The organism is Streptacidiphilus alkalitolerans, from assembly GCF_042511045.1.
Lineage (GTDB): Bacteria > Actinomycetota > Actinomycetes > Streptomycetales > Streptomycetaceae > Streptacidiphilus > Streptacidiphilus alkalitolerans.
In genome coordinates this window covers 113,588-168,633 of the sequence record NZ_JBHEZX010000016.1, presented here as the reverse complement: position 1 = coordinate 168,633, position 55,046 = coordinate 113,588, and the positions used below count along the sequence as shown (strand labels likewise).

Annotated in this window: 55 protein-coding genes and 1 tRNA gene (2 of these 56 running past the window's edge); 19 read left to right on the top strand and 37 right to left on the bottom strand. The window is 72.0% G+C overall.

Going from position 1 to position 55,046, the window contains the following annotated elements; translation table 11 throughout:
• Together ACEZDG_RS29755 and ACEZDG_RS29750 are read left to right on the top strand one after the other, a co-directional pair.
• On the top strand, positions 1–134 hold the 3' portion of the coding sequence (locus tag ACEZDG_RS29755) for a hypothetical protein (protein ID WP_380515333.1). Its footprint begins 523 nt before the window's first position; only the last 134 of its 657 coding nucleotides appear in the window; its start codon lies beyond the left edge, outside the window; the stop codon is at positions 132–134.
• Between the two features lie 165 nt (positions 135–299).
• Positions 300–1,043: a thiol:disulfide interchange protein DsbA/DsbL gene (locus ACEZDG_RS29750; protein ID WP_380515330.1), complete on the top strand. Its 744-nt coding sequence runs from the start codon at positions 300–302 to the stop codon at positions 1,041–1,043.
• Here ACEZDG_RS29750 and ACEZDG_RS29745 read toward each other — a convergent pair.
• From ACEZDG_RS29745 to ACEZDG_RS29720, 6 genes are all read right to left on the bottom strand, one after another.
• Entirely contained in the window at positions 1,001–2,302 is a 1,302-nt protein-coding gene (locus ACEZDG_RS29745; protein ID WP_380515328.1) for an MBL fold metallo-hydrolase, read from the bottom strand. The two genes, ACEZDG_RS29750 and ACEZDG_RS29745, sit on opposite strands and share 43 nt — an antisense overlap.
• A 3-nt stretch (positions 2,303–2,305) precedes the next feature.
• On the bottom strand, positions 2,306–3,049 hold the full coding sequence (locus tag ACEZDG_RS29740) for an HAD family hydrolase (RefSeq protein ID WP_380515325.1): 744 nt from the start codon (positions 3,047–3,049) through the stop codon (positions 2,306–2,308).
• Entirely contained in the window at positions 3,042–3,872 is an 831-nt protein-coding gene (locus ACEZDG_RS29735; RefSeq protein ID WP_380515322.1) for a carbohydrate ABC transporter permease, read from the bottom strand. The genes ACEZDG_RS29740 and ACEZDG_RS29735 overlap by 8 nt, the downstream gene beginning before the upstream one ends.
• Positions 3,869–5,173, bottom strand: coding sequence for an extracellular solute-binding protein (locus tag ACEZDG_RS29730; protein ID WP_380515319.1), 1,305 nt, complete (start codon positions 5,171–5,173; stop codon positions 3,869–3,871). Before ACEZDG_RS29730 ends, ACEZDG_RS29735 begins: the two co-directional genes overlap by 4 nt.
• A gap of 37 nt (positions 5,174–5,210) precedes the next feature.
• A complete protein-coding gene (locus ACEZDG_RS29725) occupies positions 5,211–6,086 on the bottom strand; it encodes a carbohydrate ABC transporter permease (RefSeq protein ID WP_380515317.1) in 876 nt (291 codons plus the stop codon).
• A gap of 213 nt (positions 6,087–6,299) precedes the next feature.
• A complete protein-coding gene (locus ACEZDG_RS29720) occupies positions 6,300–7,586 on the bottom strand; it encodes a hypothetical protein (RefSeq protein ID WP_380515315.1) in 1,287 nt (428 codons plus the stop codon).
• 250 nt (positions 7,587–7,836) lie between these two features.
• Between ACEZDG_RS29720 and ACEZDG_RS29715 the strand changes: the two genes are divergently transcribed.
• On the top strand, positions 7,837–8,454 hold the full coding sequence (locus tag ACEZDG_RS29715; protein ID WP_380515313.1) for a DedA family protein: 618 nt from the start codon (positions 7,837–7,839) through the stop codon (positions 8,452–8,454).
• Here the strand turns inward: ACEZDG_RS29715 and ACEZDG_RS29710 are convergent.
• Genes ACEZDG_RS29710 through ACEZDG_RS29685 form a run of 6 tightly spaced genes read right to left on the bottom strand, consistent with a single transcriptional unit; the run spans position 8,447 to position 14,132 of the window.
• Complete coding sequence (locus tag ACEZDG_RS29710) at positions 8,447–9,364, bottom strand: alpha/beta hydrolase (protein ID WP_380515385.1); 918 nt, start codon at positions 9,362–9,364, stop codon at positions 8,447–8,449. The genes ACEZDG_RS29715 and ACEZDG_RS29710 overlap by 8 nt on opposite strands.
• Positions 9,358–10,506: a branched-chain amino acid ABC transporter permease gene (locus ACEZDG_RS29705; RefSeq protein WP_380515310.1), complete on the bottom strand. Its 1,149-nt coding sequence runs from the start codon at positions 10,504–10,506 to the stop codon at positions 9,358–9,360. The genes ACEZDG_RS29710 and ACEZDG_RS29705 overlap by 7 nt, the downstream gene beginning before the upstream one ends.
• The gene (locus ACEZDG_RS29700; protein ID WP_380515308.1) at positions 10,503–11,366 is read right to left on the bottom strand and encodes a branched-chain amino acid ABC transporter permease; all 864 of its coding nucleotides are present in this window, start codon (positions 11,364–11,366) and stop codon (positions 10,503–10,505) included. The genes ACEZDG_RS29705 and ACEZDG_RS29700 overlap by 4 nt, the downstream gene beginning before the upstream one ends.
• Entirely contained in the window at positions 11,366–12,109 is a 744-nt protein-coding gene (locus ACEZDG_RS29695; RefSeq protein ID WP_380515306.1) for an ABC transporter ATP-binding protein, read from the bottom strand. The genes ACEZDG_RS29700 and ACEZDG_RS29695 overlap by 1 nt, the downstream gene beginning before the upstream one ends.
• Positions 12,106–12,864 carry an ABC transporter ATP-binding protein gene (locus ACEZDG_RS29690; protein WP_380515303.1) on the bottom strand — a complete coding sequence of 253 codons (759 nt, stop codon included), beginning with the start codon at positions 12,862–12,864 and terminating at the stop codon, positions 12,106–12,108. Before ACEZDG_RS29690 ends, ACEZDG_RS29695 begins: the two co-directional genes overlap by 4 nt.
• Positions 12,864–14,132 (bottom strand): substrate-binding domain-containing protein, encoded by a 1,269-nt coding sequence (locus ACEZDG_RS29685; protein ID WP_380515300.1) that lies wholly within the window; start codon positions 14,130–14,132, stop codon positions 12,864–12,866. Before ACEZDG_RS29685 ends, ACEZDG_RS29690 begins: the two co-directional genes overlap by 1 nt.
• 184 nt (positions 14,133–14,316) lie before the next feature.
• Between ACEZDG_RS29685 and ACEZDG_RS29680 the strand changes: the two genes are divergently transcribed.
• The 4 genes from ACEZDG_RS29680 to ACEZDG_RS29665 are packed head-to-tail and all read left to right on the top strand — an operon-like array spanning position 14,317 to position 16,591.
• Positions 14,317–15,069: a CoA transferase subunit A gene (locus tag ACEZDG_RS29680; protein ID WP_380515298.1), complete on the top strand. Its 753-nt coding sequence runs from the start codon at positions 14,317–14,319 to the stop codon at positions 15,067–15,069.
• Positions 15,070–15,074: 5 nt separating this feature from the next.
• Positions 15,075–15,707: a 3-oxoacid CoA-transferase subunit B gene (locus ACEZDG_RS29675; RefSeq protein ID WP_380515295.1), complete on the top strand. Its 633-nt coding sequence runs from the start codon at positions 15,075–15,077 to the stop codon at positions 15,705–15,707.
• Positions 15,708–15,767: 60 nt separating this feature from the next.
• Entirely contained in the window at positions 15,768–16,094 is a 327-nt protein-coding gene (locus ACEZDG_RS29670) for a hypothetical protein (RefSeq protein WP_380515293.1), read from the top strand.
• Positions 16,091–16,591: a hypothetical protein gene (locus ACEZDG_RS29665; RefSeq protein ID WP_380515290.1), complete on the top strand. Its 501-nt coding sequence runs from the start codon at positions 16,091–16,093 to the stop codon at positions 16,589–16,591. Before ACEZDG_RS29670 ends, ACEZDG_RS29665 begins: the two co-directional genes overlap by 4 nt.
• Positions 16,592–16,610: 19 nt before the next feature.
• Here ACEZDG_RS29665 and ung read toward each other — a convergent pair whose 3' ends face one another.
• The 10 genes from ung to ACEZDG_RS29615 form a co-directional block, all read right to left on the bottom strand.
• Positions 16,611–17,303: a uracil-DNA glycosylase gene (gene ung / locus ACEZDG_RS29660; RefSeq protein ID WP_380515288.1), complete on the bottom strand. Its 693-nt coding sequence runs from the start codon at positions 17,301–17,303 to the stop codon at positions 16,611–16,613.
• Between the two features lie 89 nt (positions 17,304–17,392).
• Positions 17,393–18,172, bottom strand: a complete 780-nt coding sequence (locus ACEZDG_RS29655; RefSeq protein ID WP_380515285.1) for a TetR/AcrR family transcriptional regulator — start codon at positions 18,170–18,172, stop codon at positions 17,393–17,395.
• 91 nt (positions 18,173–18,263) lie between these two features.
• Positions 18,264–19,082, bottom strand: coding sequence for a class F sortase (locus tag ACEZDG_RS29650; RefSeq protein WP_380515283.1), 819 nt, complete (start codon positions 19,080–19,082; stop codon positions 18,264–18,266).
• On the bottom strand, positions 19,075–19,737 hold the full coding sequence (locus tag ACEZDG_RS29645) for a hypothetical protein (protein ID WP_380515281.1): 663 nt from the start codon (positions 19,735–19,737) through the stop codon (positions 19,075–19,077). The genes ACEZDG_RS29650 and ACEZDG_RS29645 overlap by 8 nt, the downstream gene beginning before the upstream one ends.
• 211 nt (positions 19,738–19,948) lie before the next feature.
• Positions 19,949–20,728 (bottom strand): HAD-IIA family hydrolase, encoded by a 780-nt coding sequence (locus ACEZDG_RS29640; RefSeq protein ID WP_380515382.1) that lies wholly within the window; start codon positions 20,726–20,728, stop codon positions 19,949–19,951.
• A 119-nt stretch (positions 20,729–20,847) separates the two neighbouring features.
• Positions 20,848–21,561 carry a phosphonatase-like hydrolase gene (locus ACEZDG_RS29635; protein WP_380515278.1) on the bottom strand — a complete coding sequence of 238 codons (714 nt, stop codon included), beginning with the start codon at positions 21,559–21,561 and terminating at the stop codon, positions 20,848–20,850.
• Positions 21,561–22,682 (bottom strand): TIGR03364 family FAD-dependent oxidoreductase, encoded by a 1,122-nt coding sequence (locus ACEZDG_RS29630; protein WP_380515275.1) that lies wholly within the window; start codon positions 22,680–22,682, stop codon positions 21,561–21,563. Before ACEZDG_RS29630 ends, ACEZDG_RS29635 begins: the two co-directional genes overlap by 1 nt.
• Positions 22,683–22,812: 130 nt before the next feature.
• The gene (locus tag ACEZDG_RS29625) at positions 22,813–23,508 is read right to left on the bottom strand and encodes a GntR family transcriptional regulator (protein ID WP_380515272.1); all 696 of its coding nucleotides are present in this window, start codon (positions 23,506–23,508) and stop codon (positions 22,813–22,815) included.
• A 136-nt stretch (positions 23,509–23,644) separates the two neighbouring features.
• Positions 23,645–24,421: a class E sortase gene (locus ACEZDG_RS29620; protein WP_380515269.1), complete on the bottom strand. Its 777-nt coding sequence runs from the start codon at positions 24,419–24,421 to the stop codon at positions 23,645–23,647.
• Between the two features lie 52 nt (positions 24,422–24,473).
• The gene (locus ACEZDG_RS29615; protein ID WP_380515266.1) at positions 24,474–25,520 is read right to left on the bottom strand and encodes an adenosine deaminase; all 1,047 of its coding nucleotides are present in this window, start codon (positions 25,518–25,520) and stop codon (positions 24,474–24,476) included.
• 184 nt (positions 25,521–25,704) lie between these two features.
• Between ACEZDG_RS29615 and ACEZDG_RS29610 the strand changes: the two genes are divergently transcribed.
• The 4 genes from ACEZDG_RS29610 to ACEZDG_RS29595 are packed head-to-tail and all read left to right on the top strand — an operon-like array spanning position 25,705 to position 28,568.
• Complete coding sequence (locus ACEZDG_RS29610) at positions 25,705–26,025, top strand: hypothetical protein (RefSeq protein WP_380515259.1); 321 nt, start codon at positions 25,705–25,707, stop codon at positions 26,023–26,025.
• Complete coding sequence (locus ACEZDG_RS29605; RefSeq protein WP_380515256.1) at positions 26,022–27,275, top strand: hypothetical protein; 1,254 nt, start codon at positions 26,022–26,024, stop codon at positions 27,273–27,275. Before ACEZDG_RS29610 ends, ACEZDG_RS29605 begins: the two co-directional genes overlap by 4 nt.
• Positions 27,272–28,024: a hypothetical protein gene (locus tag ACEZDG_RS29600; RefSeq protein WP_380515254.1), complete on the top strand. Its 753-nt coding sequence runs from the start codon at positions 27,272–27,274 to the stop codon at positions 28,022–28,024. Before ACEZDG_RS29605 ends, ACEZDG_RS29600 begins: the two co-directional genes overlap by 4 nt.
• A gap of 31 nt (positions 28,025–28,055) precedes the next feature.
• The gene (locus ACEZDG_RS29595) at positions 28,056–28,568 is read left to right on the top strand and encodes a hypothetical protein (protein ID WP_380515251.1); all 513 of its coding nucleotides are present in this window, start codon (positions 28,056–28,058) and stop codon (positions 28,566–28,568) included.
• A 7-nt stretch (positions 28,569–28,575) separates the two neighbouring features.
• Here ACEZDG_RS29595 and ACEZDG_RS29590 read toward each other — a convergent pair whose 3' ends face one another.
• Positions 28,576–29,901 carry a DUF445 domain-containing protein gene (locus ACEZDG_RS29590; protein ID WP_380515248.1) on the bottom strand — a complete coding sequence of 442 codons (1,326 nt, stop codon included), beginning with the start codon at positions 29,899–29,901 and terminating at the stop codon, positions 28,576–28,578.
• A gap of 80 nt (positions 29,902–29,981) precedes the next feature.
• Here ACEZDG_RS29590 and ACEZDG_RS29585 point away from each other — a divergent pair, with 80 nt between their 5' ends.
• Both ACEZDG_RS29585 and ACEZDG_RS29580 read left to right on the top strand, forming a co-directional pair.
• The gene (locus tag ACEZDG_RS29585; protein ID WP_380515245.1) at positions 29,982–31,130 is read left to right on the top strand and encodes an aminotransferase class V-fold PLP-dependent enzyme; all 1,149 of its coding nucleotides are present in this window, start codon (positions 29,982–29,984) and stop codon (positions 31,128–31,130) included.
• Positions 31,131–31,240: 110 nt separating this feature from the next.
• On the top strand, positions 31,241–33,394 hold the full coding sequence (locus ACEZDG_RS29580; RefSeq protein WP_380515242.1) for an alpha-galactosidase: 2,154 nt from the start codon (positions 31,241–31,243) through the stop codon (positions 33,392–33,394).
• Positions 33,395–33,417: 23 nt separating this feature from the next.
• Here ACEZDG_RS29580 and ACEZDG_RS29575 read toward each other — a convergent pair whose 3' ends face one another.
• From ACEZDG_RS29575 to ACEZDG_RS29560, 4 genes are read right to left on the bottom strand one after another with little or no spacing between them, the layout of a single operon-like run.
• Positions 33,418–35,064, bottom strand: a complete 1,647-nt coding sequence (locus tag ACEZDG_RS29575; protein ID WP_380515240.1) for a beta-N-acetylhexosaminidase — start codon at positions 35,062–35,064, stop codon at positions 33,418–33,420.
• Between the two features lie 13 nt (positions 35,065–35,077).
• Entirely contained in the window at positions 35,078–36,067 is a 990-nt protein-coding gene (locus tag ACEZDG_RS29570) for an ABC transporter ATP-binding protein (protein ID WP_380515238.1), read from the bottom strand.
• A 29-nt stretch (positions 36,068–36,096) separates the two neighbouring features.
• Positions 36,097–36,972: an ABC transporter permease gene (locus ACEZDG_RS29565; RefSeq protein ID WP_380515236.1), complete on the bottom strand. Its 876-nt coding sequence runs from the start codon at positions 36,970–36,972 to the stop codon at positions 36,097–36,099.
• The gene (locus ACEZDG_RS29560; RefSeq protein WP_380515234.1) at positions 36,965–37,837 is read right to left on the bottom strand and encodes an ABC transporter permease; all 873 of its coding nucleotides are present in this window, start codon (positions 37,835–37,837) and stop codon (positions 36,965–36,967) included. Before ACEZDG_RS29560 ends, ACEZDG_RS29565 begins: the two co-directional genes overlap by 8 nt.
• A gap of 265 nt (positions 37,838–38,102) precedes the next feature.
• Here ACEZDG_RS29560 and ACEZDG_RS29555 point away from each other — a divergent pair, with 265 nt between their 5' ends.
• Complete coding sequence (locus tag ACEZDG_RS29555; RefSeq protein ID WP_380515232.1) at positions 38,103–40,523, top strand: transglycosylase domain-containing protein; 2,421 nt, start codon at positions 38,103–38,105, stop codon at positions 40,521–40,523.
• 149 nt (positions 40,524–40,672) lie between these two features.
• Positions 40,673–42,064, top strand: coding sequence for a ricin-type beta-trefoil lectin domain protein (locus ACEZDG_RS29550; RefSeq protein ID WP_380515229.1), 1,392 nt, complete (start codon positions 40,673–40,675; stop codon positions 42,062–42,064).
• Between the two features lie 153 nt (positions 42,065–42,217).
• On the opposite strand, the gene ACEZDG_RS29545 is transcribed toward ACEZDG_RS29550, so the two are convergent.
• Positions 42,218–42,520, bottom strand: a complete 303-nt coding sequence (locus ACEZDG_RS29545; protein ID WP_380515380.1) for a GroES family chaperonin — start codon at positions 42,518–42,520, stop codon at positions 42,218–42,220.
• A gap of 144 nt (positions 42,521–42,664) precedes the next feature.
• Positions 42,665–43,015, bottom strand: coding sequence for a DUF3618 domain-containing protein (locus ACEZDG_RS29540; protein WP_380515226.1), 351 nt, complete (start codon positions 43,013–43,015; stop codon positions 42,665–42,667).
• A 162-nt stretch (positions 43,016–43,177) separates the two neighbouring features.
• On the opposite strand from ACEZDG_RS29540, the gene bcp reads away from it, so the two are divergent.
• A complete protein-coding gene (gene bcp, locus ACEZDG_RS29535; RefSeq protein WP_380515225.1) occupies positions 43,178–43,663 on the top strand; it encodes a thioredoxin-dependent thiol peroxidase in 486 nt (161 codons plus the stop codon).
• Between the two features lie 74 nt (positions 43,664–43,737).
• Here bcp and ACEZDG_RS29530 read toward each other — a convergent pair whose 3' ends face one another.
• Both ACEZDG_RS29530 and ACEZDG_RS29525 read right to left on the bottom strand, forming a co-directional pair.
• Entirely contained in the window at positions 43,738–46,071 is a 2,334-nt protein-coding gene (locus tag ACEZDG_RS29530) for a glycosyl hydrolase family 18 protein (RefSeq protein ID WP_380515222.1), read from the bottom strand.
• Between the two features lie 224 nt (positions 46,072–46,295).
• A complete protein-coding gene (locus ACEZDG_RS29525) occupies positions 46,296–47,840 on the bottom strand; it encodes a carbohydrate binding domain-containing protein (protein ID WP_380515220.1) in 1,545 nt (514 codons plus the stop codon).
• 323 nt (positions 47,841–48,163) lie between these two features.
• Here ACEZDG_RS29525 and ACEZDG_RS29520 point away from each other — a divergent pair.
• Positions 48,164–48,248, top strand: a tRNA-Leu gene (locus tag ACEZDG_RS29520).
• A gap of 64 nt (positions 48,249–48,312) precedes the next feature.
• Here ACEZDG_RS29520 and rdgB read toward each other — a convergent pair.
• From rdgB to ACEZDG_RS29505, 3 genes are all read right to left on the bottom strand, one after another.
• A complete protein-coding gene (gene rdgB / locus ACEZDG_RS29515; RefSeq protein ID WP_380515217.1) occupies positions 48,313–48,939 on the bottom strand; it encodes an RdgB/HAM1 family non-canonical purine NTP pyrophosphatase in 627 nt (208 codons plus the stop codon).
• Between the two features lie 5 nt (positions 48,940–48,944).
• A complete protein-coding gene (gene rph / locus ACEZDG_RS29510; RefSeq protein ID WP_380515214.1) occupies positions 48,945–49,670 on the bottom strand; it encodes a ribonuclease PH in 726 nt (241 codons plus the stop codon).
• 137 nt (positions 49,671–49,807) lie between these two features.
• Positions 49,808–50,044 (bottom strand): glucose PTS transporter subunit EIIB, encoded by a 237-nt coding sequence (locus ACEZDG_RS29505; RefSeq protein WP_380515211.1) that lies wholly within the window; start codon positions 50,042–50,044, stop codon positions 49,808–49,810.
• Positions 50,045–50,330: 286 nt separating this feature from the next.
• Here ACEZDG_RS29505 and ACEZDG_RS29500 point away from each other — a divergent pair, with 286 nt between their 5' ends.
• Positions 50,331–51,626: a PTS transporter subunit EIIC gene (locus ACEZDG_RS29500; protein ID WP_380515209.1), complete on the top strand. Its 1,296-nt coding sequence runs from the start codon at positions 50,331–50,333 to the stop codon at positions 51,624–51,626.
• Between the two features lie 12 nt (positions 51,627–51,638).
• On the opposite strand, the gene ACEZDG_RS29495 is transcribed toward ACEZDG_RS29500, so the two are convergent.
• Positions 51,639–52,385, bottom strand: coding sequence for an MBL fold metallo-hydrolase (locus ACEZDG_RS29495; RefSeq protein ID WP_380515207.1), 747 nt, complete (start codon positions 52,383–52,385; stop codon positions 51,639–51,641).
• Between the two features lie 433 nt (positions 52,386–52,818).
• On the opposite strand from ACEZDG_RS29495, the gene ACEZDG_RS29490 reads away from it, so the two are divergent.
• Positions 52,819–53,805, top strand: coding sequence for a hypothetical protein (locus tag ACEZDG_RS29490; protein WP_380515205.1), 987 nt, complete (start codon positions 52,819–52,821; stop codon positions 53,803–53,805).
• Here ACEZDG_RS29490 and ACEZDG_RS29485 read toward each other — a convergent pair.
• Positions 53,802–54,002, bottom strand: a complete 201-nt coding sequence (locus ACEZDG_RS29485) for a MarR family transcriptional regulator (RefSeq protein ID WP_380515202.1) — start codon at positions 54,000–54,002, stop codon at positions 53,802–53,804. The genes ACEZDG_RS29490 and ACEZDG_RS29485 overlap by 4 nt on opposite strands.
• A gap of 192 nt (positions 54,003–54,194) precedes the next feature.
• On the bottom strand, positions 54,195–55,046 hold the 3' portion of the coding sequence (locus ACEZDG_RS29480) for a PLP-dependent cysteine synthase family protein (protein ID WP_380515201.1). 117 nt of this gene lie beyond the right edge of the window; the window shows 852 of its 969 coding nt (coding positions 118–969); its start codon lies beyond the right edge, outside the window; the stop codon is at positions 54,195–54,197.

Genomic DNA, 55,046 nt, shown 5'->3' with positions numbered 1-55,046 from the left:
TCAAGGCAGTGGCCATCGCCGCCGTCGTGCTGGGCTTCGTCGGCCTGCTGGTCTCGGCCGGCATGTACTTCGACTGGTTCAGCACCGCGATCCACGTGCCGCCGCAGACCGCCGCGACCACCCCGGCCGGCTGAGCCGTCCCCGTACGTACCCGCACTCCCCCGTACTCTCCCCGAGGGGCCTGCACCTGCGCGAAAGCGCTGGTCAGGCCCCTCTTTCCATGACTCGTACGGGCGAAATCCCGGGGTTCACGGCCGCGCCTCGCCCGGCTCCGTCCGCGGGTTCGCCATGGTCGTCCCATGACGACGCTCAAGACCGCGACCGCACCCAGGAGCCTGGTCCGCGCCCTCGCCGCGCTCGGCCTCGCCGCCTCGCTCGTCGGCCTGCAGGCCCCGGGCGGATCGGCCGCCGAGACGCCCCAGGCCGGGGTCCAGTACCAGCGCATCGCCCATCCGGTGACGGCCTCGCCGCGCGAGGTGGTCGAGGTGTTCTGGTACGACTGCCCGCACTCCTACCAGCTGGCCCAGCCGCTCCGGGACTGGGCCGCGCGGCAGAACCCGCCGGTGACCGTCCGGCACATCCCGGCCGCCTGGGCGGACCAGCCCGAGGAGATGGCCTACGCCCGGCTCTACTACACCCTGGACAGGCTCGGCCTGGCCGACAAGCTGGAGCACGAGGTCTTCCACGCCGTCCGCGACCAGCACTGGGACCTGACCCAGCCGGACGCCCTGAACAACTGGGCCGAACAGGAGGGCATCGACCAGCAGCAGCTGACCGACGCCTGGAACTCGCCCGAGGTGCAGCGGGAGACCCAGGACGCCCCGGCCCTGCGGGAGCACTACGACGTCCATGAGATGCCCAGCGTGGTGGTCGGCGGCACCTACCGCACCTCGCCGTTCATGGTGTCCGACGGCGTGGCCGGCACCGTCCCGGTGGTCGACTACCTGCTGAAGCGCTCGACCGCGGACGCCGCGGCCCATGCGGCGGCGCACCGCCCGGCTCACCCCTCGGCGCGCCCGGCGGTCCGCCCGCGGAAGTCGTAGCGCCGCCCGTACCCGGCCAGGACCCGGCTCATCCCCAGCGGGGGGTGCAGCCGGGCCGGGGCCGTGGTGTGGATCGGGAAGACCACCCGGGGGCGCATCCGCTCCAGCATGTGGTGCAGCTGGTCCTGGTCGGCGTGCCCGGAGCAGCCGATCTGGCGCAGTTCGACACCGAGCGCCGCCAGCCAGTCGGTGAAGGGCTCCCAGCGCGGTTCGAACGGACCCAGCGGCTCGCCGTTGGCGTGCACCAGGACGCTCGCCGGGAAGCCCTCCCCCACCGGCAGGTCCAGCAGCGAGGGCAGGTCGTCGGGGTCGGGGGCGACCACGTACCTGGACGGGGCGCCGTGCACGTCCGACAGCGGGACCTCCGCCGCCGACAGCACCTCGGCCCGGCCGCCGACGCCCGCCAGCCGCAGGAACGCGGCGACCGGCGCGGGCCAGACCACGCTGCGGCCCGCCGCCCCGGCCAGGCCGAGGAAGGCGCCGACCCGCTCCAGGTCCCGCGCGTACATCGACAGCAGTACCAGGCCCGGCGTCCGCTCCAGCGCGGCGGCGAAGTCCCGCTCCACGTCGGCCTCGCCCCGGAGCGGGCCGCGCGTCTCCCAGCCCAGCGTGGTCCCCTCGGTGACCAGCACGTCGCAGTCGGCGGCGCGGTCGGTGAAGCCCCAGGAGCGCTGCGGATGGCGGCCGTGGAACCGGATGTCGCCGGTGAAGGCGAGCGTCCCGTCGGAGGTGTGCACCAGGTAGCCGGAGGCGCCGGGGACGTCGTGGTCCACCGCGACGCACTCCACCTCCATCGGGCCGACCGCGACCCGCTGCCGGTCGTCCAGCCGGTGCCAGTGCGGGTCGCCGTGGGCCAGCCCCTGCCCGCTGGCGTCCAGGGCCCGCAGCAGGTCCACCGCGTCGGTGTGGGCGTGCACGGGGATGTCGGCGCGGACGAAGCCGGCCAGGCCGACGTGGTCGATGTGGGGATGGCTGACGAACACCGCGGTGTCCCCGGCCGCGCCGACCGGTTCGGCCAGCGGCGATCCCGGGTCGAGCGCGGCGGGGTCGAACAGGCCGGGGATGTGCGGGGCGACGTCCAGCCGCAGCCGGTCGGCGAGCTCGCGCCCGGGACGGGTCCGCACCGGGGCCCGGAACGGGTCCCGTCCGCTGGGGATGTCGAGGCCGATGTCCAGCAGCACCCGGTGGGCGCCGTCACGGACCATCACCTTGCTTCCGCCGATGACGCCGAGGCCGCCCCAGAACTCGATGGTGACCATGCGTCAGTACTCCTCGTTCGATTGCTTGCCGGACGGCTGCCCGCCGCCGGCCAGGGCCCCGGCCGCCCAGGCCCGCAGCGGGTCGAGCAGGCCCTCGACCTCCGCGGCGACCGCGTCGGCCGGGCCGTCCGCGCGGCCGAAGCGGTCGATGTAGCCGGTCGCGGCGCCGAGCACCAGGCCGGGGGCGATGTCATTGCGCCAGTGGTCGCCGACCACCAGGATCCGTCCCGGCGCTCCGGTCAGGGCCAGCTCGCGCCGCAGCAGCCGGTGCAGTCCGGCCGGTTTTCCGGTGCCGGAGACCACCTGGTCCACCAGCGGCAGCAGCTCGAGCCGGCGCAGCAGCAGGTCCAGCCCCTCGGCCGGGCTGTTGGTGGCGAGCACCACCCGCACCCCGTCCGCCCGCAGCCGCGCCAGCAGGTCGGCGTAGCCGGACGGGACCTCCAGGGCGCAGCCGGGGCCGTTCATCCACTCCCTGGTGGCCAGGAAGGCGGCGTCGAGATCCTCCTGCTCCAGGCCGTGGCGCAGGCCGAGCAGGGCGACGGCCTCCCAGCCGTCCACCGCCTCGGGCACGGCCGATCCCGGTGCGCCTGTCGCGAGGAAGCCGTCCACCCCGTCCAGCAGCACCCGGCCGGCCGGGCCGCCCAACCGCTCGGCGGTGAGGGCGGCATAACGACGGACCGGGCCGTCGCCCCGGTAGAGCGTCCCGTCGAAGTCGGTGACCAGCACGGCCTGGGCGGGGTCAGCCACGGACGCCTCCGGCGGTGGACATCGCGCCGGTGATGAAGTGGCGCTGCAGGGCGAGGAAGAAGGCCAGCACCGGCACGGTGGTGAAGACCACCGCCGCCGAGAGGCCGGTGTAGTCGGTGCCGTCGGACCCGGCGAAGGCGGCGAGGCCGACCTCGACCGGCTGGACCCCTGCGCTCTGGGTCATGATGAACGGCCAGAGGAAGGAGTTCCAGCTGGCCAGGAACACATTCAGGGTAATGATCAGCAGCGCGGGTCGGACCAGCGGCACACCGATCGACCACAGCATCCGCAGCCGTCCCGCGCCGTCCAGCTCCGCCGCGTCGAACAGCTCCTGCGGCAGGCCCATGAAGAACTGCCGGACCAGGAAGATCCCGAACACGCTGGCGCCCCAGGGCACGATCTGGATCCAGTAGGTGTCCAGCCAGTGGATGTCGTTGGCGATCATGTAGTCCGGGATGATCAGCACCGTCCCCGGCACCATTAGCACCGCCAGCACCAGGCTGAACAGCAGGCCCCGGCCGCGGAACCGCATCACCCCGAAGGCGAAGCCCGCGAGCAGCGAGGTGACCAGGGCCAGCAGCACCGTCGCGGAGGCGATCAGCACGGTGTTGAGGAACAGCCGGGGCCACGGGGCCGCCGCCCAGGCGCGGCTGTAGTTGGCCCACTGCCAGTGCGGCAGCAGGATGTCCGACAGCGAGGCCGAGGCGCTCTGCGAGTTCAGCGAGGTCACCAGGACGTAGTAGAACGGCAGCAGGAAGAGCAGGCCGACCAGCACCGCCGCGGCCCGGGCCGCGGCGGTGCGGAGTCGGAGCGGCACTGTCACTGCGCGGCCTTCTGGTCCGCGAGCGCGGCGGTCTGCGCGGCGTCCAGGGCGGACTTGGGGTCGGCGCCCTTCTCCAGCACGTTCTGCAGGGCCACGACCTCCTCGCCCTGCGCCTTGGCGATCCAGGCGAAGGGCGGGGTCGGCACGGCGTACTCCAGCGCGGCCACCGCGGTGTTCATATAGGGGTTCTTCGCCAGGAAGTCGCTCATCAGCGGCAGCGCCTTGGCGGTGACCGGGAGGTAGCCGGTGGTGCTGGACCACTGGGCCTGGCTGGAGGCGCTCGCCAGGAACTGCATGTACTTCCACCCGGCCGCCTGCTGGGCCGGGCTCGCGCTGGCGAACATCACCAGGTTGGTGCCGGTCATGATGTTGGAGGGACCGGACGAGCCGGTCGGCAGCACCTCGGTGCCCATGGTGAACTTGCCGCCCACCGCCTGGTTCTCGTAGTAGTAGCCGGCCGCGCTGCTCAGGTCGAAGGCGCCCTTCTTGGCGCCCAGCGCGGTCTCGCCCGGGTAGTTGCTGCCCACGGCCAGGGCGCCGGCCTTCTTCAGGTCGGACAGGTAGGTCAGTGCCTGCACCGCCGCCGGGCTGTTGAACTGCGGGGTGCCGTCCTTGGCGAAGTCGGGGGTGCCGTTGGCGGCGGCCAGTGCCTCGAACATGGTGTCGCCGCCGCCCGGCGCGGCGTTGCTGCCCGGGTCGACCGAGATCGCGGTGACCCCGCCGCCGGAGACCGCCTTGGCCTCGGTCGCGAACTGGTCCCAGGTGGTGGGCGCGGCAAGGCCCTTGGCCTTGAGCATGTCCTGGTTGTAGAAGATCACCTGGACGCTCTTGTTGAACGGCCACATCCACAGCTTGCCGTCCGGCAGCTTGAGGTCGTTCTGCACCCCGGTGTAGAAGTCGGCGAGCCCGGCCGGGGAGTCGCTGCCGCCGTACTGGGCGACCGGCAGGATGACCTTGCTGTTCGCGAACTCGGCCGCCCAGCTCTCGTACGCCTGGCCGAGGGTGGGGGCGTTGTGGGCGGCGACCGCCGCGGTCTCCTTGGCGTGCAGGGTGCCGTAGTCGGGCTGGAACTGCAGGTCGACCGTGATGTCCGGGTTGGCCTTCTCGAAGGCGGAGGTCAGCGCCACCAGAGTGCTCTTCTGGGTGCCGCTGCTCATGGCCTGCATAAAGCTGATGGTGGTCTTTCCGCCGGAGGACGCGCCGCCGCTCTTCGCCGCCGGGGCGGTCGAGGAGCAGCCGGCCAGCGCGGCGACGGCCGTCGCGGCGGCGAGCAGGACGAGGCTTCTGCTGGTAGTGGACATGGGGGGTTCCCTTGCTGTCAGTTGAGGGGAGGGAGGGTCAGGCGGACCTGGCGATCCGGTCGCCGGTACGCCGCTGGAGCAGGGTGAAGGCCGCGGTGACCGCGAACAGGACCACGGCGAGCGCCGCCCCGTACCCGGTGTCGAAGAGGACGAAGGCCTCCTGGTAGACGAGGTAGCTGAGGGTGGTGGTGGCGTAGGCCGGGCCGCCCTTGCTCATCTCGAAGAACTGGGTGAAGGCCTGCAGCGAGCTGATGCTGGTGATGACGACCACGAACAGGGTGATCGGGCGCAGTTGCGGCCAGGTGACGTGCCAGAACTCCTGCCAGGCGTTGGCGCCGTCCATCTGCGCGGCCTCGCCGAGCTCCGGGCTGACCACGGCCAGGCCGCCGAGGAACAGCACCACGGTGAAGCCGACCTCGTGCCACAGGCTGTAGACGATCACCGAGGGCATGGCCCAGGTGCTGGAGAACAGCCACTGCGAGACCGGCAGGTGGCAGGCCCGCAGCACCGCGTCGATCAGGCCGAACTGCGGGTTGAAGATCCAGACCCAGGCCAGCGAGGTGGCGACCACCGGGGTGGCGTGCGGCGCGAAGACCGCGACCCTGACCGCCCGCAGCGTCCTGCTGCCGCGCTGCAGCAGCAGGGCCAGGGCGAGCGAGACCGCGGTGCCGCCGACCACCATCGCCCCGCTGAAGTAGAGCGAGTGCCAGGCGCTGGAGAGGAAGCTGGGCGTGCTGGAGCTGAACAGCGTGCGGTAGTTGGCGAATCCGGTGTACGTGGACATCGCCGTGTTGAGCACGTTCCAGTGGAAGGTGCTGATGTAGAAGGTGTAGGCGGTCGGGCCGATGATGAAGACCGAGAAGATCAGCAGGGCCGGGGCCGTGTAGAGCCACCCGGCCGGGCTCTCCCGCACCCGTCTGACGCGCCGTGGCCGTTCGCGCCGTGGCCGCGCCTCGCCGTACTGCGCCATCTGCAAGCACCCGCCCTCCGCCGCGCTGTGACGAGAGAGAGTGAAACGCGCGTAGATAGCGCTGGCATGACAAACAGAGAAACAATGAGTGACGCTATGACAAGAGACCGACAGGTGTGCGATCCTGAAAGGCTGGCCACCTGTCAGCCCTGCGGGTCAGGCAAATTCGGCGAGCCTGGGCCGCACTCCCACGATCACCAGCAGCAGCGCCGCGCCGAGCAGCGCCGGGGGTATCGCGGCCCACCCCGACAGGTCGTCGTCGGCCGCCGACATCCCGGTGTCGAACCTGGCCGCCGAGGAGTCCGCGAGCAGTCCCAGCTGGCGACTGAAGTCGTAGTAGGCGAACGCGAGTTGGCCACGGGTCACACCGGTCAGCTGGGCCGCCGCCCGGTCCAACTGCCCGGCCTCGGCCAGCTGGCGCAGCCGTGCGTCCGCGGCCAGGTACTCGCGCTGGGTCCTGGCCACTCCCGGCGATCCGGCCGCGTCCGCCGTGAGCCCGCGGAGCCGCACCGTCAGCTGGTCGAACTGCGCCTGCAGGGACGGGCGGTAGGCACTGTCCACGAGCCAGTGGCTCTGCGCGGCCTCGGCGTCCGCCGCGGCGACCCGGGCCTCGGCGACCACCGCGAAGCGGGCGTAGCCCTGCTTCACCGCGCCGTCCACCTCGGAGGCGGCGCCCAGCAGCGCCGGTCCTCCGGCCAGCACCACGGCCAGCACCCCGACCGTCGCGGCCAGCAGCGCCGGGTTGAGGATCCGCCGGTGCCGCCGGGCCAGGTCGAGCTGCCACCAGACCAGCAGCGCCAGCGCCAGCACACCCACCACGGCCAGCAGTAACGCCCCGCGCCGCCCGTCGTTCACGGCGGTGGCGCGGTCCGCGGCGACCCGGTCGCCGGCCGAGGTCAGCAGGGCCTGGGCCCTGGGCAGCAGCGTCTGCTGCAGCAGTCCCTCGGCCTGGCCGTAGTAGTCGAGGGCCAGGGCCGGCGGACGGCCGGCCACCGGGGCGTCCTGACTGGTCGTCGAGAACTCCTCGGTGCCGGACAGGGAGTCATAGGTGCCGAGGCCCTCGATGAGCGCCTGGACATCGGCGTCGGACTCCGCCGAGCCCGCCAGCATGGTCAGGTCCGCGGCCAGTTCGCGGCGGTCCGCCTGGGCGGTGAGGGCGGCGAGCACGCCGTCGTCCACCAGGACCGGGGCCGAGCCGTCCGCCGGCGGGGCCGAGGAGTAGCCGACCACCAGCGAGTCGGCGTGCTGGGCGTCGAGGTCGGCGAGCATCCGGTGCAGATCGGCAGCGGCGGCGGCCCGGGGCTCGGAGACCGCGGCGAGCTGGTGCAGATCGGCCCGCGCGGTGGCGAACGCGCTGAGTGCGGCAGCCAGCAGCGCCGCGACGAGCAGCAGCGCCGCACCCGCCTGGAGCCGCAGCCGTCCCGGAGCGGCGATGGTGGTCACCCCGCCGAACATAGGTGCCAAGGGTGACGGCAGGCGGTCCGGGCAGGAGACGTACGGTGAACGGAAAACCACGAGGGGTGACCTGGGGCGGACGGCATTCCCGGCGCTGGTAAGAGTCGTGTTACATCGCTCACGCCGGGCCGGTTTCGGGTGTGATCATGGCACCGGTTAGCGTTGTCCTTCGGCGAGAGGCAAACCTTTCCGTCACCCCTGCGTCGCCATGTATGCGACAACACCATGAGGAGTCCGCATGAGCGAGGCGTTGGCCCTGTTCGCGTCCTCATGGTTTTTCGTCGCGGCGCTGCTCGCGGTGCTCTCCGACGCCTTCCTGCCGCTGGTGCCGAGCGGGACCCTGGTCATCGCGGCCACCCTGCACCTGTCGGACACCCACACCTCCCCCTTCCTGCTCGGGATCGGTGTGGCGCTCGCCTCGTTCTCCGGTGACCTGCTGCTGCTCAAGTTCGCCCGCCGCGGCGCCGCCTGGGCGCAGCGGCGGCTGGAGCGCAAGCCGGGAGCGGCGAGCGCGGCCGCGCACCTGCTGGCCGCGCTGGAGACCAAGCGGGCCCGCACCATCGTCGTGGCCAGGTTCGTGCCGGGCGGACGCACCGTGCTCGACCTCGCGGTCGGCACCACCGACCGGCCGCCGCGCCGCTTTCTGCGCTGGTCGGCGGTGTCCTCGGCGGTGTGGGCCACCTACATAGTCGGCCTGGGGTTCCTCAACGAGCACACCTTCGACACCACTTGGCTGAGCTTCGCGGTGTCCTGCCTGGCCGCGACCGCGATCAGCGCGGTGATCGCCCGGGTGGTGCAGCGGCAGCGGCGGCTGGCCCGGGAGACCGAAGCCGTCGAGCCGGTCACCGTCAGCTGACCCCGGCCGCGACCAGCAGGCGTTCGGCGACCAGCCGGGCGCCCTCGTCGGCGACCAGCACCGTGTAGTGGTTCAGCCCGGGCACCCGGCGCACCTCGATCCGCCGCCGGTCGACCCCGGCCGCGTCCAACCGCCGCTCGTCGTAGAGGCCCTGCGGCTCGTCCATCAACCCGCGCTCGGCCCACAGCAGTTCGGTGGGGAGGCGCAGATTCCCGACCGCCGCCAGCACCTCGTCCTCGAACTGGCCCACGCCGTCCACCCGTACCGCCTCGATCCGGCAGGAGGAGCGCAACTCCGGTTCCTCGCCGACCAGGTCGCGCTGGATGTAGTCGTCCACCCAGGGCGACCAGGCCGGCCCGAGGGCCGGATGCCGCTGCCAGAACTCCCGGTAGGCGGCGCGGTCGGCGAAGGTCATGGTCAGCCGGGCCATCGCCGGGCCGAGCACCGCGGTGATCAGCTCCTCCGGCGACAGTCCGGGCGGCACCAGGAAGCCCACCCCGCCGTCCACCAGCAGCAGCCGTTCGAACAGCTGCGGGTAGCGGACCGCCGTCAGCGCGGCCACGAAGGCGCCCATGGAGTGCCCGGTCAGCACCGGACGGCGGTGGCCGGGACGGTCCAGGCCGAGCGCGCCGACCAGTGCGGCCATGTCCGCCGCGTGCACCGGAATGCCGTACGGGCCGCCGAGGTCGGTACTGCCGGCCCGGCCGCGCAGGTCGGGGGCGAGCAGGGTGACCCGCCCGGCCAGATGGTGCGCGACCCGGGCCCAGGACAGGCCGTTGGCGGTGATCCCGTGCAGGGCCAGCACCACCGGCGCGTCCGGGTCGGCGGCGGCCCAGCGCAGCACGGCCAGTTCACCGCCCGCCACCGGGACCGCCAGTTCCTCGGTCTTCCCCGCGCCACTCGTCACGATGCCGTGCTCCCCTCGCCGCGCTGTCGTTCGCCGCGCTGTCGTTCGCCGCGCTGTCGTTCGCCGCGCTGCTGTTCGTTCCGCCGCCGCACCGCGCGGATCCGTTCCGGCAACCGAACCACACCGCCGGGCAGCACGTACACCGCCGCGACGAACAGCAGGCCCAGCAGGAACAGCGGCTGCGACAGCGGCACCCGCAGCACGGACGGCAGCCCGGCGATGGCGCCGGACCCGGCGAGGTCGCCGAGCCGGTGCTGCGCCCAGGTGTAGAGCACCCCGCCGACCAGCGGCCCCCAGCGGCTGCCCGAGCCGCCGAGCACCACCATCACCAGCAGCGACAGGGTGAAGTCCGAGGTCGTGGCCTGCGGAGTGGCACCGCCGGTGAGCAGCAGGTAGACCACCCCGCCGAGCGCCGCCAGCGCACCCGCCAGCACAAAGGCCACCAGCTTGAACCCGTACGGGCGCAGGCCGAGCACCTCCACCCGGCGCTCGTTCTCCCTGATGCCCTCCCAGACCCGCCCGGTGGGCGAGCGCACCGCCCAGTGCACCACCGCGAGGGTGAACACCAGGTAGGCCAGGGCGATCCAGTACAGGTTGGCGGTGTGCTGGATGCCGACCAGCGCGGACGGCAGGCCCTGCGCCGCCCGGCCCTCCTCACCGCCGGTGAGGCCGCCGGGGTCGCGGGACACCAGGATCGACCCGGCCTGGGCGAAGGCCAGGGTGACCATCGAGAAGCCGATGCCGCTGACCCGCAGGCTGACCGAGCCGAGCAGCGCCGCCAGCGCGGTCCCGAACAACAGGCCCAGCAGCGCCGACGGCCAGAAGCCGAAACCGGCCTCCAGCATGAAGGTGTTGGTCGCATAGGTGCCGGAGGCGAAGTACAGCGCATGCCCGAAGGAGAGCAGCCCGGTCCGGCCGAGCAGCAGGTCGTAGCCGGTGGCCAGGGCCCCGAAGGTCAGGCACAGCGCCAGCAGTTGCAGACTGCCGGGGCTGCCGATCGGCCCGTCCAGCAGCCCCGGCAGCGGCAGCGCGCTGTACGGGAGCAGCACCAGCACGAGCAGCAGCGGGGCCGGCCACCAGCGCAGCGCCCGCCGCAGCGGCCGGCGGTTGCGTACGACGGCCGCCGTGGCGGTCAGGGCACTCATGCGAGCCTCCCGGTCAGTCCGCGCGGCCGGATCAGCAGCAGGGCGGCGAGCATCACGACCACGGACAGGTCGCCGAGCCCGGCGGTGGTGTAGTAGTTGGCGAACTGCTGGACCAGGCCGACCACGACCGAGGCCAGCGCCGCGCCCCGGACCGAGCCCATCCCGCCCATCACCACCACCACGAAGGCGAAGATCAGCAGCGAGCTGCCCTGGCCCGGGTCGACCGAGCCGAAGTACAGCCCGCCGAGCGCGCCGGCCAGCGCGGCGGCGGCCCCGCCGATGGCGAAGACCACGGTGAACGCCCGGCGGACGTCGATGCCGAGGGCGGTGACCATGGCCCGGTCCTCCACCCCGGCCCGCACCACCAGGCCGAACCTGGTCCGGCGCAGGAACAGCTCCAGGCCGGCCAGCACCAGCAGCGCGGCGGCGATCAGCACCAGCCGGTTCACCGGGACCCGCGCGCCGAGCAGGCCGAAGGTGCCGGACAGCGACCGGGGCCCGGGGAAGGTGAGCGCGTCCGAGCCCCAGACCGCCGCGACCAGGGCCGGCACCGCGAGCCCCACCCCCACGGTGACCAGCACCTGTTCCCGCGGCCTGGTGTAGAGCGGGCGGATCACCCCGGCCTCCAGCGCCACCGCGGCGACCGTCCCGACCGCCGTGCCGAACAGCACCGCGAGCGGAAAGCCGAAACCGTGCGAGGCGCCCCACCAGGCGCCGTAGGCACCGGCCGAGAGCAGCGCGCCATGGGCGAAGTTGAGCACGTCCATCAGGCCGAAGATCAGCGAGAGGCCGGAGGCGACCAGGAAGTAGAGCGCACCGAGGCCGAGCCCGGTCAGGGTCAGCAGCACGACGGTGGACATCAGGCCGTCCTCTCCCTGGTCGTGGGCCGGGTCGTGGGCCGTCTGCCGACGCCGAGCAGCGTCCGCGCGGCCTCGGCGTCGGCCAGCAGTGCGGCCGCGGGCCCGGTGTGCGCGGTGCGGCCGTCCGCCAGCACCACGCAGTCGCCGGCCAACCGCCGTACCAGCGCCAGATTCTGTTCGACCAGCAGCACCGGAACGGCCTCGGCGGCGCGCTCCAGGGCAACCGCGACCTCGCTGACGATGCGCGGGGCGAGGCCCTTGGTCGGCTCGTCCGCGATGATCAGGCGGTTGCCGTTGAGCAGGGTGCGGCCGATGGCCAGCATCTGCTGCTGGCCGCCGGACAGCGTCCCGGCCTGTTGCCGGGCCCGCTGCCTCAGCTCCGGGAACAGCTCGTGGACCAGCCCGTAGGCGGGGTCCTGGCCGCGCTCGGCCAGCCTGAGGTTCTCGGCGACGGTGAGCCCGGCGAAGATCCCCCGGTCCTCGGGCACATAGCCGATGCCGCGCCGGACCAGGGTGTGGGTCGGCAGCCCGACCGTCTCCACCCCGTCGAACAGCACACTGCCCTGCCGCGGCAGCAGCCCGAGGATGCCCCGCACGGTGGTGGTCTTGCCCGCGCCGTTGCGCCCCAGCAGAGCGGTGACCCCGGCAGCGGCCACGTCCAGGGACACCCCGTGCAGGATGTGCCGGCCGCCGATCACCACCGTCAGATCCCGTACCTGGAGCAGGAGTTGACTGTCCGTCATAGCGCCTCCCCCAGATAGGCGGACTGGACCGTGGCGTCCGCCATCACGGCGTCGGGGGCGTCCAGGGCGAGCAGGGTGCCGTGGTGCAGCACGGCCAGCCGGTCGGCCAGGCCGAGCAGCAGGTCCATGTGGTGCTCGACCATCAGCACCGTGCGGCCCTCGTCCCGGTGCAGCGAGCGGATCAGCTCGGTCAGCGCCGGGACCTCCTCCGCGCTGACCCCGGCCATCGGCTCGTCCAGCAGCATCACCCGGGGGTCGCCGACCAGCAGCACGGCGAGCTCCAGCTTGCGCTTCTCGCCGTGCGACAGCGAGCCGGCCAGGGCCTCGGCGCGGGGGCCGAGACCGGTTCGCTCCAGGGTGCCGCCGACCGCGTCCGCGAACGGGCGGGCCCGCCGCCACAGCCCGTACGAGCCGCCGCGGGCGGCCTGCGCGGCCAGCCGCACATGGTCGGCGACGGTCATCCCCGGCCACAGGCTGGAGGTCTGGAAGGTCCGGCCGAGTCCGCGCCGGGCCCGGGCGTGCGGGGGGAGCCCGGTGATGTCCGCGCCGTCCAGCAGGATCCGTCCCGCGGTGGTCGGGTTGAGGCCGCTGACCAGGTTGAACAGGGAGGTCTTGCCCGCGCCGTTGGGTCCGATGAAGGCCAGGAACTCGCCCTCGTGGACATCCAGGGTCACCTGCTCCAGGATCGTCGCGCCGCCCACCCGCCAGCCCACGTCGATGAGTCGCAGCACCGGGGGTGCGCCGTCGGGGCTCATCAGCCGGCCATGGTCTTCGCCGGGGGCGCGACCTTGTCGCTGCCGATGGTCGCGGTCAGCACCGGCTTGGCGGCGCCGCCGGTCCCGGTCAGCGTGGCCTGGAACATCGGCTGCAGCAGGGCGTGGTCGGCGGCCCTGACCTGCTCCTGGCCCTCGGGTCCTGCGAAACTCCAGCCCTCCAGCGACTTCACCATCGCCGAGGTGTCGGTGGCACTGCCCTGGACCGCGCGGACGATCATCTGCGCGGCGGTGAACCCGTCCGGCGAGAACAGGTCGGGAGTTCCGCCCGCCTTGGTGATGCCGTTCAGCATCGCGGTCTCGACCGGGTTGCCGCCGCCCGCGCCCGGGAAGTAGTGGGCCAGGAAGTCGACCTTGTCCCCGGCGCTGCCGAAGACCGGGTACGAGGCGGTCCCGGCCAGGCCGGTGACCACCTTGGTCGAGCCCACCACGCCCTGCTGGTCCAGCGCGGTCCACAGCTGCGGGGCGGTCGACCCGGCCCAGGCCACATAGACCAGATCCGGCTTCGCCGCCTTCACCTGTTGCGCGAACGGCGTCAGATCGGTGGCGCCGGGCGGTGCCAGCACCGAGCTGACGGTCGCCCCCTTCGCCCCCAGCACCGCCTTCACGGCCGCCACGTTCGCCTGTCCGAAGGCCGAGTTCTGACTCAGCACCAGCACCCTCTTGCCCTGCGGGTCACCGACGAAGGAGCCCGCGGCGGCGATGTCCTGGTAGCTCTCCCGGCCGGAGCGGAAGGTGTACGTGTTGATGCCGGTCACCGCGTCGGTGGCGGCCGGGCCCGCGATGTAGAGGACCTTGTTCTGCGCGGCCAGCGGGGCCAGTTGCAGGGCGATGCCCGAGTCGGTGGTCCCGGCGATGATGGTGGCGCCCTTGCCGATCAGGTCCTTGGCGTCGGCGACGGCCGTGGCCGGGTCGCCGGTGTCGTCCTGCTCGGTCACCTGGATCTCATGGCCGTCGACCTTGCCGGTGCCGCCGGTGGCGTAGGCCAGGCCGACCTTGAAGGCTTCCTCGTACTGCTTGCCGTAGGCGGCGAGCGGCCCGGTGCGCGAGTAGAGCAGTCCGACCTTCACCGGCGCGGCGGACCCGGCGGAGCCCCCGCCCGTGGAGTTCCCGGCGTTCCCGGCCGTGCCGGCGGTCCCGGCAGAGGCGCAGCCCGCGACCAGCAGGGCGGTGGTCGCGGCGAGGGCGACCAGGAGAGCGGATCTGGAGGTGGGTTGGGCGTGGCGGCGGCTCTGGGTCTTCTGCGACATGGCGTCCGGCTCCCGGCATCGTGGTGGATGCCGGAACCGTAGAAGCGAAGGACCGCCGTCGATATGTGGCCGGATACCGCTTCACCGCCCTCTGGCATGTGTCCGACCGACATGGCAGCCCCGTCACGACCTGGCAGAGGGTGGAGCACGTACCCCCCGACTCACCCGACGTCAGGAGAGCTGCATGGACAAGGTGCTGGGCTCGGCGGCCGAAGCGGTCGCCGACATACCGCCGGGCGCGCTGCTCGCCGTCGGCGGCTTCGGCCTCTGCGGCATCCCCTCCACGCTGATCGCCGCGCTCGCCGACGCCGGGACGGACCGGCTGCGGGTGGTGTCCAACAACTGCGGGGTGGACGACTGGGGCCTCGGGCTGCTGCTGCGGGCGGGCCGGATCAGCCGGATGACCTCGTCCTACGTCGGCGAGAACAAGGAGTTCGCCCGGCAGTACCTGTCCGGCGAGCTGGAGGTCGAGCTGACCCCGCAGGGCACCCTGGCCGAACGGCTCAGGGCGGGCGGCAGCGGCATCCCCGCCTTCTTCACCCCGGCCGGGGTCGGCACCCAGGTCGAGACCGGCGGCCTGCCCTGGCGCTACGCCCCGGACGGTGCCGTGGCGCTGGCCTCACCGCCCAAGGAGGTACGCGAGTTCGGCGGTCGCCGCTATCTGCTGGAGCAGGCGATCAGCGCCGACTTCGCCCTGGTCCGGGCCGAGCTGGCGGACCGTCACGGCAACCTGGTCTTCCACGCCGCGGCCCGCAACTTCAACCCGCTGGCGGCGATGTCCGGACGGCTGACCCTGGTCGAGGCCGAGCGGATCGTCGAGCCCGGCGAGATCCCCCCGGACGCGGTGCACCTCGCGGGCGTCTACGTGGACCGGATCGTCCGGGCCGACCCGGCCGACAAGCGGATCGAACGCCGCACCCTGCTCCAGGAGGACTGACCCCCATGCCCCCGCTCACCCGCGACCAGCTCGCCGCCCGCGCCGCCGCCGAGCTGCGCGACGGCCAGTACGTCAACCTCGGCATCGGCCTGCCCACCCTCGTCCCCGGGCACCTCCCGCCGGGCGTCCATGTGGTGCTGCACTCGGAGAACGGCGTCCTCGGCGTCGGCCCCTACCCCCGGGCCGGCGCCGAGGACCCGGACCTGGTCAACGCCGGCAAGGAGACCGTCACCGTCCGCCCCGGCGCCGCGTACGTCGACTCCGCCGCCTCCTTCGGGATGATCAGGGCCGGGCGGGTGGACGTGACGATCCTCGGCGCGATGCAGGTCTCGGCGACCGGCGACCTGGCCAACTGGATGATCCCCGGCCGGATGGTCAAGGGCATGGGTGGAGCGATGGACCTGGTCCACGGCGCCCGTCGGGTCGTCGTGGTGATGGAGCACACCGCCAAGGACGGCACCCCCAAGATCCTCGACAGCTGCACCCTCCCCCTCACCGGCCGCGCCGTGGTCCACCGCGTCATCACCGACCTCGCCGTCCTCGACCCCACCCCGCACGGCCTCCACCTGGTCGAACTCACCCCCGGCACCACCCTCCCCCAACTCCGCGCAGCCACCGCCACCAAGATCCACACCTGACCGTTCCCTCACCTTCCTCGCCGAACCAGGGAACGTAACACGGAGTGCTACGCTGGAGCCATGGCCACCAAGGAGCGGTTCAGCATCAGCATGGATCCCGATGTGCGCCGGGCGGTCAAGGCCCACGCCGACGAGATGGGCCTTGATGTGTCCGCCTATGTCGTCGCGGCCGTGCGCAGGCAGATGACCGAGGACCGCCTGGTGGCCGAACGCTGGTCGCGGATCGACTCCGCCATAGTGGCAAGCGAGACAGCACCCGCCTCGTCCGCGGACGGGGACGGCGACGGCGACGGCCACGGGGACGACCTCAGCCCCGAGGAGATCGCCGCCGCCCGGGCCGGCATCGCCCGCGCGATGGCCCCCGACAGCCAGGAGTCGGCCGCGTGAGTCAAGCGGTGTTCGTCTACGACACCGGGATGCTGATCGCACTGGAGCGGCGGGAGAGGCCGGCCCGGCTGCTCCATGCCGGACTGGTCGGCCCCGGCCATCCGCCGGTCGTCCCGCTCCCCGTCCTCGCCCAGGCCTGGCGACCCGGGCGCTGGACACCGCTGACGCGTGCCACGCAGGAGTGCATCGTCTTCGGCGCACGTTCCGACGCGGCACCCGCCTGCGGAGTGTGCCAGGCGGGCCACCTCCCCGAGGACGCCAAGCGTGCGGGCCACCTGCTCGGCGAGGCGCGGCTGCCGGCCGGCAAGCGGCCCGACGCCGTGGACGCGCTCGCCGTCGTCATCGCCGCGCGGCACCCCGATGCCGTGATCGTCAGCTCCGACCCCGGTGACCTCGCGGCCTACCGTGACGTGCTGGCCCCCCATGCCGAGGGCATTCGCATCCTGCCCGTCTCCGACATCGCCGGATTCATCGAGGGCAAGCGGGTCCTCCGCTGACCGCTGGGCCGGACAGACTCTAGGCCGGGAGGCGCCAGTCGATCGGGGGGAGGCCGAGGTCGGCGAGGGACTTGTCGATCTGGGAGAAGGGGCGGCTGCCGAGGAAGAGCTTGGCGGACAGCGGGGAGGGGTGGGCGCCCTGGACCACCGCGTGGCGGGTGGTGTCGATCAGCGGGAGCTTCTTCTTGGCGTAGTTGCCCCAGAACACGAACACCGCGGGCTGCTCGCGGTCGTTGACCGCGCGGATCACCGCGTCGGTGAACTGCTCCCAGCCCTTGCCCTTGTGGGAGTTGGCCTCGTGCGCACGCACCGTCAGCACCGCGTTGAGCAGCAGCACGCCCTGGTCGGCCCAGGCCTGGAGGTTGCCGTGGGCGGGGGCCTGGATGCCCAGGTCGGCGTCGAGTTCCTTGTAGACGTTGCGCAGCGACGGCGGGACCCGGACCCCGCGCTTCACCGAGAAGCACATCCCGTGCGCCTGGTTGTCGTCGTGGTACGGGTCCTGGCCCAGCAGCAGCACCTTGACCTTGTCGTACGGGGTGGACTCCAGCGCCGAGAACACCTCGCCGGCCGGCGGGAAGACCTGGTGCTCGGCGCGCTGCGCGGCGACGAACTCGGTGAGCTGGTGGAAGTACGGCTTGGCCGTCTCCTCGGCGAGGACCCCCTGCCAGGAGGCGGGCAGGGCGAACTCGTCAACGGGCACGGGCGACGGCATGGTGAGGGACCCTTCCGGAGGTGCGACGTCGGCAGGACGTCAACTTCGACTGCTGCAAACCGTATCGGGCCGCACTGACAGTCGGTTCCTCAGTTCCCCTGCGGCTGCTGCGGCTGCTGCCCCCGCAGCCGTTCGAGGCCGACCCCGACCCCGTCCAGCACGTGTTCCAGGCGGGCCAGGAACTCCCGGTCCGGGTCGGGCTCGTCCTCGGCCTCGTGGACGAACCTGGCCAGCAGCGGGTGCTCCCCCGCCGCCAGCACCTCCTTCAGGTACGGGCCGACGGCGCGGCGGTAGTCGTCCCTGGTCTGCCCGGTGCGGCGGAACAGCTCGGCCTCGGCGGTCTCGGCGAGCACCACGCCGCGGACGAACGCGACCACGGTGCTGGTCAGCCCGGCGATCTCCTCGATGCCGAGGCCGAGCCCGTCCAGGACGCCGAACATCCGCTCGCTCCTGCGCATCACATTGGGCCCCATCGGCGGACGGCTCGCCCCGATCGGCAGCACCCAGGGGTGACGCAGCATCAGTTTCCGGTAACGCACCGCCAGATCGCGCAGATCAGCGCGCCAGTCACCGGTGTTGACGGCGCCTGCGGCGTCCTCGCCCATCACCTGGTCGGTCATCAGATCGAGCAGGTCGTCCTTGGTCTCGACATAGCGGTACAGCGACATGGTGCCCACGCCGAGCTCGGACGCGATCCGGCGCATGGACACCGCGTCCACGCCCTCCAGATCGGCCAGCGCCACTGCGGCGGCCACGATCGCCTCGACGCTGAGCGAGGGCTGCGGGCCGCGTCCGCCGGTGCGCGGCCGGGACCAGACCGGGGGGCGGGCCGGCCCGGACGAGGGGCCGGGCTGCTGCGGCGCTGCCACCCGGTCGCCTCCCTGGGCACGTTCGGTCCCCGCCACCGTGCTGGTGCGGCGAGTCGCGTACATTGTACGCAGAAAGCGTCGGCCGCAAACCTCAGGCCGCTCCCGGCCCGGCCCCCGGCCCCGCAGCCGCCCGCACCCCGCTGAGGTGCGCGAACAGCACCACATTGCCGGTGTACTCGGCCCGCTTGCGGTCGAACGTCCCGCCGCAGGTGACGATCCGCAACTGGGCGTCCTTCGCCGGCGCATAGAGCTGGTCAGCCGGAAAAGTCGACTTGTCGAAGGCCCGTACCGCGTCCACCGTGAACAGCGCCGTGCTGCCGTCCACCCGGGTGACCTCGACCGAGGCGCCCGGCTTCACGGCCGAGAGGTTCCAGAAGACGGCGGGGCCGGTCCTGGTGTCGACATGGCCGACCAGTACCGCGGTCCCGACCGCGCCCGGCGCGGCCGAGTCCCGTACCCAGCCGGCCGTCTTGGGCTGCGAGAACGGCGGCAGTTCGGCCTGGCCCCTGCTGTCCATGCCCAGGCCGATCAGCGGGGCGGTCAGCCCGATCGACGGCAGCGCCACGGTGATCGGCGTGGACCGGACCAGCGCGGCATGCGTGGCCGGCCGCCCGGCGGTACTGGCCGCGGCCACGGCCGCCTTGGCGGCAGCCGAGGCGGAGGCGGAAGCAGCGGGCGCGCCCTTGCCCGAGGCGGCAGCCGTCCCCGGCTGCACCGCGTCCGAGGCCGAGTGTCCGGCCGCAGCGGCCGGGCGCATCGGCGGCGCGGCGGCGGGCCCCGCCTCGGGGGCCACCCCGAGCACCGCCCCGCCGAGCGAGACGGCCAGCAGCGCGCCGGACAGCACCCCCAGCGGACGCCGCAGTCGGGGACCGAGCCGGGGACCGAGCCGAGGACCCGACCGGTCAGCCACGGCCGTCCCTCCGCGCCGAGACCGAACCCGAGAACGACCCGCGGAGCCGGTTGCCCAGCAGCACCAGGCCGCCCAGCGCCGCCGCCCCGGTCAGGGCCAGCGCGCTGCGGCCGGACGCGCCGCCCAGGGCGTCGGCGCCGGCCCGGGTCGCCCCCCAGCCCCCGCCGGTGTCCGGCGCGACCGGGGCGACCACCTTGAGCGTCCCGGCCGCGACGGCCTTGCCGTCGCACAGTTCCCGCACCGCGTAGGTGCCGGGGCTGACCTTCCGCACCACGTCGGCCTCCGCGTACAGCCCGCCGTCGGCCGCCAGCGCCAGGCTGACCGGCGCGGCGAAGGCGGACGAGGAGACCGTCCCGCCCTGGGCCCCGCCGCAGTCGGCGAAGGTGCGCAGGTCGACGGCGCCGCCGGGACGGCTGGTGCCGGGGTCGACGCTGATGGTCTCCAGCCCGGACCTGGCCGCGTTCGCCGCCGCGGCGGCAGCGGCGGCGGGCCCGGCCACGTCGGTGGTCACCAGCGCCACCCCACCCCCGGTCGCCCCGCCCCCGCCCGGTACGACCGGGGCCGCCGCACTCGCGGCCCCGGCGGGGGCCAGGACCAGCAGGGCCAGGGCGGACGCGGCTGCACCGGCGGTGAGGGCCGCACAAAGCTTGGCCATCAGGAAGTTCCTCTCGCTCCTGGGCAGCCGAACTGACACATCAGCAATTCACCCATACCAGAGCAAAATATGATGAACAGCGCCCAAAGCGCGTAGCGACATGCGCCATCCGACGGATCATCCGCGCGCAAACGGCCCCACCCCTCCGCCGGAAGAGCGAAGGAGCAGGGCCGCAGCGTGCGAACGGGTGACCGGGGAAAGTGATCCCGGGTCAGATCTCGTCGATCAGCTCCACGATCGACTTCACCACGCGCGAGGGGCGGTACGGGAACCGCTCCACCTCGCTCTGCTGGGTGAGGCCGGACAGCACCAGCACCGTGCGCAGACCGGCTTCCATGCCGGACTTGATGTCGGTGTCCATCCGGTCGCCGATCATCACCGTCGACTCGGAGTGGGCGTTCAGCGTGTTCAGCGCCTCACGCATCATCAGCGGGTTGGGCTTGCCGACGAAGTAGGGCTCGACGCCGGTGGCCTTGGTGATCAGCGCGGCCACCGAGCCGGTCGCCGGGAGCACGCCCTCGGTGGACGGGCCGGTCTCGTCGGGGTTGGTGCAGATGAACCGGGCCCCGTCGTTGATCAGGCGGATCGCCTTGGTCAGCGCCTCGAAGCTGTAGGTGCGGGTCTCGCCGAGCACCACGTAGTCCGGGCGGGTGTCGGTGAGCACATAGCCGATCTGGTGCAGCGCCGTGGTCAGCCCGGCCTCGCCGATGACGTAGGCGGTGCCGCCGGGACGCTGCCCGTCCAGGAACTTCGCGGTGGCCAGCGCCGAGGTCCAGATGCACTCCTCGGGCACGTCCAGGCCGATGCCGACCAGCCGGGCGTGCAGGTCGCGCGGGGTGTAGATGGAGTTGTTGGTCAGCACCAGGAAGGGCTTCCCCGACTCCCGCAGCCGCCGGATGAACTCGTCGGCGCCGGGGATGATGGTCCCCTCGTGGACCAGGACCCCGTCCATGTCAGTCAGCCAGGACTCGACCGGCTTGCGTTCCGCCACGTCCGTCATCTCCATGCTCGTAAGGATTCGGCTGCCCCGACGATCACCAGCGTAGTCGGACCGCCCCGCACAGGCGTACGGCGTTCCGCCCACCGGGACGGCAGCCGACGGGACGGCGGCTACCGGGACAGCAGCAGCTCCGGCAGTTCCGCCACCGAGCCCAGCACCTGGGTGGCCCCGTCGGCCCGCAGCCGCTCCGCGCCGTGCGCGCCGGTGAGCACGCCCGCGACCACCCCGGCCCCGGCCGAGGCGCCGCAGCGCATGTCGTAGCCGGTGTCGCCGACCACCGCCAGCTGCCGGACGTCGTCCGCCGCCCCGGTGCGCAGCAGCGCGGCCAGCGCCAGGTCCGGGTACGGCCGTCCGCGACCGCCCGCGTCGGCGGGGCAGAGCGCCAGGTCGGCGAGCTGCTGCCAGCCCAGGGCCTCGATGATCAGCTGCTGGGTGGGGCCGGAGAAGCCGGTGGTCAGCACGACCGTGAGGCCGGCCTTCCGCAGCTCGCGGATCGTGTCCTCGGCGCCCGGCAGCGGGGCGCAGTGGCCGGCGCCGACGAGTTCGGCGTAGCCGGTCTCGAAGGCGCGGTTGCCGCGCTGGGCCTGCTCCTCGCTGGGGAAGAGGTGCCGGAACACCGAGATCTTGCTCTCGCCCATGGTGGTGCGGACGTAGTCCAGCATCTCCTGGTGCGCGGGGCTGCCCGGGACCACGCCCAGCTCCCCGGCCGCGTGGTCGAAGGCACGCTCGACCAGGCCGTCGTCGGCGACCGTCGTCCCGGCCATGTCCAGCACTACCAAACGGGTGTCCTGCTTGGTGTCCTGCTTGGGGGCCGTGTCGCCCATCACCACTCCAACTCGTTCGCGGTCGCCTCGCCGATGGCCGGCGAGCAGGTCATTCCCCGGCCACCGGGGCCGGTCACCAGCCACACCCCGGCGCGCACCCGCTCCCGGTGCACCACCGCGGTCGGGTCCAGGCACTGCGCGTACACGCCGGCCCAGCGGCGGCGGATCCGCGGCAGGGGCCGGCCGAGCAGGTCCTCGGCGAGGGCGGCCAGGTAGGCGTAGGGGTCCTCGACCACGTCGAAGCCGAAGGGCTGGTCGTACTCATGGGTGTCGCCGATGGTCAGCGAGCCGTCCGCGCGCTGCACCAGCAGCAGCTGCATCCGGTGCGCGGCGGCGGTCTCGTGCTGCGGCTGGGCGGCGTTCAGCGCGTCCAGCGCGCCCCCGGCGTACGCGGGGTAGTAGCGGAAGCTGTCGCCGTCGGCGACGGAGGTGGGCAGCAACTCGTCCAGCGGCTCGGTCTGCATCATCTGCAGCCGCACCCGGCGCACCGGCAGTTCCGGGGCCAGCTCGCGGACCAGGCCGCCCAGTGCCGCCCCGGTGCACAGCACCACGGCGTCGCCGCTGTGCAGCTCACCTCGGTCGTCCCGGACCGCGTTCTCGCCGACCACCTCGCGGACCTCGCGTCCACCGAGGAAGGTGTAGCGACCCGAGGCCCGCAGGTGCGCCTGCAGCGCCCGCTGGGTGACCCTCGGCTCGACCTGGGCGTCGTGCGGGCTCCACAGCGCGCCGAGCAGGTCGCCGCGCAGGACCGGGTTGGCCTTCCTGGCCTCGGCCTCGTCCAGCAGTTCCCAGCCGCGCACTGCCGCGTCCGGACGGGCCGCGACCTCGGCGGCGACGGCGTGCTCGGCCTCGGTGCGCAGCACCGTGAGCGAACCGCTGGGCCGGAAGCCCACCTCGGGGACCTGCTCGGCGATCCCCTGCCACAGCTGACGCGCCCTCAGCGCGGTGTCCAGGTCCGGGCCCTCGGCCCGCCCGCCGACCCAGACCAGCCCGAAGTTGCGGACCGACGCACCGCGCGCCTGCTCCTCCCGCTCCAGATGGACGACTTCATGCCCGCGCTGGACGGCATGCCAGGCATGCATGGTCCCGAGCGCTCCTGCTCCTACGACGATGACTCTCACGGGTCCGACCTTCGATCCTCTGGATGATCTGCCGGGGATTTCTCGGTGTCTCCAGCATGAACAAGCAGGCACGTTTGGACTAGACCCGTTACCAATGCGTTATAACTCATCGCTCCCGGACCGTCCGTCCTCAGTGCCCGCGCAGCTCCGCCGTGAAGCTGAAGCGGTCGCCCCGGTAGAGCGTGCGCACCCGCTCGAACACCCGCCCCGCCCCGTCCCAGCTGCGGCGGTGCAGCAGCAGCATCGGCAGCGCCGGGGGCGTGCCGATCAGCAGCGCCTCGCGCGGGGTGGCCAACACGGTCTCGATCCGCTCCAGGCCGCCGCCGGCGGCCAGCCCCGCTGCCTCCCGCGCGTACTCGTAGAAGGAGGAGCCGGGGTCGAAGTCCTGGTCCAGCCGGGGCAGCAGGGCCACCGGCGTGTAGGTGCTCTCCAGGCCGACCCGCTCGTCGTCGGCCAGCAGCACCCGTTCCAGGTGCCAGACCTCGGCGCCGACCGCCAGCTCCAGTTCGTCCGCGACCTGCGCCTCGGCCGCGAAGCGCTCCAGGCCGATCAGGCTGCGTCCGGGCAGCCGCCCCTGCCTGCGGACGCCCTCGGTGTAGCTGGAGAGCGACAGCGGCTGCTCGATCTTGGGCCCGGCCACCACCGTGCCCCGGCCGCGCCGGCGCAGCCTGCCCTCCAGCAGCAGTTCGCGCAGGGCCAGCCGCAGCGTCTCCCTGGCCACGCCGTAGCGCTCGGCCAGCTCGCGCTCGGTCGGCAGCACCCCGCCCTCGCCCAGTTCCTGCAGCAGGTCCATCAGTTGGGCCTTGGCGGCGTAGTACTTGGGCATCCGGCCGTGCTCGGGAACGCCTCCGCGCACGGGAGCGCCAGGGCTGCGGGGGGAACGGAAGGCATGCGGTGCGCCGGTCACCCGGCCACCGTACCCGCCCGGCCGGTCAGGACGCCGCCGGTCAGGGCGCGGCCGGTCAGGGCGCCGTGCGCCGCTGCTGTCCGACCAGGTGGCCCCAGGCGATCATCCGGTAGAGCGAGGTGAAGGCCGGCGTGCAGGTGGTCAGCGTCAGATAGCTGCCCGGCGTGCGGTAGCCGTAGCCGCCGCCGGGGTGGAAGGCGCTGTGCGGCACGGCCGCGACGGTGTCCACGTCGGACGGGGAGGTCTGCGGCAGGATCGAGTCGATCCGGTAGCTGTACGTCCAGGCGGCCACCTCGACCAGGACGGTGTCGCCGACCCGCAGCCGGTCCAGGTGCCGGAACGGCTCGCCGTGGGTGTTGCGGTGCCCGGCCACCGCGAAGTTCCCCGGCTGCCCGGGCAGCGCCGTCCCCGGGTAGTGGCCGATGTAGCCGTGGTTGAGCACCGAGTACTTGCCGACCCCCTCGGCCACCGGGAAGGCCACGCCGAGGGCCGGGATCCGCAGCACCGCGAAGGCGGTGAGGTCACGGGACATCCGGTCGATACCGCTGCCGCTGGGCCCGCCGACCGCCAGCGGCGGGGCGGCACTGGGCGCCCCGGCCGGGCGGGCGCCGACTCCCGTTGCGGCTCCGGCTCCGGCTCCGGCCCCCGCGCCGACGGCGTCGGCCGCCGGCGGCGCCTCGGCCGCCCACTGCCGTTCCAGCCCGGCCACCGTCGACCGGGCGCTGGCGTCGGCCGCCTGGTTGGTCCACCACAGCTCGTAGGCCGCGAGCAGCAGCACCACCAGGCCGAGCGTGACCATCAGCTCGCCGAAGCTGATCAGCAACCGACGCACCGTCACTCACCCCCGGCAGAGCCAGAACTGACGGATCGTCAGCAGGGGCAGGCTACGCCGGGCCGGACCAGGCCGCCAGATGGCCGTCGATCTCGGCGAGCAGCCGGCGCTTGCCCGCGTCCTCCAGGAAGGAGGCCCTGACCCCCTGCCGGGCCAGCTCGGCCACCCCGCCCTCGTCCAGGTCGAGCAACTCCGCGGCCACCGCGTACTCGTGGTTGAGGTCGGTGCCGAACATCGGCGGGTCGTCGCTGTTGACGGTGACGAACAGGCCGGCCTCCACCATCTGCCGGATCGGGTGCTCCTCGATCGTCGGCACCACCCGGGTGGCGACGTTGGAGGTCGGGCAGACCTCCAGCGGGATCCGGTGCTCGCCCAGGTGGTCCACCAGACGCGGGTCCTGCACCGACGAGGTCCCGTGGCCGATCCGCTCCGCGCCCAGCAGGTTGAGCGCGTCCCAGACCGTCTGCGGCCCGGTCGCCTCGCCCGCGTGCGGGACGCTGTGCAGCCCGGCCGCGCGGGCCCGGTCGAAGTACGGCTGGAACTGCGACCGCGGCACCCCGATCTCCGGACCGCCGAGACCGAAGCTGACCAGCCCCTCGGGACGCAGGTCCAGCGCCAGCCGCTCGGTGATCTCGGCGGACTCGAGGCCGGCCTCGCCGGGGATGTCGAAGCACCAGCGCAGCACCACGCCCAGCTCGGCCTCGGCCGCCTTCCTGGCGTCCTCGATGGCCTCCATGAACGCCTCGCCGGGGATGCCGCGCCGCACCGAGCTGTACGGAGTGACCGTCAGTTCGGCGTAGCGGATGTTCTGCGCGGCCATGTCGGCGGCGACCCCGTAGGTCAGCGCGCGCACGTCCTCGGCGTCCCGGACCAGGTCGACGACGGACAGGTAGACCTGGATGAAGTGCGCGAAGTCGGTGAACTCGAAGTACTTCGCCAGCTCGGCCGGATCGGTGGGCACCGAGGTCTGCCCCTGGTAGCGGGCCGCGAGCCCGGCCACCACGGCCGGCGAGGCCGAGCCCACGTGGTGGACGTGCAGTTCGGCCTTGGGCATCCCGGCGATGAACGCTTCCAGACCGGTCCTCGTGGCTCCAGACACCTTGCTGCTCCTCGTTCGTTCGACTCCGCCCGGCCTGCGGCGGGCAGTTCTCACCCTCTCACGACCGGTGCACGGCAGTGCGATAGCGTCATCGGTCAAGTGATCGAGCACCACTTCGGACGAACGACGAACGGGGAGCACGATGGGGGACTTCTTCCAGGTAGACCTCGACATACTCGGGCGGATGACCACCTCCCTGCAGGAGGCGGGCGACCAGATGGACGCGGCGCTGCGGCAGCTGGGCAGCGTCGAGGGCGGGCAGATCGGCACCTCCGCGCTGGACTCGTCGGCGCACCACTTCCAGAGCACCTGGCACTACGGCCTGGGCCAGCTGCAGCAGGTGATCAAGGAGACGGACGAGGGCGTCAAGGCCGCCCACGACGCCTACCAGCAGCTCGACCAGGCCATCCAGCAGGCCATGGACAAGGTCAACTCGTCGGTGATGACCCCGATGGGCGCCGACATCGACAGCCTGCGCCCGCACCTCGCCGGGGGTGCCGCGTGACCACCGCCACCGACACCGACTACCCCCACCTGGGCTTCAACCCGGTCCCCGGCGTCCCCACCGACGTGGACGCGATCGCCTCCGTCCTGAAGACCGCCGCGGCCTCGCTCAAGGAGGCGGGCTCGCTGCTCACCCAGGTCCGGGACTCCGGCAGCGACGTCTGGCAGGGCAAGGCCGGGGACGCCTTCCGCAGCCATGTGGACGACGACCTCGGCAAGCGGCTCGGCAAGGCGCAGACCTCGCTGGAGACCGCGCTCGGGATCTTCCACGACTGGCACGGCGACCTGGTCGGCTTCAAGTCCACCGCGGCGAAGCTGGACGCCGAGGCCGCCGCCGCCAAGCAGGCGGCCGAGCAGGCCGCGAGCCGGCTGGCCACCGCCCAGGCCAACCCGGACTTCAAGCTGATCGGCCAGACCTTCACCGGCGCGGCCCTGCAGAAGGCGCAGCAGGCCGTGGACGCGGCCCAGCAGGGGGTGGACGCGGCCAACCGCGCCGTCGGCGACGCCAAGGGCGAGCTGGAGTCGGTCCTGAAGCGGGCCCACGACCTGGAGGCGGAGCACGAGGCCGTCGCCCGCCGCTTCGCCCAGGCCCTCGACCACGCCGCCTCCGACCTGGCCCCGCACAAGCCGGGGATGTTCAGCCGGATGTGGAACGACTTCAAGTCCGGCCTGGACTCCATCGGCTCCTGGGTCAAGGACCACCTCGACGCGATCCACTCGGTGCTCAGCACCATCTCCGCGATCGCCGGGCTGGTCGCCCTGCTCACCCCGCCGCCGATCGACGCCATCGCGCTCGGCGTCTCCCTGGTCGCGGGCGCCGGCGCGCTGGCGGTGGACGCGGCCAACCCGGAGTTCCGCAAGGGCATCAGCGACGCCCTCCACGGCAACTTCGACGCGGCGGCGCGCAGTGCCCTGATGACCGGTTTCGGTGACGCCATGAGCGTGGTGCCGGGCTGGGGACTGGCCAAGGAGGGGGTGACCGCGATCAAGGCCGGGCGGGCCGCCGTCGAGGGGGCTGAAGCCGCGCCCAAGTTCATCGACCTCGCCTCGAACGTGGCACACGCCCCGGGCTTCATGGCCAAGCAGATCGCCAAGCACGCCTGGGTGGGACCGGCGCTCGAGGGCGCCCACCTGATCGAGAAGGGCGCCGGCGCCTCGGCCCTGGTCACCCACAACATGGTCAACATCCTTTGGCACGGCAAGGGCGTGGCCACCCACCTCTTCGACGACGCCAAGGAAGCCGCCTCGTGAGCAGCATCAGCAACGGTCTCGACCACGTCGTCCAGCCGCAGGAGGCGAACGGCGACCCGGACCTGGTGGAACTGCCGCTCTGGTTCGAGGTTCCCACCGGTTTCTTCGCACTGCCGCTGACCGACCCGGCCGAGGCTGTGCAGCAGGCTCAGGACGTGCTGCTCGAACTCGCCACGGCCGAGCAGCAGGCGGTCGTCCCGGCCGTGCTCGGTGCACTGGGCGAGCTCCTGGAAGACCTCGCCGCCCGCCAGTCCGTCTACTGCGGCCTTGGCCACCACGTCTCCGGGGTGGACGGCGCGGAGGTCAGTTCCACCCTGGTCGTCTCGGTCCAGCGGACCGGGGGCACCGGGGATCCCCGGATGCTGCTCGGCGAGATGGTGCGACGGCGCGGCGAGCAGGACTGGCAGGGGCAGGCGGATCTGCTGGACCTGCTGGGCCGCCCGGTGCTCTTCTCCGAGAGCGTCAGGGAGCTGCCCGAGCCGGTGCTGCCGGGAGCGGCCGGGGGCGACCAGGACGCCACCGCCGCCGTGTTCTCACTGGAGGCACTCGTCCCCTCTCCTGACGGCTCCCTGCTCGCCTGCGTCGACTTCGCCACGCCCTTCGTCGGGAACGGCCCCGAGTTCCGGATGATGATGGTGTCGATCGCCGCCTCGCTGTCCTTCGAACCACCGGAGCAGTCCGACCGGCCGGACCAGGGAGGGCAGGGGGCGTCCGTGCCGACGAGTTCGATCCGCGCGGCGCTGGGCTGAGACGCGGAGCAGGCCGACAAGGAGTCAGACCATGGTTTCACCCGACAGCAGTCTCGAAGGCCGCTGCCTGGCCCACCTGGTGCAGGAGTTCCCCTGGCAGGAGTACGGCTACAAGGCGGGGCGCTGGGAGCGGGCCGACACCGTGCTGGGGCTGTTCAACCACCGGCGCTGGGCCCGCACCCGGGAAGTGATGCAGCTGATCGACCCGCGTGGTGACCGGCCGGTCGCCGAGCTTCGGGACGCCGGCGGGGTGCGACTGCCCGAACCCTCGGGTTCGGTGTGGATCGCGGGGGACCCGCGCACGGTCGCCGCCTACAGCCCGGTCGGGGACGGGGTCCGCGAGGTGCGTCTCGCGATGTCGCCGTTCGTACCGCAGCGGGAGGCCCTGGAGTTCGCCGCGACCATGCGGCCCGGGGACCGTCCGCCGTTCCCGCTGGTCCCCTACGAGGAGCGGGAGCCCCACGGAGGTCCGACCTGGCTGGCCGACCGCCCGGGGAAGCCGACCCGGCGCGACGGCTACACCTGGAACGCCACCGGCTACTGACTGTCCGTCAGATCAGGGTCGACACCGTGTGGATCAGCAGGCCTGCCAGTGCGCCGACGACGGTGCCGTTGATGCGGATGAACTGGAGGTCGCGGCCGACGTTGGCTTCGATCTTGCGGGAGGCCTCGTTCGCGTCCCAGCCCGCGACGGTGTCCGAGATCAGCGAGGTGATCTCGTCCCGGTAGGTGTCGACGACGTACTCGGCCGCGTCCTCCAGCCAGCCGTCCAGCTTGGCCTGCATCCGCTCGTCCGTGGCCAGGCGCCCGCCGAAGCTGCGGATGCCGTCGCGGAGGCGGATCCGCAGCTGGCTGTCCTCGTCCTCGGCGGCGTTCAGCACCATGCCCCGGATCGCGCTCCAGGCCGAGGCGATCAGGTCCTGCACCTCGGACCTGGCCAGCAGGTCGGCCTTGGCCCGCTCGACCCTGGCGATGGTGTCCGGGTCGGTGCGCAGTTCCTCGGCGAAGTCCTCCAGGAAGCTGTCGACCGCGCCCCGCGCGGCGTGCTGCGGGTCGTCGCGGACGTCCTCGGCGAAGCGCAGCAGCTCGCGGTAGACCCGGACCCCGATCTTGTTGTCGATGAACTTGGGGGTCCAGCCCGGGGCCTCCTGGGAGATCGTCCTGATCACCTGGTCGTCGTGCTCCACCAGCCAGTCGTGGGCCCGCACCACGCACAGGTCGACCACCCCGCGGTGGCCGCCCTCGTCCAGGATCCGGCCCAGCATCGCGCCTATCGGCTGGGCGATCTGCTGCTCCGAGGCCCGCCGGGTGACCGCCTCGCCGACCACCGCCTGCACGTCCTCGTCCCGGAGCACCGCCAGCGCGCCGCGCAGCGCGGCCGAGGCCTCGCGGGTGACCCGCTCGGCGCTGCCGGGCGCGGAGAGCCACTCCCCCAGCCGCCGCCCGACGCCGAGGCCGCGCAGCCGTCCCCTGACCACCTCCACCGAGAGGAAGTTCTCGCCGACGAACTGGCCCAGGCTGCGCCCGAACACGTCCTTCTTGGTGGGGATGATCGCGGTGTGCGGGATCGGCAGCCCGAGCGGCCTGCGGAACAGCGCGGTGACGGCGAACCAGTCGGCGAGCGCGCCGACCATCCCGGCCTCGGCCGCCGCCTGGACGTAGCCGGCCCAGCTGCCGGCGCCGGACCTGAGGGCCCAGCTGGTGAGCACGTAGACGATGGTCGCCGCGACCAGGAAGCCGGTGGCGATGGTCTTCATCCGGCGCACGCCACGCCGCTTCACCTCGTCGGACGCCGTGTACCGTACCCCGGGCGGCCCCCCGGCCTTAGGGTTTTCTGGCGTACCGGCCTCTTCGCGCGCACGGGTGTCCTCGTTCATACGGGCGACAACAGCTTCTGCGACTGGTTTCACACGCCCAGTCTGCCCTTTCGACCATCGAAGTTCTGGAGCGAACGCGCATGTCCCCTCTGCCTGGCCCCGGCGGCCTGTCCGGGTACGCCGAGCACTTCCGCGAGCCGGACGGCTATCTGGACTTCGGCCGGTTCGGGCCGCCGTCGGCCGATGTGGTGGAGACCACCGCCGTGCTGTCGGGACGGGCCGCCCACGCCACCGCCGGGACCGTGGACGAGCTGATGGGGTACGAGCTGCGGGCCCGCCGGGCGGCGGCCCGGCTGCTGGGCGTGACCGGTGCCGGGGGCGTGGACCAGGTCGCCCTGCTGCCCAACACCAGCACCGGGCTGTTCCACGCGGCCTTCGGCCTGCCGCACGGCACGGTGCTGGTCCCCGCCCACGAGTTCCCGTCCAACCTCTACCCCTGGCGCCGCGCCGCCGCCCTGGGCCGGGTGCGTCCGGTGCCGCTGGCGCCGGACGGCCTGCGCCGGATCACCCCGGACCTGGTCCGGGCGGCCCTCACCACGGAGACGGTCGCGGTCGCGCTCGCCGCCGTGGACTTCCGCACCGGCTTCCGGGCCGACCTGGCCGGGATCAGGGAGGTGATCGGCCCTGACCGGCTGCTGGTCGTGGACGCGATCCAGGGCCTGGGCGCCACCGAGCAGCCCTGGACCGCGGCCGACCTGCTGGTGACCGGCGGTCAGAAGTGGCTCAGGGCGGGCTGGTCCACCGGCTTCCTCTACGCCTCCGAGCGGGCCCTGGAGCGGTTGGAGCCGGCGCTGACCGGATGGACCGGGGTCGAGGACGCGGGGCTGTTCGACGACCGTGAGCATCCCCCGGCGGACGGCGCCCTGCGCTTCTCGCTGACCAACGCCAACCCGATCGCGGCGGGGGCGCTGGCCCGCGCCCTGGAACTGGTGGAGCAGGCCGGGATCACCCGCATCACCGGCCACATCCGGCAGCGCACGGCCGAGCTGATCGACACCGTGCGCAGCGTCGGCGGCCTGGTGCGCTCGCCCACCGCGGAGCACGAGCGGGCCGGGATCGTCTCCTTCTCGGTCCCGCGCACCGGCACCGCGACGGTGGCCGAGGCCCTCGCCGCGCACGGGGTCACCGCCACCGTCAGGCAGGACGAGATCCGGCTCTGCGCCCATGCCTCCACCACGCTGACCACCGTCGACCTGGTGCACAAGGCGCTGCACTCGCTCTCCCGCTGAGGGCCCTCCGGGGTGAAGGCTCCCGCTGAGGGCCCTCCCGCTGCGGGCTCGCAGGGATTACCATCAGAATCCAACACGGGAGAACACAAGCCAACAGCCCCTGGAGCCCCATGCCCGCCATCAGCTTCGCCCCCGCCTCCAGGACCTGGCTGCTGCGCACCCCCGGCAGCGCGTACGCCCTGCGCGTCGACGGCGACGACGTCCCGCGCCACCTGCACTGGGGCGAGCCGCTGACCCTGGACCAGGCCGACTCGCTGCCGCTGCCGGCCGACCTGTCCGGCTTCAACGGCTTCGAGGGGCACACCCCGGTCGGCGAGGAGCTGCCGGTCGACGGCGGCAGCCGCTTCGGCGCGCCCTCGCTGCAGCTCCGCTTCGCCGACGGCGTCCGCGCCCTGGAGCCGGTCGCCGACGGGCACAGCCTGACCGAGCAGCCGACCGGCGCCACCCTGCTGCTGCACTTCCGCGACCGCCACTACCCGCTGCGGATCACCCTCGGCTACCAGGTCCACGACGACAGCGACGTGATCGAACGCTGGACCGAACTCACCCACACCGGTACGGACTCCGAGGCCGGGGACGGCACGGAGCAGGGCCCGATCACCGTGCTGCGGGCCGACTCCGCCGCCTGGTCGCTGCCGCCGAGGGACGACTACCGGCTCAGCCACACCACCGGCGCCTGGGCCGCCGAGACCCAGCTGCGGCGCTCGCAACTCAGCTACGGCGAGACCGTGCTGACCAGTCGTCGGGGCGTGACCGGCCACCACGCCCAGCCCTGGGCCATGGTCGACGCGGGCGACGCCGACGAGCAGCACGGCCAGGTCTGGAGCACCGCCCTGGCCTGGAGCGGCAGTTGGCGGATCACTCTGCAGCGCACCGCCGACAACGCGCTCGGCCTCACCGCGGGCGCGGGCCACGAGGGCCTCACCGTCCGCCTCGCCCCCGGCGCCACCCACAGCACGCCCCGGCTGGCCGGGCTGTACTCCGGCGGCGGTTTCGGCGGGACCAGCCGCTCCTGGCACGCCCACATCCGGGCCCATCTGCTGCCGTACCCCGACGAGACCCGCCCGGTGCTCTACAACTCCTGGGAGGCGACCGCCTTCGCGGTCACCCTGGAGGGGCAGCAGCAGCTGGCCGCCCACGCCGCGGCGCTCGGCGTGGAGCTGTTCGTGATGGACGACGGCTGGTTCGGCGCCCGCCGCAACGACCGGGCCGGGCTCGGCGACTGGACCCCGTACGCCGGGGCCTTCCCGGACGGGCTGCAGCCCCTGGTCGACTCGGTGCACGGGCTCGGCATGCGGTTCGGGCTCTGGGTGGAGCCGGAGATGGTCAACCCCGACAGCGACCTCTACCGGGCCCACCCGGACTGGGTGCTGCACCAGCCGAACCGCCGGCGCACCGAACTGCGGCACCAGCTGGTGCTGAACCTGGCCCGCCCCGAGGTGGCCGAGTGGATGTACGACTGGCTCACCCGGCTGGTCGGCGACCACGGCATCGACTACCTGAAGTGGGACATGAACCGCCCCTTCACCGAGGCCGGCGGATCGGCGGACCCCGACGACCCCGACCTGCTGTGGACCGACTACGTCCGCCACTACTACCAGGTGGTCGACCGCCTCCGCGCCGACCACCCCGCGCTGCGGATCGAGGCCTGCAGCTCGGGCGGCGGCCGGGTCGACCTCGGCGTGCTGGCCCGGCACGACCAGGTGTGGACCTCCGACAACACCGACGCCTCGGACCGGCTGGTGATCCAGGACGGCTACGCCCAGGTCTACCCGGTGCGGACGATGGCCGCCTGGGTCACCGACGTGCCCAACCAGCAGACCGGGCGCTCGATCCCGCTGCGGTTCCGCTTCCACAGCGCCATGAGCGGGGTGCTCGGGCTCGGCGGCGAGCTCGACCGCTGGACCGGCGCGGAGCTCAAGGAGGCCGCCGAGCTGATCGCCGAGTACCGGACGATCCGTCACCTGGTGCAGCACGGCGCGCTGTACCGGCTGCGTCCGCCCCGGTCGCAGAACGAGCTGACCGCGGTCCAGTACATCGCCGCCGACGCCGCCGAGGCGGTCGTCTTCGGCTGGCTCGAACAGCGCCGGTTCGGACGCCCCCAGCCGCCGCTGCGGCTGGCCGGCCTGGACCGGGACGCCCGCTACCGCGACCGCCGCAGCGGGGCGGTGCACCACGGCGCGGTACTGCTGGAGCACGGCCTCGACCTGGAGCTGCCGCCGGGCGACTGGGCCAGCGCCGTGGTGCACCTGGTCCGGGTCTGACCCGGCGTCACTCAGGCACTTGGTCACTGCGTCCAGGGCACCCCGTCCGCCTTGGTGTAGGCCAGGCCCTGGGCGTCCCAGTACGGGGCCTGGTCGGCCAGCCGCTGCTGGTACTCGTCCCAGTAGCGCTCCTGCTGCGGGGTCCAGCCGATCTCGGCCAGGCCCGGCAGCCGGGGCAGCAGCATGCTGTCCAGGTCCCTCTCGCTGTGCAGGGTCTCGGACCACATCGGCGCCTCGATGCCGGTCACCGCACCGGCCGGGAGGCCGTCCAGGTAGGTGTCCGGGTCCCAGCTGTAGCTCTTCTCCACGCTCAGGTATCCGGCCCAGTGCAGCCCCAACCGGGTGGAGTCGTCGTACTTCTGGTCCAGGTACGCCTGGTCGGCCGGTTCCATCACCAGCCTGGCGCCGTCCTTCACCGCCGTCACGATCCGGTCGTTGAGCCCGGCCGGCTGCTGCAGCGCCGGATGCCACACCCCGAGCAGGGCCGGTCCGCCCTTCCCCGCCGCCGCGGCCTCGTCCCAGGCCAGCGGCAGCTTGCCGTGCTCGCGGACGATGGCCGAGGCCCGGGCCATGAACGCGGCGTAGGCGGGGGCGGACAGGGTCTGCGCCTCGTCGCCGCCGATGCCGATGTAGCGACCCGGCGTCATCGCGGCCAGGGCGGCCACCACCTGGTCGACAAAGGTGTAGGTCGACTCCTCGGTGGTGCAGACCCGGCTGAAACCGACGTCGGTCCCGGTGTAGGGGTGCACCGGGGCGTCCCCGGCGCAGCCCAGGTCCGGGTAGGCGGTCAGCACCGCGTTGGAGTGCCCGGGCAGGTCCACCTCGGGCACCACGGTGATGTAGCGGGCGGCGGCGTAGGCCACCAGATCCCGGTACTGGGCGTCGGTGTAGTAGCCGCCGGCCCCGCCGCCGACCTGCGTGGACGCCCCGATCCCGGTCAGCCGGGGCAGCCCGGGGACGGCGATCCGCCAGCCCTGGTCGTCGGACAGGTGCAGCCGCAGGTAGTTGAACTTGTACTGGGCCAGCAGGTCGATATAGCGCTTCACCACCGGCACCGGGAAGAAGTGCCGGGCCACGTCGAGGCCGCCGCTGCGGTAGCCGTAGCGCGGCCGGTCGGCGATCGACACCGCCGGGACCGTCCCCGGGCCCTTCGGGGGCAGCAGCTGACGCAGCGTCTGCACTCCGTGGTAGAGGCCGGCACCGGTCCCCGCGGTGATCACCACCCCGGTCGGGCCCGACTCCAGCCGGTACCCCTCAGGCCCGGTGCCGGCCTTGGGATCGAGCTCCAGCACGATCCCGGTGGCCGCGCTGCCCGCCCCCTCCACGGGCAGCGCGAACCCCAGCGACGGTCGCAGCAGCGCCGTCAGATCCATGGCCACAGCGGTCGCCGCCGCGCCGCCCCTGGCACGCACCGGGGTCGCCGCCGTCACCGGGTAGCCGGCGCCGCCGGTCCGCCGCAGCTGCGCGGGCAGCGGCACCAGGCCGAGCGGCGGGACGGCCGGGGTCTGCTCCGCCGACGCCGCGGCACTGGCCGACACCGTCGAACCGGCCGCGGTCGGCGGCGGTGCCGCACCGCCCGACGAGGCCGCACCGCCCGACGAGCAGCCGGTCAGTAGTGCGAGCACCGCCCCGACCGCACCGACGGCACGGACCACTCCCCTGTGCACCATGCCGCCGATGATCTCAGTTGGTCTGGACCAATTCAATCCCCTGCTCGACAGTCCCCTCTCCGCCGTACATCCGGGCGATCACGTCCTCGATGGCCGGCTCCCGCACCGAGAGGTCCACCAGCGGGTACCGCGCCGCGATGGCGGCGACCAGCGGTGCGGCACTGTCCGCGGCCGGGAAGGCCAGCCACTGCCGCGGCCCGTCCACCCGGACCACCCGGGCGCCGGGCACCTCGATCGGCGGCTCGGGCGCGGCCAGGTCCACCACCAGGGTGCGTTCGCTGCGCCCGGTGTCGTGCAGCCCCTCCAATCCGCCGTCGTAGACCACCCGGCCGTGGTCGATCACCATCACCCGGGAGCACAGCCGCTCGATGTCGGTGAGGTCGTGCGTGGTCAGCAGCACCGTGGTGCCGGACTCGGCGTTCACCTCGGCCAGGAACTCGCGCACCCGGTTCTTGCTGACCACGTCCAGGCCGATGGTCGGTTCGTCCAGGTACAGCACCTCCGGGTCGTGCAGCAGCGCGGCGGCGATGTCGCCGCGCATCCGCTGACCCAGCGACAGCTGCCGCACCGGCACGTCCAACAGCTGTCCCAGCTGCAGCAGTTCGACGCAGCGGTCGAGGTTGCGCCGGTAGCGGGCGTCCTCGATCCGGTAGATCCGCCGCGCCAGCTCGTAGGAGTCCCGCAGCGGCAGGTCCCACCACAGGGTGGTGCGCTGCCCGAAGACCACCCCGATCCGCCGGGCCAGCCGCACCCGCTCCTTGGACGGGTCGGCCCCGGCCACCCGCAGCCGCCCGGCGCTGGGGACCAGGATCCCGGTCAGCATCTTCACCGTCGTCGACTTGCCGGCCCCGTTGGGCCCGATGTAGCCGACCATCTGCCCCTGTTCCACCCGGAAGTTCAGCCCGTCGACCGCCCTGACCTCGGTCCGCTCCCGCTTGAACCGCCCCGCCCTGCGGCGCACGGTGAAGGTCCGCGCGACGTCCTCGACCTCGATGATGCTCATGGCTTCTCCTGTCGTTCGCTGAGGGTCGGTCAACTTCCGGTACTGCGGTACGCGCGGAGCCCGGCCCGCCAGGCCAGGCCCGCCGCCGTCGCACACAGCGCCGCGGCCAGCGGCGAGGCGAAGCGGAACCAGCCGGGCAGGCCGAGGGTGTCCTTGACGCCCAGCAGGTAGAGGGCCGGCAGCCAGTTCACAAAGGCCAGCGGCACCCCGTACACCGCACCCCGGACCAGGTCGCGGGCGAACACCGTCGGCGGGTACTGGAGCATGGTCGCGCCGCCGTAGGTCACCGAGTTCTGCACCTCGGCGGCATCGGTGGCGAAGAACTGGAAGGCCGCCCCGGAGACGAAGACCGAGCTGAAGATCACCGTCCCGCAGACCACTAGGGCGACCATCACCAGCAGCTTCGGCAGGGTCCAGTCCAGCCGCAGCTGCACCAGCGCCCAGGCCAGCACCGCCGCCGCCTGCGCCACCCGGCCGATCCGGCGCAGCGCGAACCGGTCGGCGCTGAGCTGCGCCAGCGCCGCGGCCGGACGGATCAGCACCACGTCCACCGAGCCGTCGCGGACCCGCTGGCCCAGCTGGTCCAGGCTCCCCACCAGCAGGTCGGCCAGCCCGAGGGTCAGCCCCGAGGTCCCGTAGAGGAAGGCGACCTGCGGCAGGGTCCAGCCGCCAAGCGACGGGGTGTGCAGGAAGATCACCGCGATCACCACGAAGTCCAGCACCGAGGTGACCCCGTTGCCGACCGTGGTCAGCCAGAAGGAGGTCCGGTAGGCGAGCGAGGCCCGCAGCCACATCCCGGCGATCAGCCGGTAGGACCGCAGCGCCTCGGCGGCCCGGGCCGGCGCGGCAGCCAGTTTGCCTGTCGTACCCGTGGAACTGCCGGTCGAGCGGAGGGAGTCAGCCACCCTGGACCACCACCTTGCGCATCACCGCACGCTGCATCAGCCGCCCGGCGGCCAGCAGCGCCAGCGCCCATCCGGCCTGGAGGCCGAGCCCGGCGGCCAGCGCCGGACCGGTCCGGCGCTGCAGGAACACATCCAGCGGAATCTGGATCATGGCCGCCCAGGGCAGCCGTTCGGCCACCGCCGCCAGCGCGGACGGAAGCAGCGGCAGCGGCAGCAGGAAGCCGGAGAAGAACATCCCCAGCACCACGCTGATCTGCCGCACTCCGCGCGCGTCCAGCAGCCAGAAGCCGGTCAGCGAGGCGATGTAGCGCAGCGCGAAGCTGACCACGACCGCGAGCAGCACCGAGACCAGGAAGCAGAACCAGGTCAGCAGCGCCGCCCAGGCCCCGTCGGCGGGCATCCGCAGCCGGAAGACCAGTCCGCCGGCCAGCATCGGCAGCAGCCCCCGGGAGAGCAGGTGGTAGCAGGCGCGGCCGAGGTCGTTGAAGAGCCACCAGCCCTGCAGGTCGACCGGGCGGTAGAGGTCCACCGCGATGTCGCCGGTGGTGATCCTGGCCTCCAGGTCGTCCTGCATGCCGCCGCCCATCGCGGCGATCGGCATCAACAGGGCCTGGCCGAGCCAGACATAGGTCAGCGCGGCGCTGAGGTCGTAGCCGCCGAGGTGCGGGCGGATCTGCCAGAGCGCCTGGTAGGTGTAGGCGATGAAGAAGCCGAAGACGGTGTTGGTGAAGACCCCGGCCCAGGTCGCGGCGCGGTACGTGGCGTAGCGGCGGAAGCTGCCGCGGGCCACCGCCGCGTACAGGCCTCCGCCGGGTCGGGGCGGGCGGACCGGTTGGTTGACGGTGAGGGCACTGGGTTGTGCCATCGACTGACCACTCTCCTCTCGTGCAACAAGTCGACATGTCGACACGACGTAGCCCACTGCCACCAGGGCGCGCGGGAACGCCAAAGAGGCCCCGTTCGCCGACACCGGGGGGTGTCCGCGAGGGGCTCGACTCCATCTGCGGTTGTTCTGCGGTTGTTGTGCTGACAGCAGGTTAGCGACTGCGCCACCGCCCCGCCTAGGGCCCACAGAGGGACAAGCGACACATAATCGGACACAAAGCGTCGATGCGAGGAGCGGTAGCGGGATGACCACGGAGCCCGAGGGACCCCAGGGCAGCGATCCCCAGCCCGCTGAGCCCGCCCAGCCCGGCGAGCCCGCTCAGCCCGGCGAGCCCTCGGGTCCGCCCCGGCGGGACGACCCCGACGGCCCCGGGCACCCGATGGACCGCGACACCCTCGAGAGCGAGGACCGGTCCGAGGGCGGCGGCATGGGCGCCGGCCGCCGCGACCGGCGCCGGGCCAAGCGGAAGGCGCGCCGCGCCGCCCGCCGGGCCAAGCCCTGGTGGCGCCGGATCATCCCGACCTGGCGGATGGCGCTGGCCGGCCTGCTCGGCCTGATCGTCGTGGCCGTCGCCGCCTTCGTCACCATGTACGCGCTGGTCCAGGTCCCCGACCCGAACGCCGCCGCGACCGCGCAGAGCAACGTCTACTACTACGCCGACGGCAAGACCGAGCTCGGCCGCACCGGGCAGACCAACCGGATCAATGTGCCGATCGACCAGATCTCGGTGAACGTCCAGCGCGCCGCCGTCTCCGCCGAGGACCGCACCTTCTACAGCAACCGCGGCGTCGACATCAGGGGCACCGTCCGGGCCGCCTGGTCCACCCTCACCGGCAAGGGCGTCCAGGGCGGCTCCACCATCACCCAGCAGTACGTCAAGAACTACTACCTGACCCAGGACCAGACCATCAGCCGCAAGATCAAGGAGTTCTTCATCTCGCTCAAGGTCGACCAGACCGAGAGCAAGGACGAGATCATGGCCGGCTACCTCAACACCAGCTACTTCGGCCGCAACGCCTACGGGGTCCAGGCCGCGTCGCTGGCCTACTACGGCATCAACGCGTCCGCGCTGGACGTGCCCCAGGCCGCCTACCTGGCCGCCCTGCTGCAGGCGCCCAGCGCCTACGACGTCGGCACCGCCACCAGCAGCGGCAAGGCCGCCGCCGTCGACCGCTGGAACTACGTACTGGACGGCATGGTCACCCTCGGCTGGGTCACCCAGGCCGACCGCGGCGCCATGGTCTTCCCGCACACCCTGCCGCCCGGCGGCACCCCCGGCGTCGGCGGCCAGGCCGGCTACCTGATCGACATCGCCAGCCACTACCTCAGCGACAACGGCATCGTCGACGCGGCGGCCTTCAACGCGGGCGGCTGGAAGATCACCACCACCTTCGTCAAGAAGGACCAGGACGCGCTGGCCGCCGCCGTCAAGAAGGAGTTCGAGGAGCAACTCCCGGACAAGGCCAAGGCCAAGGCCGTGCGCGCCGCCGCCGGATCGGTCGACCCGGGCAGCGGGAAGCTGCTCGCCGCCTACGGCGGGCCCGACTACGGCGTCCAGCAGTTCAACGACGCGCTGCGCACCGACTACCAGGTCGGCTCCACCTTCAAGGCCTTCGACCTGGCCGCCGGCCTGCAGAACCACGCCACCACCCAGGACGGCATCCCGATCACCCCGTCCACCCTCTACGACGGCACCAGCAGCCGCCAGGTGCAGGGGCTGCCGGCCGGGATGTCCTACAACCCGGCCAACGAGGACGACGTCGACTACGGCGAGATCAGCCTGCGCTACGCCATGAAGAAGTCCGTCAACTCGGTGTACGCGCAGGAGGGCGCGGACGCCGGCCTGGACAACGTCCGCAGGGCCGCCATCGCCGCCGGGCTCCCGGCCGACACCCCCGGCATGGAGGCGGTGCCCGCGATCACCCTCGGCTCGGCCACTCCCAATGCGATCCAGATGGCCGGCGCCTACGCCACCCTGGACAACCACGGGCAGCGGATCGCCCCCTGGTCGGTGCAGGCGCTGACCCACGACGGCCAGGCGCACAGCCTGCCGGCGCACAAGGCCGAGACCGCCTTCCCGCGGACCACGGCGGACACCGTCACCTCGGTGCTGGAGGACGTGATCAGCCCGGACGGCACCGGCTACGCCGCCCTCGCCCTGAACCGCCCGGTGGCGGGCAAGACCGGCACCACCGACGGCAACAAGTCGGCCTGGTTCGTCGGCTTCACCCCGCAACTGGTGACCGCGGTCGGCCTGTTCGCCGAGGACCCGACCACCCACGCACAGGTCTCGCTCGGCGACGCGGCCGGGATCCAGCGGGTCAACGGCGGCACCTTCCCGGCCTCGATCTGGACCGACTACATGTCCAAGGCGCTCAGCGGACAGCCGGTGCAGCAGTTCGACCTCCAGGCCCCGCTGGACGACGCCGAGTTGGGCACCCCAACGGCCAGCGCGAGCGCCGACACCGGCGTCCCGAGCGGCGGCGCGTCCACCGTCCCGCCGGTGACCGTCCCGCCGACCGGCGGGCCGACCGCGACCGGGACCGCGTCGGGCCCGGTCGAGCCCACCGCCCCGCCCACGGTGCCGGCCCCGCCGACCCGTACCGAGGAGCCGACCTCCCGGCCGACGGCCGAGTCCACGGACACCGGCCAGGCGCTCCCCTGACGGGCCGCCCGACTCTCCCCTGACGGACCTTCACACACCTGGATTCATATAGTTAGTAAATTTTCCTAACCAGATATTGACGCGCCCCGTCTCCCGGCAACACGCTGCATCCACAGAAGTGTTGAGCATCCGTCATGCCGGGAGGCACCATGCGCAAACGCACGCTGACCAGAACGATCATCGCGGTCTGTATCGCCATGATCGCCGCCGTCGCCGCCGTTCTCACCACCGCACCCGCCGCGAGTGCGTCGACCACCCAGTCGGCCTTCGTCACCTTCTACGGCTGGTGGGACAACACCCCGCCCGGCGGCGACATCTCCTACCCCCAGCTGCACGACACAGCAGGCGGCACCGGCACCTACGCCGACCCGATCACCTTCGCCAGCGACAGCTCGGAGTTCGCCCCCGGCACCAAGATCTACGTCGCCCGGGTGAAGAAGTACTTCATCATGGAGGACGGCTGCGACGAGTGCAGCGCCGACTGGAAGGGCAAGGGCCCCGACGGCGGCCCCAAGCTCTGGCACACCGACCTGTGGCTCGGCGGCCAGGGCGGCAACGCCATGAAGGCGATCCAGTGCGAGGACGCGCTGACCAACTACAACGCCGACAACACCCCCTCGCTGGAACCCGTCGTGGTCTCACCGCCCAGCAACGAGACCTACGACCCCACCCCAATCTTCAACACCAGCACCGGCGCCTGCTACGGCGGCGCCACCCCGATCGTGACGGTCGGCCAGTACAAGAACAGCTCCACGGCGACCTGCATGGACGACCCGGGCAACAGCGCAAGCAACGGCGTCAAGCTGGACATGGCCGCCTGCAACGGCTCGGCCCAGCAGCAGTTCACCTTCGACGGGACCTTCTTCCAGCTGCACAACCTGTGCGCCGACATGTCCGGCAGCAACCTGGACCTGAAGACCTGCACCGGCGGGCCGACCCAGCAGTGGTCCGCCAATACCAACGGCACCATCTCCGACATCCAGACCGGCAAGAAGTGCTTCCGCGCCTCCGGCACCACGCTGACGGCAGGCAGCTGCTCGGGCGCCGCCGCCCAGTGGACCTTCCCCACCGGCAGCTCCGCCCCGCCGACCACTACTCCCCCGACCACGCCCCCGCCCACCACGGCCCCGCCGACGACCACCCCGCCCACCACCACCCCGCCGACCGGCGGCAACGTCTCCTACGAGGCTGAGGCGGCAACCCTGGCCGGCGGCACCACGATCACCAGCTGCGCCCACTGCAGCGGCGGCAAGAAGCTCAGCTACCTCGGCAACGGCGGAACCGCCACCTTCACCGGAGTCTCCGAACCCGCCGCCGGCAGCTACACCCTGACCATCTACTTCATGAGCGTCGGCCAGGCCCGCACCGCCACTGTCACCGCCAACGGCGTCAACCAAACCGTCAGCTTCCCCGAAACCCCCGACTACAACACCGTCGTCACCAAAACCATCACCGTCCAACTCAACGCCGGCAACACCAACACCATCGAATTCTCCAACCCCTCCGCCGGCGCCCCCAACCTCGACCGCATCGTCGTCTGACCCACCCCGGAACACCAGCCGGCGGGGCCCACCAGCGACACGGGCCCCGCCGACCCGCAGCAGGCCCCATGGCCTGGACATCACCGGTACCGGGGAATCGGCGCTACCCGCCCGATGTCGGTCGGCGCGGGGCAGGGTCATCCCGCTGGAGGGCTACAGGTACAGCCCCGTCGAGCCCTCGGTGTCGCCTACTCGCTCCGCCGCTACCGCGTGGACGTCGCGTTCGCGGAGGAGGATGTAGAGCTGGCCGCGGACTTCGACCTCGGCGCGGTCCTCGGGGTCGTAGAGGACGCGGTCGCCGGTTTTGATCGAACGGACGTTCTGGCCCACGGCCACCACCTCGGCCCAGGCGCAGCGCTTGGACAGGGCCGCGGTCGCCGGGATCAGGATGCCGCCGGTCGAGCGGCGGTCCCCTTCCGGGCCGTCGCTGCGGACCAGCACCCGGTCGTGCAGCATCCGGATCGGCAGCTTCTCACCGAAGGAACCGGGCTCGGTCACAGAGGATTCGCTCACTCCTGGACCGTACACCGGACCATGCCTGGAAGCGGACCCGTGGGTCATTACCACCGGTCCGCACCGCTCCCACCTGGGACGGGAGGACTACTTCCGACGCCGCCGCAGCAGCGCCCAGCCGACCACGACCGCGGCGGCCACCGCGGCCACCGGGACGACCCGCTCCTTGCGCAGATTGCCCTTCTCGTCCACGAACTGCGCCCGCGCCTGCTCGACCCCGCGGTTCGCCGTCACGAACGCCTGGCCGACCGTGCGGTCGACCGCGGCCTTCGCGTCGGCCTTGGCCTTTCCGACGAGCGTGGACGGGTGGACCGCCACCGCGAGCTCGTCCAGGGTCGCCGCGAGCTGCTGTCGGGTCCGGTAGATGTCCGCTTCGATCTGCGCGGCGGTCCGCCCGTCCGGGCCACTGCCCTTGCCCCTCGTGCCGACCTCGCTCACGAGCCCACCTTCCGTCGCTGCCTGCTACTGCCGCCTGACGAACAGTTTGTCAGGTCCCCCCTCGCCGCGCGCAACGGCACCCCGGGGAATTGTCGGACCCCAGGAGTAGGTTCGAGTCGGCACGACCGCCACCCAGACGCACCGGAGCACAGGAGCACACCCATGACGGACGCGCAGACGAAGCAGTCGAGGCTGCAGCCGGGCGACACCGCCCCGGCCTTCACCCTCCCCGACGCCGACGGGAAGCCGGTCTCCCTGGCCGACCACCTGGGCCGCAAGGTGATCGTCTACTTCTACCCCGCCGCGCTGACCCCCGGCTGCACCAAGCAGGCCTGCGACTTCACCGACAACCTGGACCTGCTCGCGGGGGCCGGCTACGACGTCATCGGGATCTCCCCGGACAAGCCGGAGAAGCTCGGCAAGTTCCGCGAGAAGGAGCACCTGAAGGTCACCCTCCTGGCGGACACCGAGAAGGAGGTGCTGACGGCGTACGGGGCCTTCGGCGAGAAGAGCCTCTACGGGAAGACCGTCGTCGGCGTGATCCGCTCCACCGTGATCGTGGACGAGCAGGGCAAGGTCGAGCGGGCGCTCTACAACGTCAAGGCGACCGGGCACGTGGCCAAGCTGCTGCGCGACCTGGCGGTCTGATACACGCCGCTGACACGCCGAAGGGGCGCACACCTTGCGGTGTGCGCCCCTCGATACGGCTGCTCCTGCTACAGCTACTGCATGGAGCTGTTCATCGCGTTGATCAGGGTGCCCGAGGAGTCGTCGCCCTCGAAGGAGAAGGCGAAGATGCCGCCCAGGCCCTTCGACGTGGCGTAGGCGCCGCGCGCGGTGATCGCCTGCGGCGTGTCACCGGTGTAGAAGTTGGTGCCGTCGTAGATCCACGAGCTCTGCGTGGTGGCGTCCCAGTGCACGTTGGAGCCGGTGGTCAGGCCCTTGGCCGCCAGTTCCTTCCAGTCGGCGATGCCCGCCTGCTGGGTGAACGACTGCACCGGGCTGGCGCCGGTGGCCGACTGGTAGAGGCCGAAGTTGCTGCCGGCCGGGACCCCGGTCCAGCCGCGGAAGTAGAACGGCACCCCGAGGACGATCTTGCCGGCCGGGAAGCCGCCGGTGATCCCGTACGCCGCGTCGCCCGTGGTGTAGGCCGCGATGGTGGAGTCGACGTTGTACTTCTCGGTTCCGGGCGCGATCGCCGTGCTCGGGTCGGAGGCGGTGTTGTGCAGCGGGTCCTGGAAGTTGGTCGGACCGGTCGCGTCCCAGGCGCCGTGCATGTCGTAGGTCATGATGTCGCCGTAGTCCAGGGACTTGGCGATCTGCGCGGGCTGGATCAGCGCGATCTTGTCCTGGCCGCTGGGCAGGGCCGCGGTCAGCAGGAAGTGCTTGCCGATGCTGCTGCCGTAGGCGTCCAGCTCGGTGCGGAACTCCGCGAGCAGGGCGCTGTAGTTGGCGGTGTCGGCAGCCGAGGTGTGGTTGCCGGTGTGGCCGCCGGCCGAGGCCGGGTACTCCCAGTCGATGTCGATGCCGTCGAACAGGCCGGCCGCCGCGCCGGTGCCGCCCGAGGCGTCGCCGGAGATGTTGGTCGGCAGGTTGCCCTTGATGAACATGTTGATGCAGGAGGAGACGAACGCCTTGCGGGAGGCGTCGGTGGCAGCCGCGTCCGAGAAGTACTTGGAGTAGGTCCAGCCGCCGATGGAGAGGTTGATCCGCAGGTTCGGGTACTTCGCCTTCAGCTCGCGCAGCTGGTTGAAGTTGCCCTTGATCGGCTGCGACCAGGTGTCCGAGGTGCCGTCGACGCTGATGTCCGAGGTGTAGGACTTCTGGTAGTCGGCGAACGCGTCGCCCGCGCCGTCACCGGCGTTGGGGTCGGCCTCGTTGGTGGAGTCGCTGGCCTTGACCGCCTCGAAGCAGGTGTGCGAGGACGGGTCGACGTTCTCGAAGGCGTAGGTCAGCACCTTCATGTTCGCCGCGGCACCGGAGGTGCCGACGTTCTTCGGGTAGTACGCGTTGCCGTAGATCGACCACTGGTCGAAGTAGGCCGACTTCATCGCACCGCTCGCCGCGGAACCCGTGGTCGCCGACACCGCCGCCGACTGCCCGGAGGCGTGGCCGTCCTTGTCGTAGCCCTGGACGGTGAACTTGTAGGCGGTGTTCGGCAGCAGCGAGCTGACGGTCACCTTGGGGCCCATCGCGGTGGCGACCAGGTTGGCGCCCGAGTACACGTAGTAGCCGGGGGTGTCGCCGGTCTGCGAGTTGTCGGTGGACGCGGCCCAGGAGAGGGTCACGGCGGTGTTGGTGACCGTGGCGGTGACCCCGGTCGGGGTGCTGACCAGGCCGTCACCGGTGGGTCCGGTGCCGGTCCCGCTGGTGCCGGTCGCGGTCGCGGTCGCGCTCGGCGAGGCACTCGCGCTGGCCGAGGCCGACGCCGAAGCGGAGGCGGACGGGCTGGTCGAGGCCGACGCCGACTGGGACGGCGACGCGGAGGCCGAGGCCGAGGCGCTCGGGCTGGTGCTCGCGCTGGCCGAGGTGCTCGCCGAGGCGGACGGGCTGGTGGTCGCTCCGCCCGGTCCGGTCAGGGTGATGTCGTCCGCGTGGTACGAGCCCTGCCCGTACCAGCCGTGCACGTACACCTGGACCGAGGTGGTGGTCGCCCCGGTGGTGAAGCTGGTCGACAGTTGCTGCCAGGTGGTCGCGCTCGGGGTCCAGTTGCTGGCGGTCACGCCGGTCCCGGTCGCGCCCAGGTACACGTACGCGCCCTCGACGTAGCCGGACAGGCTGTACGCGGTGTTGGGCAGCACCGACACGGTCTCCGCGCACTGCGCGGTGTCCGAGGCGGATGCCGCGCCGAGCAGCGAGTGGGTGCCGCCGTGGACCGGGGTGCTGACGACGCTGTCCAGCGTCGAACAGGTCCAGCCGCTGAGGCTGCCGCTCTCGAAGTCACCGTTGGCCAGCAGGTTGGTGGACGCGGCGCTGGCCCCGGTGACGGTGGCGGCGAGCGCGGCGGACCCGGCTATCAGCACAGTCGCGGTGGCGAGCGCGGTACCGCGTCGCATTCTCCGCGAGGTGCCGCGAGGGGTAGTCGGGACGCGTTCAGGCATGGATGTGCTCCTGGATCGGAGAGGGGGTGTGTGAGGGGGTGTGAAGAGTCACGCGAGGTGGTGCGGGATCACGTGGGGTGGTGCGGGTGGACACCCGCGCCGGGGGTGTGAGCACGACATGCGGCCGAAGCCGTGGGGGTGCATGACGCGACCCGACGCGGGTGGACAGTGGGGGTCGTTCAGCCGTTGAACTGAGTGATGATCTTCGTGAAGTCGTAGGGGTTCTGCGTGACGCTGCTGCAGGTCCCGTCGGCCCAGTTGTGGACCACGCTCGGGTCGCAGGCGCGGTCGCGGTTGACGGCCCAGTAGGAGAAGGCCGCCGCGTGGTTCGACTTCACAAAGGCGAGCAGGTCGTTGAAGGTGGACTGGGTGAACAGCTCGCTGCCCTGGTCGGTGTGACCGTTCATCAGCTGCACGCTCAGGTGCGCCCAGGACGTCGCGGCGTCCCAGCCGTAGAGCTTCTCCAGCTGTGCCACCACCGCGTTGGCGACGCCCTCGGCGGCGGCGGTCTCCGTCCCGGCGGTGAGGCCGAAGTCGAAGTCCATGATGTTCACCCGGTCGATCCTGGCGCCGTTGTTGATCGCCTGCTGGATCTCGTCCCGGCCGGTGTCGGGCAGGCCGACCGTGGTCATCGGGATGGTGACGGTGACCTTCAGGTTGGGGTTGGCCGCCTCCAACTGCTTGATGGCGCCCCAGCGGACCGCCATGTTGGCGTCCAGGCTGCCGTTCTCCCAGTCCAGGTCGATCCGGGTGAGCCGGTACTTGTCGATCACCTTCTGGTAGGCGGCGGCCAGCGCGCTGGAGCTGCCGCAGGTGGTCCCCAGCTCGGTGCCGTTGTAGCCGCCGAAGGAGACCGCGACGTCGCCGCCGGCCGCGCGGGCCGCGTTCACGTCCGCCAGCACGGCGGTGTCCGCCGCGACGGTGGTCGAGGCGTTGCCGCCCCAGGCGGGGGTGCAGCCGCCGGAGTCCAGCACGAAGGCGAAGAGGAACTCGTTCTCACCGGATCCCGCGATGATGTCGGAGATCGACTGCGGCGAGTTGTCCAGCGGCATCATGTAGACCGGGTGCCGGAAGCCGGTGTCCGCGGGCGGAGGGGTCGCCGTCGCGGTGGGGGTGGGCGTCGCCGTCGCGGTGGGGGTGGGCGTCGCGGTGGGGCTGGTGCTGGAGCTGGGAGTGGTGCTCGGGGTCGGGGTCGGGCTGGAGGTGGCCCCGCCGCCGGCCGGGCCGACCAGGGACAGGTCGTCGGCCGTGAAGGCCGGCTGCCCGTACCACCCGTGCACGTACACCTGCACCGAGGTGGTGGTCGCCCCGGTGGTGAAGCTGGTCGACAGCGTCTGCCACGTCGTGGCGCTGGGAGTCCAGTTGCTCGCGGTGACGCCGGTGCCGGTGGCGCCGAGGTAGACGTAGCTGCCCTCGACCTTCCCGGTCAGCGTGTAGGTCGAGTTGGGGGCGACGGACACGGTCTGCGCGCACTGCGCGAAGTCCGATCCGACCGGGGTCCCGGACAGCGCGTACGAACCCGAGGAGACGGGGCTGGTGACCACCTTGTCGGCGGTCGAACAGCTCCAGCTGCCCAGGTTGCCGCTCTCGAACCCGGGGTTGGCCAGCAGCTGGGTGGTACTCGCCTGCGCCGACCCTCCGGTCGCCAGCAGCGCACCGGCTCCGAGCAGCGCGCCGCAACACGCCCCGACCAGTACTCGTCTCGCCCCGCTGTGTGTGGGCATGCTCTGCATCTTCTGCCTCCGCAACAACAACATCCGTCACTGACCCTGCGGAACCGCTACGGCAGGCTGATCCGGAGCCCCCACACGACTCCCCGGTAACCACCGCTTGTTGATGCATAAATTGGCCTGGACCAACCCCGTCCGTCAAGACCCTCTTTGGCAGTCAGTCACTTAAGTTTCCTTAAGGTTCACAGGAAGGCCAGCTCAGAGCCGCGAATCGTAAAGTGGCCTAGTCCTATTGGTCTCAACCACAACGCGCACCCCCAACACCGCAAAAGCCACAGGACTCCGCCGGACGGCACCGGGTACGATGGCTGCTGCAAGCGGCCGTGGCGCAACGGCGACGCGAACGGTTTAGGTCCGTTTGTCCGAAAGGACATGAGGGTTCGAATCCCTTCGGCCGCACCAGCCCGCACACGCAGCAGGCCCGCTCCGGAGAAACGGAGCGGGCCTGCTGCGTGTGCGGATGCGGTCAGCCGAGCAGTTCGCGGACGGCCGGGACCAGCCCTCGGAAGGCCTGGCCGCGGTGGCTGATGGCGTTCTTCTGCTGGGGCGTCAGCTCCGCGCAGGTGATCTCGTAGCCCTCGGGCTGCAGGATCGGGTCGTAGCCGAAGCCGTTGCTGCCGACCGGCTGGTAACGGAGCGTGCCGAGGAGCCGGCCGGTGACCACCCGCTCCGTCCCGTCCGGGAGGGCCAGTGCCGCCGCGCAGGCGAAGTGCGCCCCCCGGTTCGGCGGGGCGATGTCGCCGATCTGGGCGAGCAGCAGGTCCAGGTTCGCCTTGTCGTCGCCGTGGACGCCGGCCCAGCGCGCGGAGAAGATCCCCGGTGCGCCGCCGAGCACGTCCACGCACAGCCCGGAGTCGTCCGCGACCGCGGGGAACCCGGTGGCCCGGGCCAGGGCATGGGCCTTCAGCAGGGCGTTCTCCGCGAAGGTGATACCGGTCTCGGCCACGTCCGGGATCTCCGGGTACGCGTCGGCGCCGACCAGTTCGACGCCGAGTCCGGCCTCGCCCAGGATCTCCCGCAGCTCGACCACCTTGCCGACGTTGCGGGTGGCCAGGATCAGTTTCTGCGCCTTCTGCGCCTTCTGCGCTGCCATCCCGCTCACCCCTCCAGGACCTTGCGCTGGATCTCGTCCAGCTCGGCGCACGCCAGCTGACCGAGGTCGAGCAGCTGGTTCAGCAGGTCGCGGTCGAAGGGCGCGCCCTCCGCCGTGCCCTGCACCTCGACGAACCTGCCGTCACCGGTGCAGACGATGTTCATGTCCGTCTCGGCCCGGACGTCCTCCTCGTAGCAGAGGTCGGTCATCGGCAGGCCGCCCACGATGCCGACGCTCACCGCGCTCACCGCGCCGACGATCGGGTCGGCCTTGGCCCGGGTGATCTTCTTCGCCTGGGCCCAGCGCACCGCGTCCACCAGCGCCACGTACGCGCCGGTGATCGCCGCCGTGCGGGTGCCGCCGTCGGCCTGGAGCACGTCGCAGTCGATGGCGATGGTGTTCTCGGCCAGTGCCCGGGTGTCGACCACGCCGCGCAGCGAACGGCCGATCAGCCGGCTGATCTCATGGGTGCGTCCACCGATCTTGCCGCGCACGGACTCGCGGTCGTTCCTGGTGTTGGTGGCGCGCGGCAGCATCGAGTACTCGCCGGTCACCCACCCCTCGCCGCTGCCCCGGCGCCAGCGCGGCACACCCTCCGTGACGCTCGCGGTGCAGAGCACCTTGGTGTCCCCGAACGAGACAAGTACCGAACCCTCGGCGTGCTTGCTCCAGCCCCGTTCGATGGTGATGGGGCGGAGCTGGTCGAGGCTGCGGCCGTCGTTGCGTGTCATGCTTCCGACCCTATCCGCCGAACGGGTCCCCCCGCACACGCCGACGGCCCGCGCCCCCGGCGACCGGTCGTGCGGTCGTCCGGACGGCGCGGGCCGTCGACCTTGCCCCTCGCGAGGGCGGTCCTGGTGACGGAGCGTTACTCCATCATGTCCTCGATGTCGGCGGCGATGGGGTCGGCGTCGGTGCCGATCACCACCTGGATCGCCGTGCCCATCTTGACGACGCCGTGCGCGCCCGCGGCCTTGAGCGCCGCCTCGTCGATCAGGGAGGGGTCCTTCACCTCGGTACGCAGCCGGGTGATGCAGCCCTCGACCTCTTCGATGTTCGAGATGCCACCGAGCCCCGCGACGATCTTCTCAGCCTTCGTGGCCATGAGTCTTTCTCCTGTTCTCGGCCCTGCTCGCCGTATGCGTCGGTCCGTCGGGCGCGCTCCGGCACGGAACGCCCTTTTGGTCCGCAATCACACGGTAACTCACGGTTGGCCCAACTTCGCGCGCGAAGATCACTCCGCGCGACGAGGATGACCACAGGGGTCACGACCCCTGTTCCGGGCGAGCTCGCGCACAACTGGTCTACACCAATTTTCGGGACGGGCCAAACCGGCGTCGGGGGCGACCCCGGCCTGCCCGTACGCACAGCAAGCCCGACGAGGAGAACGCATGAGCTCGCCGAATGCCGCCGTTCCATCGGCGCCATGGTGGCAAGGCCTGGTCAGCGGACTGCAGAAGATGGGACGCAGCCTCCAGCTCCCCATCGCGGTCCTGCCGGCCGCAGGCATCCTGAACCGGCTGGGCCAGGACGACATCCACACCAGCTGGGGCTTCCCCACCAACCTGGTCAAGGTCTTCGGCGGCGCGGGCGGCGCCCTGCTGGACGGCTCGCTCGGCCTCCCGCTGCTGTTCGCCGTCGGCGTCGCGATCGGCATGGCGAAGAAGGCTGACGGATCGACAGCCCTCGCCGCGGTGGCCGGGTTCCTGGTCTACTTCAACATCCTCAAGGCCTTCGCCAAGTGCACCTCCCCCGCCGTGCTCAACTCCGGCGTCTGCGTCACCGGGCCCAAGGCCGGGCCCTTCACCTCCGTCGCCGCCGCGACGATCCAGAACCCGGGGGTCTTCGGCGGCATCGTGATCGGGCTGCTGACCGCCTTCTTCTGGCAGCGCTACCACCGGGTGAAGCTGGTGGACTGGCTCGGCTTCTTCAACGGCCGCCGCCTGGTTCCGATCATCATGTCCGGCGTCGCCCTGGTCTTCGCGGTGCTGTGCCTCTGGATCTGGCCGCCGATCGGGCGCGGGCTGGACTCCTTCGCCAACAGCATCACCGACCTGGGGGCCACCGGCTCCGGCATCTTCGGTGTGGCCAACCGCGCGCTGCTGGTGGTCGGCCTGCACCAGTTCCTGAACGTCTTCTTCTGGTTCCAGTTCGGCAACTACACCAAGCCGGACGGCACCGTGGTGCACGGTGACATCAACCGCTTCCTGGCGGGCGACCCGACCGCGGGCCAGTTCACTTCGGGCTTCTTCCCGATCATGATGTTCGCCCTGCCGGCCGCCGCCATCGCCATCGCCCACTGCGCCAAGCCGCACCGCCGCAAGGAGGTGATGGGCCTGATGATCTCGGTCGGGCTGACCTCCTTCGTCACCGGCGTGACCGAGCCGATCGAGTACTCCTTCCTCTACATTGCCCCGGTGCTCTACGTCATCCACGCCGTCCTCACCGGTGTGTCCATGGCGGTGACCTGGGGACTGGGCGTGCACGACGGCTTCAGCTTCTCGGCCGGCCTGATCGACTACGGCATCAACTGGAGCCTGGCCACCAAACCATGGCTGATCATCCCGATCGGCCTGGTCTTCGCGGCGATCTACTACACGGTGTTCCGCTTCGTGATCACCAAGTTCAACCTGAAGACCCCGGGCCGGGAGGACGACGACCAGTTGGAGGAGGACAACATCAAGTAGTCGGACACGTCGTCAGAACGAGTAGACGTCCCCGGGCCGGGCCAGCCCCACCGGGCCGCCGTACGCCGCAACCGCGTCCGCGCGGTTGCGTTCGGCGTCCGTCCACGGCGGGATGTGGGTGAGCACCAGGCGGCCGACGCCGGCCTCGGCCGCGTGCTCCCCCGCCTCCCGGCCATTGAGGTGCAGGTCCGGGATGTCCTCCTTGCCGTCGGTGAACGCGGCCTCGCTGAGCAGCAGGTCGGCCCCGCGGGCCAGCTCGACCAGTTCCGCGCAGGGGCCGGTGTCGCCGCTGTAGACGAAGGCGCTGCCGCCCTGCTCCACCCGGAAGGCGTACGCCTCGACCGGATGGGCGACCCGGACCGCGGTGACGCTGAACGGGCCGACCGAGAAGGTGCTGTCGCGCAGCGTCCGGAAGTCGAAGACCTCCTTCATGCCGGGGTGCTCGTCCATGTCGTAGGCCCGGGCCAGCCGCTCGGGCGTGCCGTGCGGTCCGTACACGGCGAGCGGGTCGGGGCAGCCGCCGACCCGGTAGTTCCGGGCGACGTAGTAGGCGCACATGTCGATGCAGTGGTCGGCGTGCAGATGGCTCAGCAGGATCGCGTCGACCTCGTAGAGCCCGCAGTAGCGCTGCAGCGCGCCGAGCGCGCCGTTGCCGAGGTCGATGACCAGCCGGAAGCCGTCCGCCTCGACCAGGTAGCAGGAGCAGGGCGAGTCGGCTGACGGGAAGCTACCCGAGCTTCCCACCACGGTCAGTTCCATCCCGCTTCCTCCGCCGGTTCGTACCTGGTTCCTGGTGCTGGGTCCGGCAGAGCTGTGCGCTGCCCGTTGAAAGTCGAGGGTAAGGCGACGCCAAGCCTTCGCTGCTGTCCGCGGGGCCGGTTGTGGTCGAAGTCACCGGGAAGTGTCACCCTGCCCGCGCACTCGGCCACCCGAACGGGTGAAACGCCTGTGCGGGCGTTCGTACGGCGTGCGCCCTGGCGGATGCGCCGACCCGGGGCCGGCCCTCCCGGAGAGGCCCTGTCGGTGCGGCCGGTAGCCGCCTATGGTGATGATGGGTGGAGGTAGGCCGCCCGGCAGCGGTACGGGTTGACGATCGATCAGCAGGCAGCCCGGCCGCTGAAGCTGTTGGAACCGTCGTAGCCGTCGTTGCGCGCTGCCCCAGGGGGCGACGCCTCCGCAGGAAGGCCGGTCCATGAGTTCTGCGCACTCGCCGTACTCCTCCTCCGCTCGGCCCGGCCGGCTCGGGCCGCACCCGTCCACCCGCAAGGTCAGACCGCGGGTGGTGTTCGATCCGGGGCTGCCGCCCGCGGCCCGGCAGCTGGTAAGGGCCCGGGAGGCGCAGGGGGCGCCCAGCCGGCGCGGCATGGAGGAGGGCTGGCTGGGGTCGCTGGCCGGGGCGGTGCTCGGCAGCCTGGTCATCGTCTTCGGCTGCACCGTGGTCGCCGAGAGCATGTTCGGCCACTGGTTCTTCGTGGTCGCCGGTTCGATGGCGGCGCTGATCTGCGGCTGCTTCCTGATCTCCTTCACCGCCGGCTACCTCTGGGACCGCCGTCCCCGGCTGGGCGAGGGCCGGCGGCAGCGGACCCTGGCCGACGCCGAGGGCCACTACATCCTGCCCGGCCAGCTCCGGCCGGAGGCCCAGCCGCTGGTCGCCCGGGCCCAGGCGGCGGCCGACACGGTGCTGCGGTCCAAGGCCCACCGCAACGACCTGCTGGACCGCCGCCGCAACGCGCTGTCGCTGCCCGAGCAGGTCTGGAGCGTCGCCGAGAACCTGCTCCGCTACAGCGCGCTGGCCGAGCGGCTCCCGGCCGTCCCGGCGGGCAGCGGGCCCGCGGAGGTGGTCGCCAAGCGCCGGGCGGCCCTGGAGATCGCCCTGCGCGGCATCGACCAGCGGGTGCAGCGGCTGGAGCGGTACGCCGCGAAGGTGGTCCGGCTGGACGCGGTGTTCGCCGAGCTGGCCGAGATGGAACGGCTCGAGGCCGACAGCGAGGAACTGCGCGACCTGCTGGCCCGGGTCGCCGCCGGCAACGAGCTGGACCCCGAGCTGGAGCGGATGACCGACGAGGCGAAGGTGACCATGGACGCCTACGAGTCGGCGCTGGTCGAGGCGAGGGACGCGGCCCGCGGCGCGCTCCTCGGCCCCGACGCCGCGGGCGCGGGCGCGGGCGCGGACGCCTAGCGGTCCCGGCTGTGCGGGCGGCGGGCGCTCCAGGCCCGGATCGTGTCGGCGTACCAGCGCGGCTGGCCGAGCACGGTGACGACATCGGGGTCGGGCAGCATGCCGTGGCGGCGGTAGGACTTCACCGTCTCCGGTTTGACGCCGATATGGGCGGCGATCTCGGTGTAGGACCAGAGCTCTCCGTTGCGGGGACTCATCGTGGTGCCTCCTCCGGCTCGGGCTGCGCTCTCTAGCAGCAAGGGCAACCTTTTCCGGCCCAACGAGGAACCTGACCGTTGATCGTTCTCTGTCGTCGTCCTGTGACAGTTTCGGATCAGGAAACAGATAAATAAACAGCCCCCACCCGAGTCACAAGGGTGGGGGCCGCTGTGCGCAGGGGCGGACGGAACTCAGGCCCAGAGCTGGCCCTGGAGCAGCTCGACCGCCTCTTCCGTGCTGGCCGCGGTGTAGATGCCGGTGGACAGGTACTTCCAGCCGCCGTCGGCGACCACGAAGACGATGTCCGCGCTCTCCCCTGCCTTCACCGCCTTGCGGCCGATGCCGAGGGCGGCGTGCAGCACCGCGCCGGTGGAGACGCCCGCGAAGATGCCCTCCTGCTGGAGCAGGTCGCGGGTGCCGCGCACGGCGTCGGCGGAGCCGACCGAGAAGCGGGTGGTGAGCACCGAGGCGTCGTACAGCTCCGGGACGAAGCCCTCGTCCAGGTTGCGCAGCCCGTAGACCAGGTCGTCGTAGCGCGGCTCGGCAGCCACGATGGTGACGCCGGGGACCTTCTCGCGCAGGTAGCGGCCGACGCCCATCAGCGTGCCGGTGGTGCCGAGGCCGGCCACGAAGTGGGTGATGCCGGGCAGGTCGGCCAGGATCTCCGGGCCGGTGGTGGCGTAGTGCGCGCCGGCGTTGCCGGGGTTGCCGTACTGGTAGAGCATCACCCAGTCGGGGTGCTCGGCGGCGAGCTCCTTGGCGACCCTGACCGCGGTGTTGGAGCCGCCCGCCGCCGGGGACGGGATGACCTCGGCGCCCCACATCCGGAGCAGCTCGCGGCGCTCCTCGCTGGTGTTCTCCGGCATCACGCAGACCATCCGGTAGCCCTTGAGCTTGGCCGCCATGGCCAGCGAGATACCGGTGTTGCCGCTGGTGGGTTCGAGCACGGTGCAGCCGGGGGTGAGCCGGCCGTCCGCCTCGGCGAGCTCGATCATGTGCAGCGCGGGGCGGTCCTTGATCGAGCCGGTGGGGTTGCGGTCCTC

Excerpts from the sequence above, each read along its gene's own strand:
- ACEZDG_RS29500 (WP_380515209.1), top strand. The coding sequence starts at position 50,331 with ATGAGCTCGCCGAATGCCGCCGTTCCATCGGCGCCATGGTGGCAAGGC.
- ACEZDG_RS29700 (WP_380515308.1), bottom strand. The coding sequence starts at position 11,366 with ATGTCCACCGTCGTGCTGCTGACCCTGACCGGGCTCGGCCTCGGTGCG.
- ACEZDG_RS29585 (WP_380515245.1), top strand. The coding sequence starts at position 29,982 with ATGTCCCCTCTGCCTGGCCCCGGCGGCCTGTCCGGGTACGCCGAGCAC.
- ACEZDG_RS29745 (WP_380515328.1), bottom strand. The coding sequence starts at position 2,302 with ATGGTCACCATCGAGTTCTGGGGCGGCCTCGGCGTCATCGGCGGAAGC.
- ACEZDG_RS29575 (WP_380515240.1), bottom strand. The coding sequence starts at position 35,064 with ATGGTGCACAGGGGAGTGGTCCGTGCCGTCGGTGCGGTCGGGGCGGTG.
- ACEZDG_RS29545 (WP_380515380.1), bottom strand. The coding sequence starts at position 42,520 with ATGCTGCACGACCGGGTGCTGGTCCGCAGCGACGGCCCGGAAGGGGAC.
- ACEZDG_RS29750 (WP_380515330.1), top strand. The coding sequence starts at position 300 with ATGACGACGCTCAAGACCGCGACCGCACCCAGGAGCCTGGTCCGCGCC.
- ACEZDG_RS29560 (WP_380515234.1), bottom strand. The coding sequence starts at position 37,837 with ATGGCACAACCCAGTGCCCTCACCGTCAACCAACCGGTCCGCCCGCCC.
- ACEZDG_RS29580 (WP_380515242.1), top strand. The coding sequence starts at position 31,241 with ATGCCCGCCATCAGCTTCGCCCCCGCCTCCAGGACCTGGCTGCTGCGC.
- ACEZDG_RS29570 (WP_380515238.1), bottom strand. The coding sequence starts at position 36,067 with ATGAGCATCATCGAGGTCGAGGACGTCGCGCGGACCTTCACCGTGCGC.
- ACEZDG_RS29635 (WP_380515278.1), bottom strand. The coding sequence starts at position 21,561 with ATGGGCGACACGGCCCCCAAGCAGGACACCAAGCAGGACACCCGTTTG.
- ACEZDG_RS29485 (WP_380515202.1), bottom strand. The coding sequence starts at position 54,002 with ATGAGTCCCCGCAACGGAGAGCTCTGGTCCTACACCGAGATCGCCGCC.
- ACEZDG_RS29705 (WP_380515310.1), bottom strand. The coding sequence starts at position 10,506 with ATGAGTGCCCTGACCGCCACGGCGGCCGTCGTACGCAACCGCCGGCCG.
- ACEZDG_RS29555 (WP_380515232.1), top strand. The coding sequence starts at position 38,103 with ATGACCACGGAGCCCGAGGGACCCCAGGGCAGCGATCCCCAGCCCGCT.
- ACEZDG_RS29730 (WP_380515319.1), bottom strand. The coding sequence starts at position 5,173 with ATGTCCACTACCAGCAGAAGCCTCGTCCTGCTCGCCGCCGCGACGGCC.
- ACEZDG_RS29525 (WP_380515220.1), bottom strand. The coding sequence starts at position 47,840 with ATGCCCACACACAGCGGGGCGAGACGAGTACTGGTCGGGGCGTGTTGC.
- ung (WP_380515288.1), bottom strand. The coding sequence starts at position 17,303 with ATGCCGTCGCCCGTGCCCGTTGACGAGTTCGCCCTGCCCGCCTCCTGG.
- ACEZDG_RS29490 (WP_380515205.1), top strand. The coding sequence starts at position 52,819 with ATGAGTTCTGCGCACTCGCCGTACTCCTCCTCCGCTCGGCCCGGCCGG.
- bcp (WP_380515225.1), top strand. The coding sequence starts at position 43,178 with ATGACGGACGCGCAGACGAAGCAGTCGAGGCTGCAGCCGGGCGACACC.
- ACEZDG_RS29550 (WP_380515229.1), top strand. The coding sequence starts at position 40,673 with ATGCGCAAACGCACGCTGACCAGAACGATCATCGCGGTCTGTATCGCC.
- rdgB (WP_380515217.1), bottom strand. The coding sequence starts at position 48,939 with ATGGCAGCGCAGAAGGCGCAGAAGGCGCAGAAACTGATCCTGGCCACC.
- ACEZDG_RS29685 (WP_380515300.1), bottom strand. The coding sequence starts at position 14,132 with ATGTCGCAGAAGACCCAGAGCCGCCGCCACGCCCAACCCACCTCCAGA.
- ACEZDG_RS29675 (WP_380515295.1), top strand. The coding sequence starts at position 15,075 with ATGCCCCCGCTCACCCGCGACCAGCTCGCCGCCCGCGCCGCCGCCGAG.
- ACEZDG_RS29610 (WP_380515259.1), top strand. The coding sequence starts at position 25,705 with ATGACCACCTCCCTGCAGGAGGCGGGCGACCAGATGGACGCGGCGCTG.
- ACEZDG_RS29590 (WP_380515248.1), bottom strand. The coding sequence starts at position 29,901 with ATGAACGAGGACACCCGTGCGCGCGAAGAGGCCGGTACGCCAGAAAAC.
- ACEZDG_RS29625 (WP_380515272.1), bottom strand. The coding sequence starts at position 23,508 with ATGCCCAAGTACTACGCCGCCAAGGCCCAACTGATGGACCTGCTGCAG.
- ACEZDG_RS29680 (WP_380515298.1), top strand. The coding sequence starts at position 14,317 with ATGGACAAGGTGCTGGGCTCGGCGGCCGAAGCGGTCGCCGACATACCG.
- ACEZDG_RS29690 (WP_380515303.1), bottom strand. The coding sequence starts at position 12,864 with ATGAGCCCCGACGGCGCACCCCCGGTGCTGCGACTCATCGACGTGGGC.
- ACEZDG_RS29695 (WP_380515306.1), bottom strand. The coding sequence starts at position 12,109 with ATGACGGACAGTCAACTCCTGCTCCAGGTACGGGATCTGACGGTGGTG.
- ACEZDG_RS29645 (WP_380515281.1), bottom strand. The coding sequence starts at position 19,737 with ATGGCCAAGCTTTGTGCGGCCCTCACCGCCGGTGCAGCCGCGTCCGCC.
- ACEZDG_RS29670 (WP_380515293.1), top strand. The coding sequence starts at position 15,768 with ATGGCCACCAAGGAGCGGTTCAGCATCAGCATGGATCCCGATGTGCGC.
- rph (WP_380515214.1), bottom strand. The coding sequence starts at position 49,670 with ATGACACGCAACGACGGCCGCAGCCTCGACCAGCTCCGCCCCATCACC.
- ACEZDG_RS29505 (WP_380515211.1), bottom strand. The coding sequence starts at position 50,044 with ATGGCCACGAAGGCTGAGAAGATCGTCGCGGGGCTCGGTGGCATCTCG.
- ACEZDG_RS29530 (WP_380515222.1), bottom strand. The coding sequence starts at position 46,071 with ATGCGACGCGGTACCGCGCTCGCCACCGCGACTGTGCTGATAGCCGGG.
- ACEZDG_RS29495 (WP_380515207.1), bottom strand. The coding sequence starts at position 52,385 with ATGGAACTGACCGTGGTGGGAAGCTCGGGTAGCTTCCCGTCAGCCGAC.
- ACEZDG_RS29595 (WP_380515251.1), top strand. The coding sequence starts at position 28,056 with ATGGTTTCACCCGACAGCAGTCTCGAAGGCCGCTGCCTGGCCCACCTG.
- ACEZDG_RS29715 (WP_380515313.1), top strand. The coding sequence starts at position 7,837 with ATGAGCGAGGCGTTGGCCCTGTTCGCGTCCTCATGGTTTTTCGTCGCG.